This window comes from Thiomicrospira aerophila AL3 (genome assembly GCF_000227665.2).
GTDB lineage: Bacteria > Pseudomonadota > Gammaproteobacteria > Thiomicrospirales > Thiomicrospiraceae > Thiomicrospira > Thiomicrospira aerophila.
In genome coordinates, this window is record NZ_CP007030.1 from 1,553,681 (window position 1) to 1,610,940 (window position 57,260).

Annotated in this window: 60 protein-coding genes (1 of these 60 cut by a window edge); 30 read left to right on the top strand and 30 right to left on the bottom strand. The window is 45.2% G+C overall.

Annotation, left to right across the window (positions count from 1 at the left end; genetic code table 11):
* The 5 genes in view from THIAE_RS07625 to mog are tightly spaced (at most 35 nt apart) and all read right to left on the bottom strand, a layout consistent with a single transcriptional unit that may run on beyond the window.
* Window positions 1-664: the 5' portion of an MFS transporter gene (locus THIAE_RS07625; protein ID WP_006460642.1), read on the bottom strand. It extends 539 nt beyond the left edge of the window; only the first 664 of its 1,203 coding nucleotides appear in the window; its start codon is at window positions 662-664; its stop codon lies off the left edge, out of view.
* Window positions 648-1,757, bottom strand: coding sequence for a chorismate synthase (aroC, locus tag THIAE_RS07630; RefSeq protein WP_006460643.1), 1,110 nt, complete (start codon window positions 1,755-1,757; stop codon window positions 648-650). The genes THIAE_RS07625 and aroC overlap by 17 nt, the downstream gene beginning before the upstream one ends.
* Window positions 1,758-1,781: 24 nt before the next feature.
* Entirely contained in the window at window positions 1,782-2,825 is a 1,044-nt protein-coding gene (locus tag THIAE_RS07635; RefSeq protein WP_006460644.1) for a carbonic anhydrase, read from the bottom strand.
* Window positions 2,826-2,860: 35 nt separating this feature from the next.
* A complete protein-coding gene (gene prmB, locus THIAE_RS07640; protein ID WP_006460645.1) occupies window positions 2,861-3,820 on the bottom strand; it encodes a 50S ribosomal protein L3 N(5)-glutamine methyltransferase in 960 nt (319 codons plus the stop codon).
* Window positions 3,813-4,364, bottom strand: coding sequence for a molybdopterin adenylyltransferase (gene mog / locus THIAE_RS07645; RefSeq protein WP_006460646.1), 552 nt, complete (start codon window positions 4,362-4,364; stop codon window positions 3,813-3,815). Before mog ends, prmB begins: the two co-directional genes overlap by 8 nt.
* Window positions 4,365-4,448: 84 nt before the next feature.
* Here mog and lon point away from each other — a divergent pair, with 84 nt between their 5' ends.
* Window positions 4,449-6,875, top strand: a complete 2,427-nt coding sequence (gene lon, locus THIAE_RS07650) for an endopeptidase La (RefSeq protein WP_006460647.1) — start codon at window positions 4,449-4,451, stop codon at window positions 6,873-6,875.
* 21 nt (window positions 6,876-6,896) lie between these two features.
* Here the strand turns inward: lon and THIAE_RS07655 are convergent, their stop codons facing one another.
* On the bottom strand, window positions 6,897-7,331 hold the full coding sequence (locus tag THIAE_RS07655) for a hypothetical protein (protein ID WP_006460648.1): 435 nt from the start codon (window positions 7,329-7,331) through the stop codon (window positions 6,897-6,899).
* Window positions 7,332-7,472: 141 nt separating this feature from the next.
* Here THIAE_RS07655 and rpiA point away from each other — a divergent pair, with 141 nt between their 5' ends.
* From rpiA to hemL, 4 genes are read left to right on the top strand one after another with little or no spacing between them, the layout of a single operon-like run.
* On the top strand, window positions 7,473-8,138 hold the full coding sequence (gene rpiA, locus THIAE_RS07660; protein WP_006460649.1) for a ribose-5-phosphate isomerase RpiA: 666 nt from the start codon (window positions 7,473-7,475) through the stop codon (window positions 8,136-8,138).
* Window positions 8,139-8,165: 27 nt separating this feature from the next.
* Window positions 8,166-8,663 carry a TlpA family protein disulfide reductase gene (locus THIAE_RS07665; RefSeq protein ID WP_006460650.1) on the top strand — a complete coding sequence of 166 codons (498 nt, stop codon included), beginning with the start codon at window positions 8,166-8,168 and terminating at the stop codon, window positions 8,661-8,663.
* A 12-nt stretch (window positions 8,664-8,675) separates the two neighbouring features.
* On the top strand, window positions 8,676-9,098 hold the full coding sequence (locus THIAE_RS07670) for a rhodanese-like domain-containing protein (RefSeq protein ID WP_239232366.1): 423 nt from the start codon (window positions 8,676-8,678) through the stop codon (window positions 9,096-9,098).
* A 16-nt stretch (window positions 9,099-9,114) separates the two neighbouring features.
* Window positions 9,115-10,395 carry a glutamate-1-semialdehyde 2,1-aminomutase gene (gene hemL, locus THIAE_RS07675; protein WP_006460652.1) on the top strand — a complete coding sequence of 427 codons (1,281 nt, stop codon included), beginning with the start codon at window positions 9,115-9,117 and terminating at the stop codon, window positions 10,393-10,395.
* A gap of 22 nt (window positions 10,396-10,417) precedes the next feature.
* On the opposite strand, the gene THIAE_RS07680 is transcribed toward hemL, so the two are convergent.
* Both THIAE_RS07680 and THIAE_RS07685 read right to left on the bottom strand, forming a co-directional pair.
* Complete coding sequence (locus THIAE_RS07680) at window positions 10,418-11,650, bottom strand: flagellar assembly protein T N-terminal domain-containing protein (RefSeq protein ID WP_006460653.1); 1,233 nt, start codon at window positions 11,648-11,650, stop codon at window positions 10,418-10,420.
* Window positions 11,650-12,600 (bottom strand): chemotaxis protein, encoded by a 951-nt coding sequence (locus THIAE_RS07685; RefSeq protein WP_006460654.1) that lies wholly within the window; start codon window positions 12,598-12,600, stop codon window positions 11,650-11,652. The genes THIAE_RS07680 and THIAE_RS07685 overlap by 1 nt, the downstream gene beginning before the upstream one ends.
* An 81-nt stretch (window positions 12,601-12,681) precedes the next feature.
* Between THIAE_RS07685 and flgA the strand changes: the two genes are divergently transcribed.
* The 4 genes from flgA to THIAE_RS07705 all read left to right on the top strand — a co-directional run bounded on the left by flgA (window position 12,682) and on the right by THIAE_RS07705 (window position 14,944).
* Entirely contained in the window at window positions 12,682-13,449 is a 768-nt protein-coding gene (gene flgA, locus THIAE_RS10620) for a flagellar basal body P-ring formation chaperone FlgA (protein WP_006460655.1), read from the top strand.
* 84 nt (window positions 13,450-13,533) lie between these two features.
* Window positions 13,534-13,845 carry a flagellar biosynthesis anti-sigma factor FlgM gene (flgM, locus tag THIAE_RS07695; RefSeq protein ID WP_006460656.1) on the top strand — a complete coding sequence of 104 codons (312 nt, stop codon included), beginning with the start codon at window positions 13,534-13,536 and terminating at the stop codon, window positions 13,843-13,845.
* Window positions 13,846-13,855: 10 nt separating this feature from the next.
* Complete coding sequence (gene flgN / locus THIAE_RS07700; RefSeq protein ID WP_006460657.1) at window positions 13,856-14,311, top strand: flagellar export chaperone FlgN; 456 nt, start codon at window positions 13,856-13,858, stop codon at window positions 14,309-14,311.
* A 72-nt stretch (window positions 14,312-14,383) separates the two neighbouring features.
* Window positions 14,384-14,944: a PilZ domain-containing protein gene (locus THIAE_RS07705; RefSeq protein ID WP_006460658.1), complete on the top strand. Its 561-nt coding sequence runs from the start codon at window positions 14,384-14,386 to the stop codon at window positions 14,942-14,944.
* On the opposite strand, the gene cysQ is transcribed toward THIAE_RS07705, so the two are convergent.
* Complete coding sequence (gene cysQ / locus THIAE_RS07710) at window positions 14,933-15,766, bottom strand: 3'(2'),5'-bisphosphate nucleotidase CysQ (RefSeq protein ID WP_006460659.1); 834 nt, start codon at window positions 15,764-15,766, stop codon at window positions 14,933-14,935. The genes THIAE_RS07705 and cysQ overlap by 12 nt on opposite strands.
* Window positions 15,763-16,344: an ADP compounds hydrolase NudE gene (nudE, locus tag THIAE_RS07715; protein WP_006460660.1), complete on the bottom strand. Its 582-nt coding sequence runs from the start codon at window positions 16,342-16,344 to the stop codon at window positions 15,763-15,765. Before nudE ends, cysQ begins: the two co-directional genes overlap by 4 nt.
* 119 nt (window positions 16,345-16,463) lie before the next feature.
* On the opposite strand from nudE, the gene yrfG reads away from it, so the two are divergent.
* The 11 genes from yrfG (at window position 16,464) to arsB (ending at window position 27,364) form a co-directional block, all read left to right on the top strand.
* Entirely contained in the window at window positions 16,464-17,147 is a 684-nt protein-coding gene (gene yrfG / locus THIAE_RS07720) for a GMP/IMP nucleotidase (protein ID WP_006460661.1), read from the top strand.
* Window positions 17,144-17,704: a redoxin domain-containing protein gene (locus THIAE_RS07725; RefSeq protein WP_006460662.1), complete on the top strand. Its 561-nt coding sequence runs from the start codon at window positions 17,144-17,146 to the stop codon at window positions 17,702-17,704. The genes yrfG and THIAE_RS07725 overlap by 4 nt, the downstream gene beginning before the upstream one ends.
* Window positions 17,705-17,731: 27 nt before the next feature.
* Window positions 17,732-19,609: an ATP-binding cassette domain-containing protein gene (locus THIAE_RS07730; protein WP_006460663.1), complete on the top strand. Its 1,878-nt coding sequence runs from the start codon at window positions 17,732-17,734 to the stop codon at window positions 19,607-19,609.
* Window positions 19,610-19,669: 60 nt separating this feature from the next.
* Window positions 19,670-19,903 (top strand): hypothetical protein, encoded by a 234-nt coding sequence (locus THIAE_RS07735; protein ID WP_006460664.1) that lies wholly within the window; start codon window positions 19,670-19,672, stop codon window positions 19,901-19,903.
* On the top strand, window positions 19,893-20,093 hold the full coding sequence (locus tag THIAE_RS07740) for a PIN domain-containing protein (protein WP_006460665.1): 201 nt from the start codon (window positions 19,893-19,895) through the stop codon (window positions 20,091-20,093). Before THIAE_RS07735 ends, THIAE_RS07740 begins: the two co-directional genes overlap by 11 nt.
* Window positions 20,094-20,109: 16 nt before the next feature.
* Window positions 20,110-20,979: a PhnD/SsuA/transferrin family substrate-binding protein gene (locus THIAE_RS07745; protein WP_025299373.1), complete on the top strand. Its 870-nt coding sequence runs from the start codon at window positions 20,110-20,112 to the stop codon at window positions 20,977-20,979.
* A 202-nt stretch (window positions 20,980-21,181) separates the two neighbouring features.
* Window positions 21,182-22,279, top strand: a complete 1,098-nt coding sequence (locus tag THIAE_RS07750) for a porin (RefSeq protein ID WP_006460667.1) — start codon at window positions 21,182-21,184, stop codon at window positions 22,277-22,279.
* Between the two features lie 170 nt (window positions 22,280-22,449).
* The gene (locus tag THIAE_RS07755; protein ID WP_006460668.1) at window positions 22,450-23,370 is read left to right on the top strand and encodes an MBL fold metallo-hydrolase; all 921 of its coding nucleotides are present in this window, start codon (window positions 22,450-22,452) and stop codon (window positions 23,368-23,370) included.
* A 31-nt stretch (window positions 23,371-23,401) separates the two neighbouring features.
* A complete protein-coding gene (locus THIAE_RS07760; RefSeq protein WP_006460669.1) occupies window positions 23,402-24,823 on the top strand; it encodes a sensor histidine kinase in 1,422 nt (473 codons plus the stop codon).
* A complete protein-coding gene (locus THIAE_RS07765; RefSeq protein ID WP_006460670.1) occupies window positions 24,820-26,190 on the top strand; it encodes a sigma-54-dependent transcriptional regulator in 1,371 nt (456 codons plus the stop codon). The genes THIAE_RS07760 and THIAE_RS07765 overlap by 4 nt, the downstream gene beginning before the upstream one ends.
* Before the next feature lie 61 nt (window positions 26,191-26,251).
* The gene (gene arsB, locus THIAE_RS07770; RefSeq protein ID WP_006460671.1) at window positions 26,252-27,364 is read left to right on the top strand and encodes an ACR3 family arsenite efflux transporter; all 1,113 of its coding nucleotides are present in this window, start codon (window positions 26,252-26,254) and stop codon (window positions 27,362-27,364) included.
* 62 nt (window positions 27,365-27,426) lie between these two features.
* Here arsB and THIAE_RS07775 read toward each other — a convergent pair whose 3' ends face one another.
* Together THIAE_RS07775 and THIAE_RS07780 are read right to left on the bottom strand one after the other, a co-directional pair.
* Window positions 27,427-28,740 carry a type II toxin-antitoxin system HipA family toxin gene (locus THIAE_RS07775; protein WP_239232367.1) on the bottom strand — a complete coding sequence of 438 codons (1,314 nt, stop codon included), beginning with the start codon at window positions 28,738-28,740 and terminating at the stop codon, window positions 27,427-27,429.
* 4 nt (window positions 28,741-28,744) lie between these two features.
* Window positions 28,745-28,987 carry a helix-turn-helix domain-containing protein gene (locus THIAE_RS07780; RefSeq protein WP_006460673.1) on the bottom strand — a complete coding sequence of 81 codons (243 nt, stop codon included), beginning with the start codon at window positions 28,985-28,987 and terminating at the stop codon, window positions 28,745-28,747.
* Window positions 28,988-29,158: 171 nt separating this feature from the next.
* Here THIAE_RS07780 and THIAE_RS07785 point away from each other — a divergent pair, with 171 nt between their 5' ends.
* From THIAE_RS07785 to THIAE_RS07805, 5 genes are all read left to right on the top strand, one after another.
* On the top strand, window positions 29,159-29,959 hold the full coding sequence (locus THIAE_RS07785; RefSeq protein WP_006460674.1) for a TOBE domain-containing protein: 801 nt from the start codon (window positions 29,159-29,161) through the stop codon (window positions 29,957-29,959).
* Window positions 29,960-30,066: 107 nt separating this feature from the next.
* Window positions 30,067-30,831: a molybdate ABC transporter substrate-binding protein gene (modA, locus tag THIAE_RS07790; protein WP_006460675.1), complete on the top strand. Its 765-nt coding sequence runs from the start codon at window positions 30,067-30,069 to the stop codon at window positions 30,829-30,831.
* 33 nt (window positions 30,832-30,864) lie between these two features.
* Window positions 30,865-31,560, top strand: a complete 696-nt coding sequence (gene modB / locus THIAE_RS07795) for a molybdate ABC transporter permease subunit (RefSeq protein ID WP_006460676.1) — start codon at window positions 30,865-30,867, stop codon at window positions 31,558-31,560.
* Between the two features lie 4 nt (window positions 31,561-31,564).
* Window positions 31,565-32,641, top strand: coding sequence for a molybdenum ABC transporter ATP-binding protein (gene modC / locus THIAE_RS07800; RefSeq protein WP_006460677.1), 1,077 nt, complete (start codon window positions 31,565-31,567; stop codon window positions 32,639-32,641).
* Window positions 32,642-32,645: 4 nt separating this feature from the next.
* Entirely contained in the window at window positions 32,646-33,443 is a 798-nt protein-coding gene (locus THIAE_RS07805) for a sulfite exporter TauE/SafE family protein (protein ID WP_006460678.1), read from the top strand.
* A 13-nt stretch (window positions 33,444-33,456) separates the two neighbouring features.
* Here THIAE_RS07805 and THIAE_RS07810 read toward each other — a convergent pair whose 3' ends face one another.
* From THIAE_RS07810 to THIAE_RS07825, 3 genes are read right to left on the bottom strand one after another with little or no spacing between them, the layout of a single operon-like run.
* Complete coding sequence (locus tag THIAE_RS07810; protein ID WP_006460679.1) at window positions 33,457-33,741, bottom strand: addiction module antidote protein; 285 nt, start codon at window positions 33,739-33,741, stop codon at window positions 33,457-33,459.
* The gene (locus THIAE_RS10625; RefSeq protein ID WP_322785313.1) at window positions 33,722-34,201 is read right to left on the bottom strand and encodes a type II toxin-antitoxin system RelE/ParE family toxin; all 480 of its coding nucleotides are present in this window, start codon (window positions 34,199-34,201) and stop codon (window positions 33,722-33,724) included. Before THIAE_RS10625 ends, THIAE_RS07810 begins: the two co-directional genes overlap by 20 nt.
* Before the next feature lie 40 nt (window positions 34,202-34,241).
* Window positions 34,242-34,505: a type II toxin-antitoxin system Phd/YefM family antitoxin gene (locus THIAE_RS07825; RefSeq protein WP_006460681.1), complete on the bottom strand. Its 264-nt coding sequence runs from the start codon at window positions 34,503-34,505 to the stop codon at window positions 34,242-34,244.
* Between the two features lie 165 nt (window positions 34,506-34,670).
* Between THIAE_RS07825 and THIAE_RS10970 the strand changes: the two genes are divergently transcribed.
* Complete coding sequence (locus THIAE_RS10970) at window positions 34,671-34,889, top strand: GDCCVxC domain-containing (seleno)protein (protein WP_006460682.1); 219 nt, start codon at window positions 34,671-34,673, stop codon at window positions 34,887-34,889.
* A gap of 19 nt (window positions 34,890-34,908) precedes the next feature.
* Here the strand turns inward: THIAE_RS10970 and THIAE_RS07830 are convergent, their stop codons facing one another.
* From THIAE_RS07830 to THIAE_RS07865, 8 genes are all read right to left on the bottom strand, one after another.
* Window positions 34,909-35,268 carry a YgaP family membrane protein gene (locus tag THIAE_RS07830; protein ID WP_006460683.1) on the bottom strand — a complete coding sequence of 120 codons (360 nt, stop codon included), beginning with the start codon at window positions 35,266-35,268 and terminating at the stop codon, window positions 34,909-34,911.
* Between the two features lie 40 nt (window positions 35,269-35,308).
* Window positions 35,309-37,462: a putative bifunctional diguanylate cyclase/phosphodiesterase gene (locus tag THIAE_RS10755; RefSeq protein WP_006460684.1), complete on the bottom strand. Its 2,154-nt coding sequence runs from the start codon at window positions 37,460-37,462 to the stop codon at window positions 35,309-35,311.
* 1 nt (window position 37,463) lies between these two features.
* Window positions 37,464-38,105, bottom strand: a complete 642-nt coding sequence (locus THIAE_RS07840; protein ID WP_006460685.1) for a histidine phosphatase family protein — start codon at window positions 38,103-38,105, stop codon at window positions 37,464-37,466.
* 77 nt (window positions 38,106-38,182) lie between these two features.
* Window positions 38,183-38,836 (bottom strand): oxygen-insensitive NAD(P)H-dependent nitroreductase NfsB, encoded by a 654-nt coding sequence (locus tag THIAE_RS07845; protein ID WP_006460686.1) that lies wholly within the window; start codon window positions 38,834-38,836, stop codon window positions 38,183-38,185.
* Window positions 38,837-38,874: 38 nt separating this feature from the next.
* Window positions 38,875-40,215, bottom strand: a complete 1,341-nt coding sequence (locus THIAE_RS07850; protein ID WP_006460687.1) for a heavy metal sensor histidine kinase — start codon at window positions 40,213-40,215, stop codon at window positions 38,875-38,877.
* Window positions 40,216-40,228: 13 nt separating this feature from the next.
* Window positions 40,229-40,504 (bottom strand): helix-turn-helix domain-containing protein, encoded by a 276-nt coding sequence (locus tag THIAE_RS07855; RefSeq protein ID WP_006460688.1) that lies wholly within the window; start codon window positions 40,502-40,504, stop codon window positions 40,229-40,231.
* Window positions 40,497-40,853 (bottom strand): type II toxin-antitoxin system RelE/ParE family toxin, encoded by a 357-nt coding sequence (locus THIAE_RS07860; protein ID WP_006460689.1) that lies wholly within the window; start codon window positions 40,851-40,853, stop codon window positions 40,497-40,499. Before THIAE_RS07860 ends, THIAE_RS07855 begins: the two co-directional genes overlap by 8 nt.
* A 43-nt stretch (window positions 40,854-40,896) precedes the next feature.
* Window positions 40,897-41,574 (bottom strand): heavy metal response regulator transcription factor, encoded by a 678-nt coding sequence (locus THIAE_RS07865; protein ID WP_006460690.1) that lies wholly within the window; start codon window positions 41,572-41,574, stop codon window positions 40,897-40,899.
* Window positions 41,575-41,732: 158 nt separating this feature from the next.
* On the opposite strand from THIAE_RS07865, the gene THIAE_RS07870 reads away from it, so the two are divergent.
* The 3 genes from THIAE_RS07870 to THIAE_RS07880 all read left to right on the top strand — a co-directional run bounded on the left by THIAE_RS07870 (window position 41,733) and on the right by THIAE_RS07880 (window position 45,100).
* On the top strand, window positions 41,733-43,535 hold the full coding sequence (locus THIAE_RS07870) for a copper resistance system multicopper oxidase (protein WP_006460691.1): 1,803 nt from the start codon (window positions 41,733-41,735) through the stop codon (window positions 43,533-43,535).
* A 132-nt stretch (window positions 43,536-43,667) separates the two neighbouring features.
* Entirely contained in the window at window positions 43,668-44,501 is an 834-nt protein-coding gene (locus tag THIAE_RS07875; RefSeq protein WP_006460692.1) for a copper resistance protein B, read from the top strand.
* Between the two features lie 23 nt (window positions 44,502-44,524).
* On the top strand, window positions 44,525-45,100 hold the full coding sequence (locus THIAE_RS07880; protein ID WP_006460693.1) for a cupredoxin domain-containing protein: 576 nt from the start codon (window positions 44,525-44,527) through the stop codon (window positions 45,098-45,100).
* Between the two features lie 9 nt (window positions 45,101-45,109).
* Here the strand turns inward: THIAE_RS07880 and THIAE_RS07885 are convergent, their stop codons facing one another.
* The 5 genes from THIAE_RS07885 to THIAE_RS07905 are packed head-to-tail and all read right to left on the bottom strand — an operon-like array spanning window position 45,110 to window position 54,423.
* Complete coding sequence (locus THIAE_RS07885; protein ID WP_006460694.1) at window positions 45,110-45,739, bottom strand: hypothetical protein; 630 nt, start codon at window positions 45,737-45,739, stop codon at window positions 45,110-45,112.
* 24 nt (window positions 45,740-45,763) lie between these two features.
* Window positions 45,764-46,672, bottom strand: coding sequence for a diguanylate cyclase domain-containing protein (locus tag THIAE_RS07890; RefSeq protein ID WP_006460695.1), 909 nt, complete (start codon window positions 46,670-46,672; stop codon window positions 45,764-45,766).
* A gap of 22 nt (window positions 46,673-46,694) precedes the next feature.
* Window positions 46,695-51,233: a PAS domain-containing protein gene (locus tag THIAE_RS10635; RefSeq protein WP_084332773.1), complete on the bottom strand. Its 4,539-nt coding sequence runs from the start codon at window positions 51,231-51,233 to the stop codon at window positions 46,695-46,697.
* Window positions 51,234-51,286: 53 nt separating this feature from the next.
* Complete coding sequence (locus tag THIAE_RS07900) at window positions 51,287-53,527, bottom strand: bifunctional diguanylate cyclase/phosphodiesterase (RefSeq protein ID WP_006460697.1); 2,241 nt, start codon at window positions 53,525-53,527, stop codon at window positions 51,287-51,289.
* Window positions 53,524-54,423, bottom strand: a complete 900-nt coding sequence (locus THIAE_RS07905; protein WP_006460698.1) for an alpha/beta hydrolase — start codon at window positions 54,421-54,423, stop codon at window positions 53,524-53,526. The genes THIAE_RS07900 and THIAE_RS07905 overlap by 4 nt, the downstream gene beginning before the upstream one ends.
* A gap of 224 nt (window positions 54,424-54,647) precedes the next feature.
* On the opposite strand from THIAE_RS07905, the gene THIAE_RS07910 reads away from it, so the two are divergent.
* Window positions 54,648-56,183, top strand: coding sequence for a class I SAM-dependent methyltransferase (locus tag THIAE_RS07910; protein WP_006460699.1), 1,536 nt, complete (start codon window positions 54,648-54,650; stop codon window positions 56,181-56,183).
* Window positions 56,184-56,189: 6 nt separating this feature from the next.
* Here the strand turns inward: THIAE_RS07910 and THIAE_RS10860 are convergent, their stop codons facing one another.
* A complete protein-coding gene (locus THIAE_RS10860; protein ID WP_006460700.1) occupies window positions 56,190-56,591 on the bottom strand; it encodes a hypothetical protein in 402 nt (133 codons plus the stop codon).
* A 34-nt stretch (window positions 56,592-56,625) separates the two neighbouring features.
* A complete protein-coding gene (locus THIAE_RS07920; RefSeq protein ID WP_006460702.1) occupies window positions 56,626-57,177 on the bottom strand; it encodes an FxsA family protein in 552 nt (183 codons plus the stop codon).
* Window positions 57,178-57,260: the final 83 nt, after the last annotated feature.

Below are 57,260 nucleotides of genomic sequence, written 5' to 3' on the forward strand. Positions count from 1 at the left end.
CCAACACGATGGGTGATAACAACACCGGCCAAAGCGATGTCTTAGCGGTATCGGCATGCTGATCAGCCGAATCTGGCTGATCCACCAGTGTGAAGGTCACCAAACTAAGCAGCAGAAACAACGCTAAAATAACCCAAGGAAAACCTGCCAGCCCCCAGTGACTAAACAGCCAACCTAACAGCAACACCGCCGCAATAAAACCCAGTGAACCCCATAACCGAATCTTGCCATAGTCTACTTTTTTACTGCCTAACTGGCTAAAGGTATAGGCCTCAAATAAGGGCAAACCACCGTGCCAAAAGAAGCTAAACAACAGCACGACCAATAACAACGACCAAAAATCTGCTGCCCATAGCAGGCCTGCTGCCGTAAGGGTCGCTAGCGCCATCGCGATACGAATCCAAAGCATCATTTTGCCGGAATGATCAGCTAACCAACCCCAAAAATAGGGCGCAATAATTTTGGTGCCAATCAGCGCCGCCATCACTTGACCGATTTCTAATGCATTGAACCCCAAGCCCTGCATATAGAGGCCAAAAAAGGGTAGAAACGTACCAAACAAGGTGAAATAAAAAAAGTAGTACAACGACAAACGCCGACGAGGAATCCCCGTCGGCGTAGCTAGACTAGACGGATGAGCTACCTGCTCAGGTTGATTTGGCAAGTTTAGCTAAATCCATAACGGGCGGCACGACATCGGCATTCTGTGCACGGTGACGCATAAAATGATCCAACAGCACAATCGCCATTTGTGCCTCAGCAATCGGGGTAGCACGAATTCCCACACAGGGGTCATGCCGCCCCTTAGTAATCATATCCACCGCTTCGCCGTGCATATTGATACTCTTCCCTGGCACCGTCACACTCGAGGTCGGTTTTAACGCAATATGAGCAATAATATCTTGGCCAGATGAAATCCCCCCCACTATGCCGCCAGCATGATTCGATAAAAACCCTTGCTCTGGCGACATTTCATCACGATGTTCGGTCCCCTTTTGATTAACCACAGCAAAGCCATCGCCAATTTCAACGCCTTTAACAGCATTAATGCTCATCAGTGCATGGGCCAAGTCCGCATCTAAACGATCAAAAACCGGTTCGCCTAATCCCACTGGCACGCCAGAGGCCACAATGGTAATTTTCGCACCGATTGAATCACCGGTTTTTTTCAACGCGGTCATGTACTCTTCCATCTCGGCAATTTTATTAAAATCAGGGCAAAAGAATGGATTGGTATCAATAACATTAAAATCAACCTGTTCAATACTTACTGGCCCAAGCTGTGATAAATAACCTCTAACCTCTACCCCTAACCGCTCACGCAGATATTTTTTTGCAATTGCGCCTGCTGCCACACGCATAGCGGTTTCGCGCGCAGAAGAACGCCCGCCGCCCCGGTAATCACGCAAACCATATTTTTGGGTATAGGTGTAGTCGGCATGCGCTGGACGAAACACTTCCGCAATTTTGGAATAGTCTTGCGAACGCTGGTCGGTGTTTTCAATTAATAACCCAATCGGTGTGCCAGTGGTCACCCCTTCAAAAACGCCCGAAAGAATTTTAACTTGATCGGATTCACGACGAGCCGTGGTGAATTTAGATGTCCCCGGTTTGCGTCGATCCAACTCCTGCTGAATATCTGCCTCAGTGAGTGGCAGGCCTGGTGGACAACCATCTACAATACAACCTAATGCAATACCATGACTTTCACCAAATGTGGTCACACGAAATACTTGTCCGAGGCTATTACCGGCCATCTATGCTTCTCTCTATCATTAATACTAAAAACTAAAAAAATAGCCACGATAGCCGTCTAGACGCCGACTATCCTGCTGGGTTTGAGTGGGCTGAATCGGCGCATCTTGCCAAGACTTGAGGGGCAAACGTCCATTCAGCGGCTGAATAGGTCGCGCATTGTGACCTAACACATCTTGAAAGCCCAAAATTTGTCGAATAGACGCTTCGATCGGTTCACGCATTACCACCCATACCACCCCTTCCTCACAAGGAGGCTGGGTTTGGGAACCCAAATATCGAAAGTAATCACGCGATCTAGGCCACAAATTAATCGGCTGAAACGGCACACCCTCATAAATTCGTAAACGATCAGCGTCACGCGGTAAATGATTTAATATCTGCTCAAGCTGTGGATGACGCTGTCCCTCTTTAACAAGCACGCTCACCACGAGTGCTTGACCCTCGCCATCACGATGATGGAACTGGATTTCTAGCGGATAGTTAAAACCATCCAGTTGATGTTCACTCGGGGTTTTAAATTGCACTTCAAGTAGTTGATATTGGGACCCGGCTTTGATCAATGGACTTCCCAACGGAATAGGACTGACTAAACGCGCCGAAGATTTTTGTAAGCGCAAAGGCATCGCCCGATAATCCGTAGCTAACTCGCTCAGATTCATCACACTCGCGGCTTGCTCTGTGACCAAATTAACCGGTGATTGTGCTCGGCCGCGCTGACAACAACGAAATGCCTCATGTAACGAACCCCAAGCATCGGGGCCATTGTCACCCTGATAGCTCCAATCTGGCAAAACTTCAGGTTGGGCTGGTGCTGGTGCCGGCGCCGCCGTTAAGGGTTCAGCAGCCGTTGTGGCTTCAGTTGCTTCGGGGCTAGCAGCATTACGAGCCGATTCATCAGTCGCTGTGCCATTATCCGTTACCAATTCTGGATTTTGGGCTTGAAAGGCTTGGAACTCGGCTTCAAGGTCTAATAGATTAGCGTAAGCAGGCAGTGAACATACCGCAATCAATGGCAACATAAATGGCATCATAACCAGCGAACCTAGCCATTGTCTTACCCCCTTCATCTGCATGCTCCTGTGCCGTATTTAATCTAAGACGCTCAACTAAGTTCTTTATACCTCGACTGAAGCAGGTCGTCAAATAGCAACAATTCTTCACGGCTAATCGCAAACACCCCTTCGCCGCCCTGTTCAAACTCAAACCAATACAAAGGTAAGCCTTCATAAACCTGCTCAACAAAGTGCTGACTCACCCCGACTTCAACAATCAACACGCCATTATCTGTTAAATGATCGGCAGCTTGAGCTAAGATGCGGCGAACCAGGTCTAAACCATCGACACCTGCCGCCAAACCTAATGCCGGCTCAGCTTGATACTCGGGGGCTAAAGCGGCCATTTCAATCGCATCGACATAAGGCGGATTCGACAAAATAACATCGTAACGCTCACCTTCAAGGGCATTAAACAAATCTGATTGAATTGCCCGCACCTGGCCTTCTAAACCATAACGGGCAATATTTTTTTGCGCCACAGCGAGTGCTTCAGCCGAGATATCCACTAAATCAACCTGTGCTGCATCAAAGGCTTGCAAACTCGCTATACCAATACAACCCGAACCCGTACATAGGTCTAATACGCGTTCAACTTCATCTTCAACCAACCAACCCTGAAAGCCCTTTTCAATAAGTTCAGCCATCGGCGAACGCGGCACTAGCGTGTGTTGATTGACATAAAAATCCAACCCAGCAAAGCGAGCTTGACCGGTTAAATAGGCCGCGGGCTGCCTTGATTGAATACGCAAAATAAACAACTCCGTTAGACAGGTTCGTTCTGCAAAGGTTAGACGAGCATTCAAGTACTGCTCAACTCGTTCCAAGGGTAATGACAGCTTATGACAGGACAAAATTAATGCCTCATCAAACGGATTATCCGTACCATGACCAAATACCAGGCCTGCTTGCGTAAATAACTTGGCACCCCAACGCACAAAGTCGAGTAGCGTTTCTAAACCATCATGTTGATAGTCAAAATCATCACTTAAATCGGTCAACTTACTCATCGGCGACCTGCTTGGCATGTTTGGGTCTAAACGCCTGTACCCTATCGCTATGGGTGGTTATAAATGGGCCATCAATCAGATCAATACAATAAGGTACCGCAGGGAAGACCGCATCTAAACACTCGGCAATAGCAGTTGGCTTACCGGGCAGATTAATAATCAAGCTTTGATTACGAATTACCGCAACTTGGCGAGATAAAATAGCCGTAGGCACATACTTTAGTGACACGGCCCGCATTTGCTCTGCAAACCCATCCAAAACCTTATCCGCTACGGCTAGTGTGGCCTCTGGTGTAACATCGCGTTTCGCCGGACCGGTGCCACCAGTCGTTAAAATCAAACAACAGCCTTCTTCATCGGCCAGTTTAATTAATGTTTGCTCAATCAACGCCTGTTCATCTGCAATGATATGTTTAACAGCATGCCATGGACAGCTAAGTGCACTCGTTAGCCAATCATACATTGCTGGGCCGCCTAAGTCTTCGTAGACCCCAGTACTGGCACGATCTGAAATAGTCACCAGTCCAATTTTAACCATTTGCATTGCTGCCCCTTGAAATTTAAACCTTAAGACGCCATATGATACCTTAAATATAACTAGATAATAAACTCTGACACCAAGGACCCTATGAGCAATCTTAATCACGAAACACCGCTAAATACAGCGGTAACGACTGAAACAGACGCGCACCTCGATTTGCCTGTGGCACTGGAGTCTGCAAGCGAGCAGCTTGGGTACCCCGACATTCTATATTTAATACCCATTAAAGATCGGCCTTTCTTTCCTGGCCAAACCCTACCGGTAGTCTTAAATAAAAAAGCCTGGTTAAAGACTTTTCGTGCGATCCAAAAATCCTCTGGCCCTGACTTTGTCGGCGTTGTTTATGTTGATAATGATGACCATCAAAACGCTCTTCCTGATGAGTTCCGCAAAATTGGTACTTTGGTTAAGATGACTGATGTGAAAATAAAAGACCAATATATTCAGTTTATTGCTGAGGGCGTGTGTCGTTTTCAAATCAATGATTGGGTAAATGAAACCAGCCCCTATGCCACTCAGGTTTCTTATCCGGCGGACATCAAAAATGGCACTGACCAAGAATACAAAGCCTATGGTTTAGCGATTATGAACGCATTTCGTGAACTATTGCCACTAAACCCATTATATAGTGAGGAGTTACGCTTTTTCCTCAATCGCTATAACCCGGAAGACCCCCAACAACTAGCTGATTTTGCAGCCGCTGTCACCACCGCCAAAGCGGAATCTCTGCAGGATGTGCTTGAAACCTTGGATTTGGTCGAGCGGCTTGAAAAAGTCCTCGCCCTGTTTAAGCATGAGATTGAAGTCACCCGTTTGCAGTTTAGTATTCGCGAGCGTGTGGAAGAAAACATGACCGAACATCAAAAACAATTTTTCCTTCGCCAACAACTCAAAGAAATTCAAAAAGAACTGGGCATCCAGCAAGATAGTCAAGGCGAAGATGTCGAACGATTTGAGCAACGGCTTGATGCGCTCAAGATTGCCGATGAGCCGGCGAAAAAAATTCGTGATGAAATCAATAAACTGCGCAATCTTGACCAACAGTCGGCCGAATATGGCGTCACCCGAAATTGGCTAGACTGGGCCACACAACTGCCCTGGCAACATACTAGCCAAGATAAACTCGATCTCACTCGTGCCGAGAGGGTGCTCAACCGAGCCCACTATGGCTTAGACGATGTCAAAGAACGCATTTTAGAGTTTTTAGCTTTGTCACAGATTCGCGGTAAGGTCGCCGGTTCGATTATTTGTTTCGTAGGCCCGCCCGGTGTGGGCAAAACCTCCATTGGCCGCAGCATTGCCGATGCTTTAGGCCGGGAGTTTTATCGTTTTTCTGTTGGTGGCATGCGTGATGAGGCAGAAATAAAAGGTCATCGTCGTACTTATATTGGCGCCATGCCGGGTAAATTCATTCAAGCCCTTAAAGACTGCCAAACCGCTAACCCCGTTATCCTAATTGATGAAGTTGATAAGATGGGCTCATCCTACCAAGGCGATCCTGCTTCAGCCCTACTCGAAGTGCTCGACCCTGAACAAAACCAGCACTTCTTGGATCATTTTTTAGACTTGCGAGTTGATTTATCCCAAGTGTTATTTATTTGCACGGCCAATCAATTAGAAACGATCCCTGGCCCACTTCTCGATCGCATGGAAGTGATTCGCCTGAGTGGTTATATCACAGAAGAAAAAACGGCGATTGCTAATCAATACCTGTGGCCAGGCCTACTAAAAGAAGCTGGATTGAGCAAGCAAGCCGTTCAACTTAACAAGCAAGCTATTGTAAAGGTCATTGAAGATTATGCTCGTGAATCGGGTGTCCGTAATTTAAAAAAACAACTGGCTAAACTGCTGCGCAAGGCGGCAATGAAGCGCGTAAAAGCCCCTGATGAGCCGGTGAAAATAACTGCCAAAAATATCGCCGACTATTTGGGGCCGGCACTGTTTAATGAACAACGTGATAGCATGGAAATCGGCATTATTACCGGACTCGCTTGGACGGCCATGGGCGGTGCCACGCTCAATATAGAAGCGACACGTGTGCACGGACATGGCCACGGCATTAAACTCTCTGGTCAACTTGGCAAGGTGATGCAAGAGTCGGCAGAGCTGGCTTACAGCTTTGTACAAAGTCACGCACCTGCACTTGGCATAGCTGAGGACTTCTTTGAAACCAGTCAAATTCACCTACACGTGCCAGATGGTGCCACCCCTAAAGATGGCCCCAGTGCGGGGATTACCATGGCGTGTGCCCTGGTATCGCTAGCAACCCAGCAACCTCTTCAGCGAGACATCGCGATGACCGGCGAGCTCAGCCTAGTCGGCCGTGTAATGCCTGTGGGCGGGATTCGTGAAAAACTGGTGGCGGCCAAACGCGCCAAAATTTTTGAAATCATCTTACCGGCACAAAATCAGCGCGACGTTGCGCTACTCCCTGATTATTTGCTAGCAGGCATGACTATTCATTACGTCAAGCACTTTAATGAGGTGACATCGCTTTGCTTTGGCACCCCTTAAAGCAAATCTAGACGATTTAAGTTAAGGCCGAGCCACTTCCTCGGCCAATAACCAGCCTCTGGGCCCATCTGCAAAGGCAAGCGTTTTGGTAAAACTCATCGGCTGGTTGGCTAAAAACCGATTAGGCAGTTGCTCAATCACTTGCCTCACTCCCGGCTGATCAAACTCTGATGAACGACCTGCTGCATCCGCCTGCTGGATCAAATTAATTAACTGCGCTTCATCTACCTTACTCGTAACATGATACTCAACCACGGCAATGTAACGGTCTGACGCTTCATGAAACTGACTTACAATACGCACCCGCTCGATTGGAAAATGCGGTTGCATTGCCAGCTGGTCGTGCCAATAGCGTTTTGCCATCACCTCAACCGCCAAATTGGAAGGCTGACTTTTCAAACAACCTGTTACAAGTAAACTGGTCACTAACAAACCTAACCACGCAAACTTTCTCATTTTTAACCTCAATTATTTAGCAAACTTTATTAGTCTAACTAAGAATTTGAGTTAATCAACATACTCTTAGTTGCAGAACTTTGATAATATGCCATGTTTGAGATTTATTTACTTTAATTTACTAAAGGTGTGACAAACGCTATGACTCAAGACGAATTAAAAAAACTCGTTGCACAAGCCGCAATTGATTATGTTGTGCCAGACACCATTATCGGCGTAGGTACCGGATCAACAGCCAACTTCTTTATCGACGAATTAGCTAAAATCAAACATACCATTGAAGGCACTGTCGCCAGTTCTGAAGCCTCTGCAGCTCGCTTAAAGCAACACGGCATTCCTGTGCTTGACTTAAACAGCGTCAGTGAAATTTCGGTTTATATTGATGGCGCGGATGAAGCCGATCCAGGTTTACACCTAACTAAAGGCGGCGGCGGTGCCTTAACACGCGAGAAGATTGTTCTAGCAGTTGCTAAACAATTTGTCTGTATTGCAGATGAAAGTAAAAAAGTCGCACACCTTGGCAAGTTCCCCTTACCGATTGAAGTGATTCCGATGGCAAGAAGCTATGTTGCCCGCGAAATTGTTAAACGCTTTGGCGGTGAACCTGTATTACGTGAAGGATTCACGACCGATAACGGCAATATTATTCTAGATGTGCATGGTTTAACCATTACTGACCCAGTCGGCTTAGAAACCGAGCTCAATCAAATTGTAGGAGTGGTCACCAATGGTTTATTTGCTCGTCGCAAAGCCGACATCTTCCTTTGTGGTGGCAAAAATGGGGTTGAAACCCTACTTGCTACATAAATAAGCATTTTTTATAGGAGCCTTGAAATGAAAAACCTACCTGTTGTTTCACTTGGTTTAGTTGTTGCTGCTTTGATTGGTTTGTTGGCTTACTTCACTGTATCAGGTGGAGAAAAAGCACCTGCTGTTACGGTTACAGCAAGTGATGGTCAAACCTTAAACCTCAACTTACCCAAAAAACCGGTATTAGTTAATTTCTGGGCGACCTCCTGTCCAAGCTGTATTAGTAAAATGCCAGACCTGGCCAAGCTTAAAGAAGAGTATGGTGATCGTTTTGAGTTGCTAGCCATTTCAATGGATTATGATCCGCCGCATCACGTAGCTAACTTTATTGCTGCTAACCCCTATCCATTTAACTTTATCCAGGATACCGATGGCGCACTAAGTGAAGCCTTTGGCAATATTCGCTTAACACCGACCACCTTTTTGATTGCGCCCAATGGCAATATTGTTTACCGCAAAATTGGTGATGCCGATATGGAGTTTTTACATACCCGCATCAATCAATTAAGCCCACAGTTTTAACAAGAGTATTTGATGATGAAAACACTAATTAAACCCTTACTTCTTGCCTCTGTTGTTGCACTAGGTGTTACACAACCCGCTAAAGCCGTTGACCAAGATGATCTTATTGCCGTACTACAAGACTACATGGAAATGGCGGCCTTTGGTGACGGTGTGATTACCGCTGACCAATTAAAAGCCATGATGAATGAACAAGAAGTGTTCATCATTGATGCGCGTCAGGAACAAGACTACAACCAAAGCCACATACCCGGAGCCGTCAACATCGATTGGCGTTTTGTTCTCAGCGAACTTGATCAAATCCCAGATGACAAAATGATTGTACTTTATTGTGATACGGGCATTTTATCGTCAAAAGCCCACATGGCCTTACGTTTGATTGGTTATGACCAGGCTCGGGTACTTTTTAACGGTTATAGTTCTTGGTCTGAATAAGTTTTAGAAGGAAATTATGTCACGTTCTCACGATTTATTTATTGCAGCACAAAAACACATCCCAGGTGGTGTTAACTCGCCCGTTCGAGCATTTAAAGGCGTCGGTGGTGACCCGGTTTTTTTTAAAGCCGCAAAAGGTGCCTATTTAACTGACGAAGATGATAAACAATACATCGATTATGTCGGTTCATGGGGCCCGGCCATTTTAGGCCATGCTCATCCTGATGTGATAGCTGCTGTCCAACGTCAAGCCGAATTTGGTTTAACCTTTGGCGCACCAACTGTTATGGAAACCACCATGGCTGATCTAGTGTGTGAGCTAGTACCCAGCATTGAAATGGTCAGAATGGTCAGCTCAGGTACCGAAGCCACCATGACAGCCATACGTTTAGCTCGCGGCTATACTGGACGCGACAAGATTGTAAAATTTGAAGGCTGCTACCATGGTCACTCAGATTCGCTATTGGTTAAAGCCGGTTCAGGCGCATTAACCTTGGGCGTACCCTCCTCACCAGGCGTACCTGATTCACTCGCCAACCATACTCTGACGCTTACGCATAATGATGCCGACGAAGTACGCAAAGTCTTTAATGAAATCGGTGACCAAATCGCCTGCATTATTGTAGAACCGGTTGCTGGTAATATGAACTGTATCCTACCAGAGCCAGGTTTTTTAGAGACACTGCGTGAAGTGTGTGATGAGCATGGTAGCGTGCTGATTTTTGATGAAGTAATGTGTGGTTTTAGAGTAGGTTTACAGGGTGCCCAAGGGCGCTATGGCGTGCAAGCCGACCTCACCACCTATGGCAAAGTTATCGGTGGCGGCATGCCGGTGGGTGCCTTTGGCGGTAAGAAAGAAATCATGAGCCATATTGCGCCACTCGGTCCCGTCTATCAAGCCGGCACGCTTTCAGGCAACCCCATCGCCATGGCAGCAGGCCTAACGACGTTGCACATGCTAAAAGAACCAGGTTTCTTTGATCAGCTAGAAGCCAAGACCGTCAAGCTAGTGCAAGGCTTACAACAGGTAGCCGACGCCCACTCTATTCCATTTACCACCAACCACGCAGGGGGGATGTTTGGTTTCTTCTTTAGTGAAGAAAAATCCATCAGCCGCTTTGCCCAGGTTGCCAAGGGTGATATGGAAAGATTCAAGCGTTTCTATCACGGGATGTTACAAGAAGGCATCTATTTAGCGCCTTCAGCCTATGAAGCCGGCTTTATTTCTATCATGCATTCTGATGAAGATATTGCCAAAACCATCGCGGCCGCCGATAAAGTCATGGCCAGCTTATAAAACCAACCAGTCCGCCTCGCAGCTACCAGCTGCGTAGGCGATCCCCCAAAGCTATCCTAGCACCATCGCGCTGTCCTACTACGCGCACCACTGCAAACTGCCCAGCTAATCGCACCACCTCAACAAACCCGGCTGGAAGAGTATCAGTCCCTAATACACGCCCCTGAAAACGCACCTGAGCACCTTCTAGGCTATACCATGCTAATTGGTCGCCTACACGCACACCCGACTGCTGATGCAAATACACCACCACATCCTCGCCACGCACTTCCAATACCGGCACATCTAAAGCTAAACATTGCAGTGTCGCCATAACACTCTCAACCTGTTCATTAACCACTTGATCAAGTGCCTTGCCTGTCGGTGTCGCTAAAAATGCCGCCGTGCCCACAGGTTTATCGCGCCCTACCCGTGCCGACCCAGCAAACTGATGGCCAGCGCGCTGCTGATGACGAATTTGCTGCTGATCCAAATCAACTAAATACCATTCCAATTCAACAAAGCGGTGATTAGGACGTACTTCAAAATCATAGCTACGACGGATATGATTCAAAATTCTAGAATCCGTATTTTGTGCGGCTAGGGATCTGACCACGGTAAACAAAGCATACTGCGCACCCGTTTGCTCCTGAATCGGCAATAAGGCGTCAGGCGAAAGATTAGGAGTAATTAGCAGGCCTGGTTGTAAAGTCTGTGCAACATCATAGGGTGCGATATTTTGCCAACCCTGTTGATTAAGTTTACGGAGAATATCTGTTTGTAGGCCCAGCACCAGATTAGCAATATCTCGAGCCTGATCTGGAAATTCAACAAGAGGGGGTAAAACAGCAACACGGTTTTGATAGCTATTTTCTAATGGTAATGCACAGGCACTGCTTGCCGAGTACTGGTCAGTTATGGGCTCAACACAGACACTTAAAACCACCCTAACCACACCTGCTTCGGCATCCAACTCTTCACTCAACAATTCAAAACTCGTGACTCTTGCCCGACTTCGAAAACGACTTTGTTGCTGTGTTAAACCCTGACGCATATCAAGGCTTTGATCCAAATCAATATCTACCCCCGCCTGCATCACCGCCTGCTCTAAAGCATTGCGTATCGCCATCTGACGATTATAAACTTGATCACCTAACTCGGTGGAGGCTAACCCAGTCACCCTCACATCACAATTGACCGCTTTGGAGGACATGGGAAACAACAAAACCAAATTTAAAATGAAAACACTAAGCCAAGCGGATTGCCAGTTTTTCATTAAATCACCTGTTCAATTCGTTGCACAATTTCTTTGGCTAACTCATCAGCATGCCATTTTGATAAGAAACGATTCGCGCCCACCTTTTCGGTTAACTTGTCATTAAACCCTCCACTTAAAGACGAGTTGAGTATGACATAGAGATCTTTCAAACGTTCATCTTTACGGATCTTCGCCGTTAGGGTGTATCCATCCATTTCAGGCATTTCAATATCTGAAATCACCATTAACACCCGTTCAGGAACTGGTAATGCTTTGCCTTGATCAGCTTCATCAGCCCATTCAAATAGCAAATCGAGTGCTTTTTTGCCATTATTAACGATTAAATGGCGAACGCCTAGGCTATCCAAAATACCTTTGAGCTGAGTACGGGCGACGGCCGAATCATCTGCACCAAGAATAAAAAAGTTTTTACCTTGTGCTTTAGTAATACTGGAGGGTATTAAGTTATCCGGCATAGCCGCAACCATTCCCGTTACCTCTGACAATACTTTTTCAACATCGACAATTTCAACGATTTGCTGATTGACGCGAGTAATACCTGTTAGGTAACTGACCTGGTGAAGTGAATCAGGTGGAGGCAAAATATCCTCCCAACGCAGATGAACAATCCGATCCACATCCTCTACGACAAAGCCCTGAACTGAACTATTAAACTCAGTTACGATTGTTAAACTAGCTGAAAGCTTTTCAGGTGGCACTTTAGGCAAGTCCAAGGCTAATGCAAGGTCAATCATAGGCATGGTTTGGCCTCGAATATCAGCCACACCAATCACCCGGTAATCGGCTTTGGGCACAGGTGAAATATCAGGGGTTCTGATTACCTCTCGAACTTTAAACACATTAATGCCGAATAACTGATGCCCTTTGATATTAAACAGCAATAACTCCATCCGGTTCATTCCGGCCAGAGACGTACGCTGATCAACACTTTTCAGAAAACTCGACATAGCCTATAGTCCTTATATTACAATTAAGCCTAATTATTCCAGTTTCGCCGCAATACAACAAGCCACATTTGAGCCATTACCATGATTGATCAGCTAAACATTCGATATCGCACGCTCAATACAAGTTTAACCTTAACTTGGGTCATTGTGACTCTGGCCATTATGTTACTGCCTGCTGCTGTATTAGCGAATACGACGCCTATTTCGAACAAACAGCAAGACATGAGCCAAATTTATATCAAAGTAGAAGATCATCTGCTAAATGAACTACACCAATTTACAGCTTATCCACTACACAACATAAACGTGACTGTTAGACCGCTTCCTGATCGACTCAACCTAAGCGCATGTTTAGACACCCTGCTAATTGAAAGTCGGTTGCACGAACGTCTTTCCGCTCGCACTACGGTCAGTGTACAGTGTAGTAATCCAGCTTGGCGAATGTTTGTTTCGGCAGAAGTTTATGCCGAAACACCGGTTGTCATTGCCACTCAACCTATCCTCCGTAACGCATTAATCAGTGAAAACGCTGTAACACTAGCGCTTAGACCTATTAACCAAATACGTCAGCAACACCTGCATCAATTAGATCAGGTTATTGGTCATCGAGCGAAACGGGCAATTAGTCCTAATACGATGATTAACATTCAGATGCTCGATCCACCTTTCTGGGTCATAAACAACCACGAAGTCACCATCATCACACAAATCGGTGGGTTGGAAATACGTGCGCCCGGGGTCGCTTTAAGCAATGGGCTCGTACAAGAACAAATCCAAGTTCGCAATTTAAGATCTGATAGAATAATACAAGGTATTGTTGTTGCACCCAATACGGTGCTGGTGCCGTAAATTAACAAAGTATCAAAAGAATAATTAAAGTTTTTGCACAGACTGCCGTAACCCACTATATAAAATTTTGATAGGTGCATAGTCATGGATATAAAAACAGTTGCTGCAAGCCTAAATGGCACAAAGTCTCTTGACACTCGCAGTCAAGAACGTGCATCGCAAGATCAAAACGTGTCGCTTAATCCAGCTAGCAAAGCGGGTAATGATCAGGTCACCCTAACAGATGTTTCGCAAAAATTATCAGGCCTGACTGACAACACAGCCACACTAGAAGATCGTCAAGCCAAAATCGATCAAATTAAAGCCGCTATTTCAGCGGGGGAATATCCTATTAATCCTGAAAAAATTGCTAGCAAGCTAATTGAAACAGAACAGCTATTTGCACGTCTAAACTGAGTTCAATCCTGTGAGTCTTGGCCAACTTAACCATTTTAACAACTGGGCATTAATTACTGAACTTAATGCTCAGTTGCTTGCATTTATTCAACTTCTAGAAAAAGAAAAAACCAGCCTAACCTTACAAAAAGTTGATGACATTCTTAGTTGTGTTGATGAAAAAACCATTATCACCACACGACTCAACGAACTGATAGCGCAACTTAACCCCCATAGCCTGGCTGACATTACAGCAAGCGCTGCAAATGACCCAAGCACTCAATCCCTCGCATCTGAATTCAAAACATTATCAGTACAAGCCCAAACACAAAACGAAAGTAATCAAACGCTATTGGCCACACTCTATAAAATTAATGGCCAGTTACTCAACTCAATTGAACATTCTTTACAACCAAGCTTTAAGGGTTATTCTCCTTCTGGTCAACCAAGCAAGCAATCCAGACATCGTTCCCTTGGCGAAGCATAATTTTAGTTGATATACTGGCCAAAGGGCTTAGAATTATGTCTGCCAAAATATAAGATCTAAAAGGGGTTAGATGTGGATGTAAGTCAACGCAGGTTTTTTCGACTGGATGTTAAGATACCTTGTGGTTATCATGTTTTGACTCAGCAAGAAGCTAACATTAGTGTCTTACCCAACGTACCTGACTCAAAATTTATTGAAAACCATTTCTTGCCAAGTTTTACCAAAATTGATCAGGAAATCCAGCAAGCGCTTGATTTAATCGGTCAAAAAAGTCGAGTATTGAGTGATATTATTACCTTGATCAATAAAAAAATTGACCTTTTTCATGACCGGATCCAATTTTCTGACCTAACCAATACACTACCAATAAGAGACGTCAATCTCAGCGGTAACGGCATTATGTTGCCTATCAAAGAGATGGTCACGAAAGAGCACAAAGTCGATATTATTTTCAAAACATCCCCGACTAGTGAACCCATACTCGTTCGCTGCACTGTCGTCAATATAGTGCGCGATAACAACATTCAAAAAGTCGCACTCACTTTTGATCGAATCTCTGAAAAACAACAACGTGAGATAGTCTACTTCTTACAAAACAAAGAAATTGAATACAACCTGAAATCACGCACTTAAGGCACTGAGCATGACAGCATGCTCCTGCAACCAGGCTAAATCTCCAATCACTACAAAATGGGGGTTTAGCAAATCTTCCGTTGGGAAATAACGCAAGGGTTGTAACGACATATCTAGCAATGCCCCGCCAGCCGCCTCTACAATAACTTGGGATGCCGCAGTATCCCAATGAGAGGTAGGACCAAAGCGTGGATAAATATCCGCTTGCCCCGTCGCCACTAAACAGGATTTAAGTGCCGAACCCATCGGAAGATACTCGACCCCTTCGTCTTTTAATCGCTCTAGCACACTATCTAAACGTCGGCCATGCCGACGACTCGCGGTGACCTTAAAAGGTGCCTGCGCCGGTGTCCGCGTGCGCAGCTTTTGGAGACGGCCATCTCGCGCCAACATCGCCTCCCCCCCCTCATAGGCGCTAAACATTTGATTAGTCACCGGTGCAAAAATCACGCCTAACCGCGCAATGCCATCGACAACCAATGCAATATTGACGCAAAACTCATTGGTTCGCTCGACAAACTCTTTCGTACCATCTAACGGATCAACCAACCAAAAGCATGACCAGGCCTGGCGCTGAGCAAAAGGCGTATTAACAAGGTTTTCTTCGCTCACCACGGGAATATGTGGGGTTAACTTTGTTAAGCCCTCACGGATGAGTTGATCGGCCAAACGATCCGCCTCAGTCACAGGTGAGCCATCCTGCTTCTGCTCGACATGGCAATCGGGACACTGATAAATATCCATAATAACCAGCCCTGCTTGTCTTGCTAGATGGCACACACTGGGCAACCAGGCCTGGTAATCTTGATGAGTGGGTGTCACGCAATTTTCCCCAAATGAGTTAAAGTTAAAAATAACGCAGCATAGGCACGCCCCTCGCTAAATTCTGCCTGGGCCAGCAATTCTGGCCAGCGGGCAAGCGGCCAATGCAGCGTTTGTAGTGGCTCGGGCTCGTCACCCGCATCTGAGATGTCAACCTGCAAGTCTTGTGCTAACACCAGATGCGTATGATGATCCATGTAACTGGCAGCTAAACTGACCTTGTCAAGCAGATGTAAACGACTAGGGCGAAAACCAATTTCCTCCTGACATTCTCGAACCGAGGCATCTTGCCAAGATTCGCCCGGATCGATTTTCCCTTTCGGAAAGCCCAGCTCATAACGCCCGACACCGGCGCTCCATTCACGAATCAGCACAAGTGCATCACTAACAATAGGCACCACCAGCACCGCACCAGCACTCTGCGAGACCAAGCGCTCATAGTCCGCAGTCACCCCATTACTAAAACACAAGGATTGCTGTTCGATATTAAACAATCGAGTCTTAAGCAAGGGTTGCGTAGCTAAAATCTGCGGACCCTGCAGTGGTAAGACAGAGGGTAAATCTGGGTTTGCCTTCATGATTTAAACAACCTTAGCCATCGATTCGGCATGCATTCGGTTTAAGTAGTAAAGAAATACCGTTATAATCAGAGCATCATAAGTTAAAGCCCGTCATTGAGCAACCAACAGGAGCATTGATGCAACCAGAACGCTGGCAACAAATAGATACCGTGCTACTCGATATGGATGGCACGCTGCTTGATTTGCATTTTGACTGGACGTTTTGGATGGACTATTTGCCCAAAGCCTATGCCGAACATCATCATCTTCCGCTAGAGCAAGCGCAACATACCGTCAGAACAGCTATTGCAGAGCAAACTGGCACGCTTAATTGGTATTGTTTAGATTATTGGAGCGAGCGATTTGAGTTGTCTGTTGCAGATTTGAAACAAGATATTAAACATCTCATTCGCGCCCACCCCGATGTGCTCAATTTTCTAGATGCATTGAAAAAAAACCATAAACAGGTGATTATGGTCACCAACGCGCATCGCGATGCCCTGGCCCTGAAGTTAGAAATGACGCAGATCGCCCCCTATTTTGATCAGATGATTTCTGCGCATGATTATCGCTGTCCAAAAGAAGACCCCTCACTTTGGGCTAAAATTCAACAAGACGTGCCGTTTGATCCTGAACGCACATTGTTAATTGATGACAATATTCGCGCACTACAGACCGCCGAATCCTTTGGGATTAAATATTTGTTAGCAGCCATTCATGTCAGCCCGCACCTCGACAAAATCGATCCGCAAGGCTTTGATTTTTTTGAATTCTTTAGTGAAATCATGCCTCCAAGTACATCACCACAAGGCACGCTATGACCCATAACTGGCAACAGCGGATTAAGCAGGCCTGGCGCAATCCTTGGATAAATAACGGCGTTTGGATTTTAGCCGCTGTTATTATTTATTTAGTGCTTCGCCCTTATTTTCAGGGCGATGTGGTGCGAGATCAAGCGCCAGATTTTCAAGTATATAGCCTGAGCGGCGACCCCATTACCCTCAGTGAGTTGCGTGGCGAAGCAGTACTCATCCACTTTTGGGCCACCTGGTGCCCAATCTGTACCTTCTCGCGCGACGGAGTCGAAAATATTGGCCGCGATTACCGAGTTTTAAGCATTGCGACGCAATCGGGCAGCGATGCCGAACTTTTAGCTTATGCACAAGAACATGGCATGAATCCGGCCTGGATTATCAACGACCAAGATGGCCAGTTATTCCGCCGTTATGGCGCAAAAGCCGTGCCGGCCGACTTTATTATTAACCCTCATGGCGATGTACAATTTGTTGAAGTTGGTGTCACCTCTGCCTGGGGCTTGCGTATGCGTCTCTGGTGGGCGCAGCGTTTTAGCAAGCAAACCTCACCTCATCCCGCCTAATGACCCTTTTTGGAATTTAAATAAACCATGGCTTTATTATTTCTACGCGATATTTCCCTTAGTTTTGGTGCGGCCGCACTGCTCGATAAAATCCATTTCCAAGTCGACAGCGGCGAACGCGTCTGTATCGTCGGACGTAACGGTGAAGGGAAATCCACCCTGCTTAAAGTCATCGAAGGCATCCAGCCTGCTGATGAAGGCAGTCGCATTGTGCAAGACGGGGTCAAAATCGCCAAATTGCGCCAGGATGTACCGCATGATATTGAAGGCTCCATTTTTGATGTGGTGGCGCTGGGTTTAGGCGACATAGGCGAAACCCTCAAGGCCTATCACCATGCCGCGCTGGAAGGCGATATGGATCAGCTTGAAAAACTGCAACACAAAATAGAAGCGCAAAACGGCTGGGAAATGAATCAGCAGGTGGACACGATTTTATCCAAACTCGATCTGCCGGCCGATGACGAATTTTCTGCCCTGTCCGGCGGCATGAAACGCCGGGTACTATTGGCGCAAGCGCTGGTGCAAAAACCGGATATTTTATTGCTCGACGAACCGACTAACCATTTGGATATCCCCTCTATTCAATGGCTGGAAGGCTTTATTAAAAGCCTGCGCTGTGCACTGGTGTTTATCACCCATGATCGCGCATTTCTGCAAGCCCTTGCCACCCGGATTGTCGAGGTTGATCGCGGCCAGTTGTTTAACTGGGAATGTGATTACGCCACCTACTTAGAACGCAAACAAGCCCAGCTCGAATCCGAAGCCAAATCCAATGCCGAGTTTGATAAAAAACTGGCGCAAGAAGAAGTCTGGATTCGTCAAGGCATTAAAGCCCGCCGCACCCGCAACGAAGGCCGCGTGCGTGCGCTAGAAAAATTGCGTTTGGAACGTCAGGCGCGTCGCAGCCAACAAGGCAGTGCCAATCTACAGGTCAATGTCGCCGACACCTCCGGCAAAAAGGTCATCGAAATTACAGACCTCAGTTTTGCTTGGCCGGATAAGGTCATTGTCAAAGACTTCTCCACACTTATTGTGCGCGGCGATAAGGTCGGCCTGATCGGCCCGAACGGCTGTGGCAAATCCACGCTGCTCAAACTGCTGCTTGGTCAAGAGCAACCGCAGCAAGGCCGTGTTGAACTCGGCACCAATTTACAAATCGCCTATTTTGACCAACACCGCGCCAAACTGAATGAAGAACTATCTGTTGCGGAAAACGTGATGGATTCGAGTGACTATGTCGAAATCAACGGCCAACGCAAACACATTATTGGCTATTTAAGTGATTTCCTCTTCGCCCCTGACCGCGCACGCCAACCGGTGAAATCCCTCTCCGGTGGTGAACGCAATCGCCTGCTGCTGGCACAAGTGTTTGCCAAGCCGTCCAACCTGCTGATTCTTGACGAACCCACCAACGATCTCGATGTCGAAACCCTTGAATTGCTTGAAGACCTGTTGCTTAACTATCAAGGCACCGTGCTAATTGTTAGCCATGACCGCGCCTTTTTAAACAATGTGGTGACCAGCTCAATCGTATTTGATGCACCAGGCCTGGTAAATGAGTATGTCGGCGGTTATGACGATTGGTTGCGCCAACGCCCGAATCTTGATACATCAAGCGCCAAAACTAAATCACTCACTAAAAGCGAAGCAAAAGTAGAAACCAAGGTGGACGACAAGCCCGCCAAAAAACTCAGTTATAAAGACCAACGCGAATACGACGCCCTGCCCGGCTTGATTGAACAGCTCGAAACCGAACTCGAAGCCCTAGGTGCACAAGTGGCTGACCCAGAGTTTTATCAACAAGACCAAAGCGCCATTGACAAAATCCTAGCTAAAATACAACATAAAGAATCCCAACTCGAACAAGCGTTTGAACGCTGGGAAATGTTAGAAAGCCAATTATAAATTTGGCTAATAAGGCAAGTTTGCTAGAATGTATTTCTGAGTCCAGAAAAGGAAATCGTCATGTCTGCTATTGAATTTAAAACAACCGCACTGGGTGAACATATTGATATTCCTGCGCAATTTAAATCCCTTTTTAAAAAGCCGGTAAAAATCACAGTGCGCCTAGACGAAGACAGCGAAACCCAGCAATCACGCTTCGAGCAGAATTATGTAGAAGTTGAAAATGTGTTTGGCGAGATCAACCTCGATTTAAGCAAATTTAAGTTTGATCGCGAGCAAGCCAATGAGCGCTAAGGCTTTTCTTGATACCAATATCTTGATTTATGCCTTTGATCAGGATCAGATCAAAAAACAACGTGCTATGCACTTAATTGTTGCTACCGCATTGGGCGCAAAATGCGATAACCTCTACTCAGAAGACCTACAACATGGTCTAGTCATTGACAACCAACTTCAAGTTATCAATCCATTTCGGCGGGATTAACTTGTTTGAACCTCGAATGTTAGTAATGCGCAACCACCTACAGCAGTTATTCAAACCAGCAGGCCTGCTGGTTATGGTGTTGTTGTTTGCGGGTTGTCAGCAAGACACTTCTGTTGAACCTAGCACACAATCACTTGATCACGCACCCGCACCAGGCCTGGTGCTGGCGGTGCCGCCCTATGAAATGCCATCGCGCATTCAGCAGCGTTTCGAACCGTTGGTGCACTACTTAAGCGTGGTACTAAACCAACCCGTATCACTCTATATCACCCACAGCTACGAAGACCAGATAAAACGCTTAGTCAATGGTGAGGTAGATTTGGCCTACATCGGACCGGTATCTTACCTAAAGGCACAAAAAACGGCTGCAACTGCAGGCCAACCATTGCAACTTATTGCTGCAGAAGCACCATATCGTGCCGCCGTCATTGTTCATGAAAACAGTGATATTACCTATTTACCTGAACTCCTCAATCGCTCCATTGCATTTGGATCCTACCACTCCTACAGCGGTCACTTTATTATTCGTCAATTGTTGCGCTTAGATGGTATTTATCTTAACGACCTGCAGTTTTATAGTTTTTTAGGGCGCCATGAACGCGCAATTATGAGTGTCGTGCATCAAGAGTTTGATGCTGCAGCAACAACTGAAGGTCTTGCTCAACGGTTTATTAATAATGGATACCCTATAAAAATTATTCGCACCTCTGAGTTTTTGGCGCCTACAGTCATAGTTGCAAGTGACCAGCTACCAAGTACACAACGAGAAAAGCTGATTGAAGCTTTACTCTTTAATCCCGCACCAGACTTGGAATTTAACTTTTATGATGTTGCAGATGAAGAATTTGCCGAAGTGGCGCGCATCCTTCATAAACTAGAACGCTAGAAACCACAGCCCTTGCAAAATGCAACGCCTGTTGCATTTCACGCCCCTATCAAAAATACCAAAACCCATAAATAACTTAAAAATCAATAACTTATAAATTGGCACACTTATTTCTAAATAGGTGACATCGTTAAACGACGATTAATAATAATTAAAAATTAGCAATAGCTGCAATTAAGGCTAACTAAAAGAGGGTTTTACCATGAAATTAAGAGCAACAGCCATGGCGAGCGCCGTCGCCGCAATTTTAGCTTCACCCCTAGCCATCGCTGATGATGTACATAAGGTTTTTGGACAAGTCAATATTTCGGTGGATAGCACCTCCGTCAGTGGCAAGGGTTTAAGTGTGGGGCAAAAAGATGGCTCTGCCGCATTTGTTGGTCGTAATAAAGGCACGGGCTTTAAATCGAATGCCTCACGTATTGGTTTGATGGGCAATATGGCGACAAATTTAGGCGACGCGCGCCTAACCTATGTTGCCGAACTTGAATACACTACAGTGGGTGACACGGGCGCTGATAACGTATTTGGTCGCGAAGCCACTGTTGGCTTAAATAGTAAAACTTATGGCTTTATCCGCATGGGACGTTTAACCCCGATGTACAAAGCCAACTATGCCGCCATTGATCCTTGGACAGACCATGTACTACAAGCGCGTGCCGGTGGCCAACAGGGTGCTTCAAGCTTAAATGCCAACTACTTTAATAACGCGATTGAGTACCGCTCACCTAACTTTAATGGTATTAGTTTTAGCGGTTTTTACTCCATAATGCATGATAAGTCTGATCAAAGAATGCATAACGCTGGGGCAATGGCTCGTTACCTTGGTGGCAATGCATCTGGTGTAGGTATTCGTTATATGAAAGACGGAATTCGACTTGCATTAGACACGATTAATATTGACGCTGATACGATCGGGGCTGGTGGAGTAGGCGGCGTCAATGTTAAAAACGGCAACGCTAACAAACTAACGGCTGAATATAAGACAAAACAATATGCGCTAGCAGCACATTATGAAGATGCGACCGGTATTAACCAAGGCACTAACATTTTTGCTGTAGGTAGTTATTACCTTGGCCACTCCACATTTACAGCGAGTTATGGTGTTAACCAAGGTGACTCAAAAAACACATTTGGTACAAAAGATGCCACCACCATGGGGGTTGGCTACAAATACAAACTTAATCAGCGCTCAGACATCATCGCAGGCTACACCGTGCATGAACGCGATACCAACGCAGGTTTAAGCCGCCAAGCGAGCACCTTTACCGTCGGAATTGACGCGAAATTTGGTTATTAAATAACCAAACTGCTAAGGCTTGCAAACTTAGCAACTGCAATGTTGAATGCTGTTTTTGCCGGGGCGTTGCTCCGGTCTTTTTTTAAGTCGAATTTATAGAGGCACACTTGTATAAAGCCGATTTTGATATACTTAAAAAACTTGAATAATAACTAACGGAGAAATACAAAATGAAACTAAATTGGTTTAGCTCAGCTGTGTTGGCCTGTGTGATCAGCGCCCCTGCTTTGGCCGATGTGGTAAAGTTTGAACAGGTCACTGACAATGTCTATGCCTTTATTGGTGAAATCGATGACCGTACCAAAGCCAATCTTGGCCTGAATGCCAATATTGGTTTAGTTGTAACGGATGCCGGTGCAGTCATCATTGATACTGGTGCCGGCCCGCGCTCGGCCGAAGCTATTGCTAAAGCTGCCAAAAAAATCACTGATCAAAAAATCGTTGCCGTGTTTAATACCGGGTCACAAGATCATCGTTGGTTAGGCAATGACTACTTTGCGCAACAAGGTGCGACCATCTATGCGATGGATACCACAGTGGCTACCCAACAAAACATGCTTGATTCGATCCTAAATAGAATTATGGCCGTAGACGACATTTTTCGTGATCAAACGCCTGTTCATGCGAGTGAACCCTTAACCGGTAAACACGCCAGTATCACTATTGGTGGCACCACCTTTGAAGTTAAATACTTCAACGACGCCCATTTCCCCGGTGATGTAGTGATTTGGTTACCCCAGTCAGAAGTCTTATTTAGCGGCGACCATGTCTATGTTGATCGCTTACTCGGTGTTCACCCACATACACATGCCGTTAAATGGTTAGACGCCTTTGAGCAGATGATTCAATTACCGGCAAAATATATTGTGCCAGGGCATGGCGCGGTGTCGGACAAAGCAAAAGTTCAAGCTGAAACTGGTGATTATCTAAAACAACTGGTAGAAGCTATTAAAGAGGTGCAAGAAAACTTTGGTGCACTCGATGAAGTCACCCCGTCACGCGATTGGTCACAATTTCAACATTTGCGTCACTTTGATGGCTGGCATGGCCGTAATGTAAGCAATACCTTCATGCGCTTAGAAATGGAGTAATCCAAACGCATTAAACAGACAAGGGCTTCAATTGACAATCAAATTATCTTGGTTAAAACCTAAAACCTTGTCTGGTCAAATAAACCTCTATTTAAGTAGTGGGCTGGTCATCTTTACCTTGGTGGCCAGCTTAGTCCTCTATCACACGGTTAGCCACGCCATTGAACAAACCCTGAAAGATAAAACCACAGCGCTTGCTGAACAACTTGCAGTGGTTTCACTTGATGCACTACTGATGCGTGACTATGCAATCATCGAACGCTATGCTGAAGAGGTTGTTAAACAATCACAGGACATCTTATATTTAGAAATAACCAGTCACAACCCTAACAGTTTGGGGCCCCAGCTTTTAGCCCAAGCGGGCAAAACAGAATATGCTAACGAGCTAAATCATCATTGGCATAGTCAACAAACGCCTATCCTGTTTATGAATCGCCATATAGGTGATATTCAAATGGTTTACTCCACTGATGTCATCAAGCATACTTTTTTTCAGATTATGGTGTTTGGCCTCATAGGATTGATAGCATTACTTGCGCTTCAATTTATGATTGTTAAACGTTTATTGGCCAGTCAATTTATTCAACCCCTCAGAATGTTGCTCAATCAAAACACCCTTATCACTACTGATAAATTAGTCGGAAAATCTTTCACAAAGCAACCCCCACAAGAGTTTCAAGCATTAGAGCAACAATTTCATGATCAACAAACCAAGATTAAAAACTACATTGAGCAATTAGAACAGGCTCATAAAATGTCTAGTGCAATGGCCGAACGGTTAAATGATGGCCAGCGCTTAGCAGCTATTGGACAGATGGCTGCAGGATTAGCACATAATCTCAATACACCTCTGGCTACCATTTTAGGTTATGCACAAATGCTTGAAGCGAGTAACGATCCAAACACTCAAAAACGCGCTTCGATCATCGCACGTCAAGCACGCAATAGTGCTGAAGTAGTTACAAGCTTACTTAATGCGTCACGCTTACCCAAAGCAGAGATGACCGTCACATCACTGCAGCCATTTTTACACCATTTTTGTGCACTCATTATGCCAATACTAAAGCCGAAAGGCCTTAGGTCAGTAGAATTGCCAAAAATTGATTGCATAGTGAACACCGACCCCGGACTTCTTGAGCAGGTATTGTTTAATCTATTTAACAATGCTGTGGATGCACAGGCCAGCGTAATTCAGTTGAGCTTAACCACCCAAGTTAACCAGGCCTGTCTTGTCATCGCCGATAATGGACACGGTATAGACGATGATTTAAAAGCGACCATCTTTAAAGCATTTGTTACCACCAAACCATCTAATAAAGGCACTGGATTAGGTTTATACATGGCCAAAACCATGCTGTTGACGATGCAAGCAAACATCGAACTAGATAGCTCACATCATGGTCGTACTGCTTTTAAACTGACCTTACCACTCAACGAGAAATCTAATATATGATTGAACCACGCTTAAAACCCGTTCTCTTCGTTGTTGAGGATGATCCTGACATGGCTGCACTGCTTGCCGAATTAGCCAAGACAACAGGCTTTGACACTAAGATATTTTTAACAACCGAACAGGCCAAACAGGCTATTCATCTCAACCCACCGGCGATTGTACTGACAGATCTGCGCCTACCTGATGGTGATGGTCTCAGTGTACTTAATTGCGTCAAACGATCCAGTCTTGACACCTATACAGTTCTCATTACAGGTTACGCCACACTTGATGACGCGATACAAGGTTTTAAGATGGGTTTATATGACCTCATTACGAAGCCTTTTGATATTGCGCAAATGACTGCTTTACTGCAACGATTAATGGAACAAGTTCAACACCGAAAATCGATGTTAAAACTTAAAACGCGCTTGGCACAACTCGACAACTATGAACTTCACCCTATCTGCCAAAGCCCAAAAATCAAGCAGGTGTATCAGCTAGTGCAGCAGGTCTGCCAAATGGATGTGCCGGTGCTGATTGAAGGCGAAACCGGCGTAGGTAAAGGCGTGTTGGCTAAATACATTCACCAGCACAGTCCGCGCGCGCAAGGCGCGTATTTTGAGATTAACTGCGCTGCCGTGCCTGCCAACTTAATTGAATCGGAACTCTTCGGTCACGAAAAAGGCGCGTTTACCGGCGCACAAGCCCGCAAACTCGGACTGCTCGAACTCGCTGACGGTGGTACCTTATTGCTTGATGAAATCAATAGCATGAGCGCGGAAGTGCAAGCCAAGCTACTGCATTTTTTACAAAACCAAACCCTGATTCGGGTTGGTGGGCAAACCACTATTCAAGTCGATGTGCGTTTGATTTTTGCCAGCAACCAAAACCTGCAAAGCTTGGTGCAAGCGGGAGATTTTCGCCAAGATTTGTTTTATCGAATTAACGTGTTTCCGGTGGTGTTGCCCCCTTTACGTGAAAGGCCGGAGGATATTCAAGCTTTAGCTGAACTTTTTCTCAGCCGGTTTAGTCAAAAGTTCAACAAACCCGTGAGCAGCTTGAGCGCCGATGCGTTGGCACAATTAAAGGCCTATGATTGGCCGGGCAATATTCGTGAACTGGAAAATATTATTCAGCGCGCGGTGGTGTTAGCGCAAAGCGCACAGATTGAAGTCAACCAGCTGCCGCAAGAATTGCGCCCTGCTCCAAGCCATATTGAGTTAGTACCAGGCCTGGTAGTCGCTGAAAACACCTCATTAGAACAGCTGGAAACCCTGTGGATTAACTTTACGCTCGAACGCTGTCAGGGCAATAAATCTCAAGCCGCGCGCCAGCTCGGTATTGATGCCTCCACCCTGCACCGCAAACTGGCAAGGTTAAACTAGCTTTACATATCTGCATAGGCAGATATAATGATCATTCATTATTTTATCTATGGATATCAGCATGCAGCCTACCCAGACCACCCCCGAACCCTCCACTGAAACAATGGGCGTGTTCGGACGCTACTTAACTATTTGGGTGGCCTTGGCGATTGTAGCCGGCATTTTACTCGGTCAATATGCGGCCTTTATCCCCGAAACACTTGCTGGCTTTGAATATGCCAACGTTTCCATTCCGGTAGCAATTTTGATTTGGGGAATGATTTTCCCAATGATGGTGCAAATTGATTTTGCAGCGATTTTAGGGGTTCGCAAACAACCCAAAGGCTTGTTTATCACCACTAGCGTGAATTGGTTGATCAAACCTTTCACGATGTTTTTAATCAGTTGGTTTTTCCTGATTATTTTATTCAAACCTTTTATCCCCGAAGACCTCGCTTACGAATATCTAGCCGGAGCCATTCTTTTAGGGGCGGCGCCCTGTACTGCAATGGTGTTTGTATGGAGCTATCTTACCCGTGGAGATGCAGCTTATACCCTTGTTCAAGTCGCGCTAAACGATATTATTATGTTGTTCGCTTTTGCGCCGATTGTCATTTTTTTATTAGGTATCTCCAATATTCAAGTGCCCTGGGATACCGTTGCCCTGTCTGTTTTTCTCTATATCGTGGTGCCGCTGGTTGCCGGCTATCTCACCCGCACCATGATTATTAAACGCAAAGGAAAAATGTGGTTTGACAAGGTGTTTATGCCCGCCATCGGTTCGGTCACGCCGGTCGCGTTAATTATTACGCTCGTCCTGCTCTTTGCCTTTCAAGGCGATGTGATTCTTAACAATCCGCTGCATATTGGCTTAATTGCGATACCACTGATTATCCAAACCATACTCATTTTTGCGTTGGCTTACTATTGGGCAAAAACATGGCGCGTGCCTCATTGCATTGCCGCTCCTGGCGCAATGATTGGTGCCAGTAACTTTTTCGAACTCGCTGTGGCCGCCGCCATCGCACTTTTTGGTCTGCAATCGGGTGCTGCATTGGCTACTGTTGTAGGAGTGTTAGTCGAAGTGCCGCTAATGCTTGCATTAGTACGTTATGCCAATCGCACTAAAGCGGGATTTGATTTGCAATGTAATTCTGTTCAGCCAGACAGCAAACAACACAATAATCACTTCTAGGTATGAAGGTAGGCTACACAGCTTACCACCAGACCTGGTTGCATAAGCGTTTTTTGTCACATTCACTTTAAACTCAAACCGATCTTGGCTTTTTTTAACATGCCGTCAAAAATAGGCTGGGAAATATTTTCAGGAAAATGTGCCGGCAACCGGGACTTAACCTGTGTAATCACCTGTTCTGCTTTCTGGCACATCTCTTCAAGATGACTTAAAGCAAGACGTTCTGAGTAGCCCACCGCTTTGGCGGTCATAACAAAATGTCTTGGGCTAAGGCTGTGCCATTTGTAATGTCGAGATTTACCCTGTAACGCCATCGCCATTTTTATTTTTTGAGGCTGTAATCCCTGCCCACCCATCAAAGGATAAGCAGACAAAATGTCATAAAGCGGCGTTAAGCGATAGCCATTATTCGCTTCAATAAACAGACTGAAATTTTTACCATGCCCATCCGGTGCCGCTAATAACCAGAACAGAATTTGTGCTTTAAAAAAGACCTCTCGATCCCGTTGAGCCTGCTGTGAGCCACGCAGAACATCCATAATCTGTTTGATACTTGGCCCACCGTCCGCCTCATATTTAAGTGCCGGTGCAATACCTAAGACTTGACACATATCCTCTTGCGGTAAACGTACTAATCGGTCATTAGCCAACCATTTACGATCAAAGCGTTCAACCGCAATCGCCTTTTGGCCGTCAAATTCCAATACCTCGGTATGCGCGACCGGCAATCCGAACGCGCCGGCAATTTGCATACACAACCATTCGTTTTCACAACTTTGCGACAAATCAAGGTTATTATGCGCTAACACACCAATCGGCAATTTTAGAATATGCGTGGTTGGGGTTGCGCCTTTAGGCAAATACCATTTATCGTCTATCTTGAGTAACGCTGTCTTTTCTTGCGCACCGGCAAGGGAAATACGAAAATCTTGCTCCAAATCCTGCATACCTAAAGGATTGGCGGCATAGTTTTTTAACAAATCGGCAATTTGAGATTCATTCAATTCTGTCGCATCAAGCCCTGCGTTATATTGTGAATCCCCAACAGGTGCATGGCTGGTCAATTGAATAGCACCTACACAATCTTTGCCCACCGCTGCCAACAAATCAAATGGCTGGATCGTTGCTGTCTTGAATCTCGTCTGCATTTTGGCGCGAATCAAATCATTATCAGGCAGTAGGTTATCTAAAAAATTGTAAATCAAATCGCCTTCATACGGTTTTTCTGACAATGGGAGGGACAAGGACAAAGCACGCGAATAAGGTGAAACCAGCCATTCTTTGGCATAGCTGAAACGCAAAGCACCATTCTTGTGTTTAATCAACTTACCGACCCGTAAACCATTCATAGACACAACAAGTTCATTCAATACCATAACATCACCAATCAAGCTTGTTATCCTGCGCTAACGACCCTTTGGGGCGGACTTCCAGCTCAAGTTCTAGCGCGGACAATAATTTAAATAAGGTTTCAATCTTTGCTTGCGCAGGATTATTTTCAAAATTTGACACCGTCGCTTGGCGTGTACACGCTAACTCCGCCAACTGACTTTGCGAAATATCCAACGATAAGCGTTGATTCTGCAACACCACCGCCAGCTCTTTAATGCTGTTTACCCGCATAACGCCTCCTATACGCCAGTCCGTATCAAACACTAATTATACGCTTTACCGAATAAAATTAAAACTATACGCTATAAAGTATAAATAAATTATTCTTAGGAAGGTTCCGCTTGACAAGCAATATGGTGTTAAGTATAGTTCGAAATTCGTTATTTACTTGAGTATAACTCGATGTCAAGCTCAACCAATCAACCCGAATTTTTTGCGCCCTGGCATGTGCATTTAGGCGATGGCGAGATCAGCCCGCGTCGCTTGCATCTGCTGCAAGCGATTGAGGCGACAGGCAGTGTGTCGCAAGCCGCCAAGCAAGTCGACATGACCTACAAAGCGGCCTGGGATGCGGTCGAGATTATGAACAATCTGGCGGGCGAGCCTTTGGTCAATCGGCAACACGGCGGCAAAGGTGGCGGCGGCGCGACCCTGACCCAAACAGGCCTGCAAATCGTCACCATGCACGAGCGGCTATCAGCGATGCAGACCATGTGGATGGCGTCATTAGAGAACACTGATGCCGATATTTTGCCCTTAATGCGGAGAATCAAAATGCAAACCAGCGCACGCAACAGTTTTTACGGCACGGTGGAAACCGTCAAAACCGGTGAAGTAAACGCAGAAGTCACGCTAAAACTGCAAGGCGATGATCGCATTGTGGCGACGGTCACCGCCGACAGCGTGACACGCATGGGGTTAAAACCGGGCGTCACAGCTTGGGCACTCGTCAAAGCCAGCTGGGTGGTATTAGCCAAACAACAAGCCAAAGGATTGATTAGCGCACGCAACTTTTTGTGCGGCCAAGTCAGCCGCATTACCGAAGGACCGGTAAATGTCGAAGTGGTGGTCGAACTCAAAGGCGGCAACACCTTATCGTCGATTATCACCCACAGCGCGTTGGAGGAGTTAAAACTCGCTGAAGGCGAACCCATCTGTGCGCTAATAAAAGCCTCACACGTTTTAATTGGCGTGGATGAGTAAAACGTTACGTTATCTGTCAGCCCGTGCAAACGGGTTTTTTAACCCCAATCGATATAGCCTTTGGTATCTATCGGTTGGTTTTTTTAATTCTTATTAAGGATGTAATTATGAAAATTAAAACTTTACTACCAGGCCTGGTATTGGCATTTGCCGCCACAACCTCGGCCAAAGCCGCAACCGTAACCGCTGCAGTGGCCGCAAACTTCACCAAAACGATTGAAGAAATCGGCCAAGCTTTTACCGAAGACACCGGCCACACCATTCGTTTTTCGTTTGGGCCATCCGGTAAATTATTTGCGCAAATTCGTAATGGTGCACCGTTTGATTTGTTTTTCTCAGCCAACGAAGCGGCACCCAAAGCCGCGATTGAACATGGCCTAGCGGTTGAGGACAGTTATTTTGTCTATTCCCAAGGCGTATTGGTGCTCTACAGCCCCACCCTGCCCGTCGCCAATAACGCAATGGCTATTTTAAAACAGGGCGATTTTCGTTTTCTGTCGATGGCCAACCCGCGCACCGCCCCCTATGGCACCGAAGCAGAACGCTTTTTACAGAATGTGGGGTTGCACCAAGCCTTGCGCAGAAAACTTGTCAACGGTGAATCGATTGCGCATGCCTTTCAATATGTGGTGACCAAAAACGCCCAGCTGGGGTTTGTTGCCAAATCCCAAGTCGTTGATCCGGCCAGTCCGGCTTATAACAATGGTGAATATTGGGAACTGCCTGCTGAGTTATACAACCCCATCAATCAAGGTGCGGTGATCACCAAGCGCGGTGAAAAAAATGAAGCCGCCATCGCCTTTATGGACTATATGAAATCACCACGTGCGATTGAGATTATTAAACGCTATGGCTATAACCTGCCTGAATAAGTATTAATTAATCCAACTGAAACGGACAGTATTATGATCGAACTTTTCGGCGCGGCGGTCGATTTACAACCCATCTGGTTAACACTCGAAATCGCAACCTATACCACCATCATTCTTTTAGTGCTCGGCACACCACTCGCCTGGTGGATGTCACAAATGAAATCCTCTAGCAAGGTATTGCTTGAAGCCCTGGTGGCGTTACCCTTGGTACTACCGCCAACGGTGTTGGGCTTTTATTTATTAATTGCCATGAACCCCACCGGACCGGTGACCGAGTTTTTACGGTTTTTTGGCTTTGAAGGTCAATTGACCTTTAGCAAAACAGGCCTAGTGATTGGCTCGGTGTTTTATTCTTTGCCGTTTGCGGTGCAACCGCTGATGCATGCATTTGAAGCGATTCCGCATCGTTTGTTAGATGCCGCTGCGACTCTGCGTGCTAGTTTTCTAGATCGCTTTCGTACCATTATCCTGCCACTATCGCGTCGCGGTTTTTTGACTGCCGCCACCCTCAGCTTTGCCCATACGGTCGGTGAGTTTGGTGTGGTGTTGATGGTCGGCGGCAATATTCCAGGCGAAACGCGCATGGTGTCGATTGATATTTTCGATCATGTTGAAGCCATGGAATACACTCAAGCCCATATTCTGTCGGCAATCATGTTGGTGTTCTCATTATTTGTATTAATGCTGGTATATGGTTTAAACCGCCGTTTTGGCGTAAAGGTAGGGTAACCGGATGGCAAAGCACTTTTTAAAAGGCAATCTTCAACTCGAGCTTGGCAGTTTTAAGCTCAATAGCGGTGAGTTTGAACTACCACTTGAAGGCGTGACCGTGTTATTCGGTCGCTCCGGTAGCGGCAAAAGTACGCTATTGCGCGCTATAGCAGGCCTGGATAAACGCACCCATGGTCAACTCAGCATGGACGGTGAGGTTTGGCAAGCGGGCTCAAAACGTCTAGCGACCGAACAGCGGCATATTGGCTTTGTGTTTCAGGATGCCGCCTTGTTTCCGCACATGACGGTGCGCCAAAACCTGATGTACGGCATCAACCGCTTGCCAAAAAACCACCCAACGGCGGATTTTGACAAGATTGTGCGCCGGGTGGGCATTGAAGACAAACTCGACCGCGACGTCACTTTTTTATCCGGTGGCGAAAAACAACGTGTCGCGATTGCGCGTGCCTTACTTATGTCGCCCAAACTGCTTTGCATGGATGAACCACTTTCAGCACTCGATTGGCGCTCAAAAGCCGAGTTATTGGGCTTGATTGAAGAACTGGTTGAAGAGTTTAAGCTGCCGGTGCTTTATATCACTCATGCACCGGTAGAGGTCGAACGCTTGGCGAACCAGATCGTGTTTATGCAAGAGGGTCAGATCGAAACCATTGAAACCCTGCAACAATCACTAAAACGTCCTGACTCCCCCTTGTTCGACGAACAGGGTGCGGTGTCGGTATTAATCGGCCAACCAGGTCGGGTGGAAACAGGGTTGCGCGAAATCAACTTGGGCGAAGACACCCTCTACCTGAGCCAAACCCATGATATTCACACTCACACTGTACGTGTTCGGGTGTTAGCACGGGATGTGAGTTTAGCTCTATCCGACCCCAAAGATTTAAGTATTATTAACCACCTTCGCACCGAGGTTGATGAACTGGTTCCGCTTGACGAACACCGTTTGTTAGTCCGCTTAAACCTTGCCGGAGGCCAGCAGTTATTCGCCGAAATAACCCAAGCCTCCGCCCAACGCCTCAAGCTACAACCCGACCTGGTGGTCTATGCATTAATTAAATCGGTCGCGCTAGCGGAATAACTCGATGAGTGGATTACAAAAACTCTGGCTAGCGGCGGTGCTCGGCGCTCTGATTGGTTTGCTCGGCGGCTTGATTGGCCTGGGCGGTGCAGAATTCCGTTTGCCGATTTTGGTCGCGGTATTCAGCTTGCCCACGCTGGAAGCGATTATTCTCAATAAAGCCATGAGTTTGGTGGTGGTGATTACCTCGATTTTTTCTCGCGGATTTAGCGTGCCGATGGAAAGCCTGCTCCCGCATTGGCTGATAGTCGTCAATCTGCTGTTCGGCTCGGTGGTCGGTGCATGGTATGCCGCCGGTTATGTGATGAAACTCGCCCCCGCGATGCTCAACCGCGTGGTGTTCGGATTGCTGATTGCGCTGGCGCTGATTATGTTTTGGGAACACCTAGTCGGTTTCGGTGAAACGGGCACACCTTTATTTCAGCAGGCCTGGTTACAAGCCTTAGTCGGCATATTAGCAGGCCTGCTGGTCGGCATCGTTGCGGCGGTATTAGGTGTCGCTGGTGGCGAATTATTGATTCCAATTATTGTGATTCTCTGGGGCATCGACATCAAAACCGCCGGCAGCCTGTCGTTATTGGTCAGTCTGCCCACTATGCTGGTCGGGTTTTTCCGCTACCGCCAAGCGCAAGCCTTTGATGCACTGCGTCGTGAAAGGGATTTATTAATCTGGATGAGTGTCGGCTCAATTGCTGGCGCGCTCGTCGGCGGCCTGATGCTCGGCTTGGTTCCCGCACAATGGCTCGGCTTGTTTTTAGCGGTTTTGCTACTGATTTCCGCTTGGAAAGTGTTTAAACATTAAAGACGCTAACCCTTTAAGACGCTAATTTAAAGCGCAAGCCCATTGCTTCAATCACCTTAAATACGGTTTCAAACCGTGGGTGTTTACCTTCCCCAAACGATTTATACAAACTTTGATAACCTAACCCCGTCTTTTCCGATAAAGCTTTCATACCACTTGAACGTGCGACCACGCCCAGTGCGTCAATAAAGAAGGCTGGATCATTTTCGTCCAGCGCGGCTTGCAAATAGGCTTTTACGTCTTCAGGGGTATTGAGGTAATCACTCACATTAAACGTATCATTCATTGATTGTGTCATGCTTCAACCATCCTTTTACTTTTTCAATATCTTTCGACTGATGAGGCTTCAGGCCAGCGATCATTAGCAAAACTAATTCGCTATGCGCTTGTTTATAATAAACACGCCAGCCCTGCCCAACATCAATACGCAGTTCATAAAGTTGGCCTTCAATATTTTTAAAGTCACCACGATTGCCCTGCTCTAATCGTCTTAAACGCGCTCCATCAAACGGATTTAGCCAGTCGGTATCAAGCGTTTTAAAATCGGCGAGATTACCTGTTACCACGGTTAAATGATGGACTTTTGCGCTGGCGGCAATCATGGCATCTTCGTAAAGCGTATTGGAAGTACCGTGCATCAATTTAGCCCAGACTCGAAACACCTTGCCATCCAGCGGTAGAATATTGTAACTTTCTGCAACGCGGTTCAGCCAGGCCTCAATTTCCTGTGCTTTTGTGGGTCTTGCGCGCGCGTTAATTCAGAAATAACATTCGTGTCGAGAAGGTACATAGCGTCTGTCACTCGCCTTCTAACGGCATCACTTCACGGCGACGCGCTTGACCGCGTTGTGGCAAAATCAACTCACCCCGCGCTTCACCAGTCAAAAGTAAGCTTTTTAAACTAGGTTTAGCGGAAGATTGTAATTGACGCCACATTTCAATCGGCACCAAAACTGCCGCTTCACGGCCTCGTTTTGAAACCATCTGTGGGCCATCTTGTAAACAAGTTTCTAAAAACTCACTAAAACGTGCCTTCGCGTCTTGAACTGGCCAAGTATGCATAACAAAACTCCTTCTGACTAGATTAATGACCAATTTAAGCATTTTATATATTTTTGCAACAAGCCCACAACCAGGCCTGGTAGGCCAACTGGATTTGATTAATGATCTCCCTTAGGCGTATAGTTATCAGCCTAAAGGTTCATTTATTAAATAGCGGAGGCGCTGATGGATATACAACTGGAATCGACTTTGAGCTGCCCAAACTGCGGTCAAAGTAAAACCGAGCAGATGCCAACGGATGCCTGTCAATATTTTTATGAATGCAGCTTTTGTGGCGCGCTACTAAAGCCGCTTGCAGGTGATTGTTGTGTCTTTTGTTCGTATGGTGATGTGCCTTGCCCGCCGATTCAGTTAAACGGCGCACAAGGATCTTGCTGCGGTTAAACTTTGCTGCAAAAACCGGTCAATTGTGCGACTTGCCCTGAGGTTTTGTATCACATTTGGTTGGGGTATGGCTCGAAGTCTTGTCGCAACATTGCGCTCCGGCATCGCAGCAGTTTTGTTTTGCGTCAGCTTTTTGTGGCGTATCACAGGCCACACCACAAGCAACACATTCACCACGGGCGTTTTTAAACATCGGACAAAAGCCGGTAAAACTGGCTTGGATGGCATTGGCACTCATCAGTAACAAAATCCAAAACACCCAGTCTTGCAGCAAATTGATCTGCCCCAATACATGCGCCACCCCAATCAATATCGCCATAAAAATCGCCAACATGCGCAGCGGACGATTACCTCTCACCACCGAAGTTGAATCAGCCATTTTAAACACCCCAACTTCTCAAACATTAAGCAAAAACAAATTAAACGGCCAACCGACCAACTAAATCAGCACTAAATTGCTCGACAGGGCAAGGTCTGCCAAAGAAATAGCCTTGGTAATGATGGCAACCATTGGCTAATAGAATATCACGTTGTTCTTGGGTTTCAACTCCTTCAGCAATGACATCCAAACCGAGTGATTGACTCATCGCAATAATGGTTTTGACAATGGTGACATCGTCGGGGTCTTGTACAATATCACGCACAAAGGTTTGATCAATTTTAATTTGATCCAGCGGCAGGCGCTTTAGGTATTGTAATGAAGAATAGCCGGTTCCAAAATCATCGAGTGAAAATTTGACACCCAACTCACGCAGTTGACGCATTTTTAAAACCGTTTCTTCGATATTGTCAATAATTGTACTTTCAGTTAATTCGATTTTAAGCCGTCCAGCATGAATACCATAACGCTGAATATTTTGTGAAACCTGATCAACAAAATTGGGTTCTTTAAACTGCTTAGCACTGACATTAATCGCCAAAATTAAATTACTCAGATGCGCCTGGTTTTGCCAATCACGCAGCTGCTCACAAGCTTTTTCAATTACCCAACGACCCATGGCTTTAATTTGACCTGTTTCCTCGGCTAGGGGAATAAAATCAGCAGGCGACACCTGACCACGCTGGGGGTGATGCCAACGAATTAAGGCTTCTGCGCCAATTGGGTTTTTATGCTCGTCTACTTGTAGCTGATAGTAAAGTTCGAGCTGATTTTGTTCAATCGCCTCATGCAACTGAGTTTCTAAAGTAGCACGCTGTTCAACTTCTTTTTGGATTGATGGGTCATAAAAACTAATGCTGTTGCGATCCGTTGACTTGGCTCCATACATGGCGGTTTCGGCATGTTTCAGCAAATCATCGGTTGTCTCAGTCAAGCCTTGAAAAATCACTACTCCAACACTCGGTGACGTAAAATAACGTGCCCCCTCTATTTCATAGGGCTGATTGAGCTGTTCACGAATCAGTTCTGCAACCTGTTCTACTTTATTGGCCGCATGGCGACTTTGGCTACCTAAGGTTTCAAGCGTAACCACAAACTCATCGCCACCGACACGGGCTAAATTATCCACATCGCGCAAACAACTTTTCAAGCGTTTAGCTACCTCAATTAACAGCTGATCACCAGTCTTATGGCCATGTGCATCGTTAATGGTTTTAAAGTGGTCCAAATCAAAATAAAGTAACGCGCCATGTTGCCCACTGCGCTCGTTAACCATCATTGAATGATTTAAACGCTCCGTCAGCAACCGACGATTGGGCAACTTGGTTAAAGGATCATAAAATGCCAGCTGAAAAGCCTCAGCTTCGGCCTGTTTGCGTCGTGCAATCGCATCACGAAAGCTTAACAGGGCGGTGGCGATGCGGCCAAATTCGCCATTAGACGTTTGCTGCATTCGTTCGATCTGCGGCATCGGAATTTGCACTTGATGATCATTGCGCGCCATCACACTCAAGGCATCAGCGATCACCAACATTTTTCGACTCACCAGGCCTGCTGAAAATAAGGCCAACAAAAACATCAACAATAAACCGATCAGGCCAATCAGCACCACACTCAAAAAAAATTGTTCCTGGGTATCAAAGCCTTCATTGCTTCGGGCTTCTGCACGCTGCGCTAATAGATTGGTAATACGTTGGGTGTAAAGCGAAAATTGCACAAAATTTTCCTGCGCACGCTGCACATAACCACTGGCAACATTGGGGTCAATGGCAATAATATCGGTTGCCATAATAATAAAACGTCGATATTGATGAAAGTTTTCTTGCAACGCAATAACACTGCCGTGATTCACTTCGTGTAACAATTCTGAATTAGCTAAATCATTAACTTTTTTATTTAGTAGCTCAAGCTCGTCAACAATACTTGCATGCAAAAAATACAGTTGCACGTCAGACAAGTCACCTTTATAAGCCGCATCAATTGCCCCCGCTACACGCTGATGAATACGCCCTATTTCGCCACTAAAGATCGCTGCCTGCTGGACAACTTGCAGGTCGCCAAGTTGTTTTTGATGGTTGTCAGCATACTGCGATTTCAGTGAAGTCAGCGACCAATAGCCGATAGCAATGGCGACCAACACCACCGAGAGTACCGGCCAAAAAAACAACAGCAATATGGTGCGACTGGCTTTCATTTTAAGGTGTGAACCCCATTTGTGTTAACAAGGCAGGCCAATCATCGGGTGTAATGGTGCCTATATATTCAAAGCCGCTAGCATCTAACGGACGAAAAAATACCAGTGATCCTTCTGGTGGAAAATACTTCATCATTTCAACGAGATTCGGACCATGGGCGACCAGCACGCGATTGGTTCCAGCAGCAACCGGCTTGGACAAAAGTTCAAAGGTTGTTTGAATAATCGGCTGTTTTTGTGCAGTGGTTAAGGCAGCTGTATACTGCAAATTGATTTCCACATCGACCCGTGATGGGTCAAAAACAATCTTGGCGGTTTCCACTGCACGACAGAGCGGGCTGGCTAATACGGCATTGTAAGGAATCGCAAGCTGTTTAAAAAAACCGCCAATTTGTGCCAGTTCGGCTTTGCCCTCGGTGGTTAAAGGGCGCTGGGTAGCACAGTCACTTAAGTCAATTGGCACTTGATCAGGAATAGACGTATCGGTTTTGCCGTGACGCATATAAATGACATAACCACCTTGCCTGAGCTGTTCGATTAGAGCCGGTGTTGCGGTAACGATATCCTTAAATTCATCATCAGCATGAGCCGGGAAAAAAATCAAACCAATACTCAACACCAACAACTGAATCACTTTTTTCATCTATCCCCCCAAACCAATGTCAAAGAATCAGCAATTAATACCCTAACTATCTTTTGATTGTACACAGATAAATAAAATTACGCATCCATCATTATTACTGATTCCGGCCAACGTGATTTGGGCAGTTTGGCGTTAAAATCGTTCTCGGCTTGGTAACCTACCGCAACCACCGCCAAGGCTTTATAGCCTTGTTCGGTTAAGCCAAACTCGGCATCCAAAATCGCGGTATCCACCCCTTCAATCGGTACCGCATCCAACCCCATCGCGCCGACACCTAATAAAAACGCGCCGATATTGAGGTAAACTTGTTTTTCCATCCAACACTGGGTATCGTGCCACTCAACTCGATGCAAATCGGCATAAAATGCGCGTACTTTTCTAACCTTGGCTTTCATCTCTTCGGAGTCAATCCGACCATCCTGCTGCTCTTGCCCCAGCAAGGACTCCAAATAGTCGTCGGTGAAATCAGTTTTAACACAGAACACCACCGATAACGAGGCCTCCAGTATCTTGCTTTCATTCGCGACATACGGCCCACTAGCCGCTTTGGCTATCCGTGCCTTGCCTTGCTGTGTCTGAGCAATAACGAAATACCAAGGTTGAGAGTTGACGCTAGAAGGACTTAAACGCAATAGTGCTTTGACATCCACTACTTGTTGCGGTGAGAGTAGGCGAGTTGAATCAAACTTTTTGGTCGAGTAGCGCCTTTGCGCAGTCTCAATAATATTCATCAATTTTCCCGTTAACTAAAAACTAAAATTTAAAAGCACTATAGCTTATTTAGACTAATATGAAAACAGGTATGATTGTCCTGAGATGTGGCGTGAATTGTACCCTGGTGAACCAGAATAATAGCGCGGCTGATCGCCAGCCCTAAACCCGATCCGCCTTGGTGTGGACGTGCGGATTCGACGCGATAAAAACGTTCAAATAACTTATTTAAGTGCTCGGCAGGGATGGTTTCGCCCTGGTTGCAAATCTTTATTTCAAGTTGGTTTTTGGTTTGTTTAAGTCGAATTTGAATGGTGGAATTGCTATACGCATGCCGAACCGCGTTGCCGAGTATATTGGCCAATGCACGTCTAAGCAGTTCACCATTGCCCTTTACTGTGCCTTGACCTTGCAAATCAAAGTGGATGTGGCGTTCGGCGGCAGGCAATTCAAAATAGTCGATTAATTGACGGCATAGCGCTTGCAGTTCAACAGGCTGCGTTTCAATATCCAATCCTTGATCGGTTTTGGCCAGCAACAGCATGTCGTTGACCATCCGTGCCAAGCGTTCAAACTCTTCAATATTCGACACCAGAATATCTTGATAATCCGCTTTATCACGTGGTTGGCTGAGCGCAACTTGGCTTTGCATCATCAGATTATTAATCGGGGTGCGGAACTCGTGCGCCAGGTCAGCCGAAAATTGTGACAGCCGTTGAAATGCATTTTCTAGCCGATCCAGCATGGCATTAAAGGCTTGCCCCAGTGGTTGCAGCTCTGTCGGCAGGGTGTTGATATCCAGGCGTTCGGTCAGGTGTTGTCCTGACACCTTGGTGGCCAGTTGGCTAAAGTGTTTAAGCGGACGAAGGCCTTGGCGAACCATCCACCAACCCAAGCCCACCATGACCAGCAAGGCAATCAAAGAACCGACCAATAACAGTTGGATAAACATCTGCATAAAATGCTCATGGTGGTCGATGTTTTTGAGGCTAATCACCCACCAGGCCTGGTTGTCTGCCGCTGGAGCAAACCAACTAACATAGGCTTGGTTTTCCAGCATAATGCGTTGCAACTGGTTGGCGTTAAAATCGTCAGGCGTGAACAGATGGGGGGAATCAATGCTGCTATAGCGCAGGGTATGTTGATTAAACAACAAATAATGCCAACCGGCTTCGCGCGGCAATAGATGGTTAAGTTGCGCGATCAGTTCAGCTTGGTCGAGCTGATTGTTTTCGGTATAGAGCCGGATTTGCTGTTGTTTGGTTTGCAACTCGGCCAAATCCATTTCATCAAAATGGTGCTGCACCGTGTGCGCCAACAAGCCACCCAACAACACCAACACCAACAGACTGATCAGGGTAAAAAATCCAATTAACCGACTGGCAATCGACAGATTCATGGTTTTGACTTAATTAAGAAATCGAAATTTCAAGTTTTCGACCTAAAACAGCAGCAAATTTTTCTAAGGTTGAAAGCTTGATGTCTTCTGCATGATTTTCTATTCGAGAAATCGCCGATTTTTTTGTATTTAATCGTTCGGCAAGATCGTCTTGCGTCAACCCCGATTCTTCGCGTGCTTGGCGAAGCATGACACCTATCTTAAAAGTTTGATACCCTTCTTCAAAACCGTCATTAAATGCGGCATCTTTTGCTTGACGCTGGCTGATATATTTTTTTAAGTCACTCATAGCACTGTTTCCTTTTTAGGTAATCTTTTTTTCGTGTTTCGGCGAGTAAGATTTCTTTTTTCGGTGTTTTCTGGGTTTTCTTCTGAAACCCATGATTCAAAATGACTAGGTTGTCACCTTCTAAAAACCCAAGCAGTCGAAAAATGTTACTTCCAACCTGAACTCGAACTTCCCAAAGATCATCAGTGTTCACTAGTTTTTTGAAATATTGAACAGGCACCTGCTCTATTTCTTCGATAAGTTGAAGCACCCAAATGACTTTTTGGGCTTGTTTGGCATTAAGCGAGTCCAAAAAATCTTCAACAGGACTGTTGCCAGATTCTGTTCGGTAGAAATGAATTTCTTTCATAAAACAATGTTAACATACAGGTTAACTTTTAAGAAGGTTAGAATTAGCTATGGGGTGCTTCAAGTTTATAACCCATGCCGCGCACGGTATGAATCAGCTTGGGTTCAAAGGGTTCGTCGATTTTGGCACGTAAACGGCGAATCGCCACTTCAACCACATTGGTATCGCTGTCAAAATTCATATCCCACACCTGAGAGGCGATTAAGGTGCGCGGCAACACCTCGCCCTGACGACGTAATAGCAGTTCCAGCAAGGCAAATTCTTTAGCGGTTAAATCAATGCGTTGTTGCTGGCGGCTGACCTTGTGTGCCACCAAATCCATGGCTAAATCCGCACAGCTTAAATGTTGTTGAATGGGCGCTGTGCCACGACGCGATAAGGCACGAACTCGTGCGAGTAGTTCAGCAAAAGCAAAGGGTTTAATCAGATAATCATCCGCGCCGAGTTCCAAGCCCTTAACCCGATCCTCCACTTGATCACGCGCTGTCAGCAATAACACCGGCCAGCTTTTGCCCTGTTGGCGCAGGGTTTGCAATAACTGCCAACCGTCTAAACCCGGCAACATAATATCCATAATCGCCAGATCAAATTCCTCTTCCAACGCCAAGTGCAAACCATCCAAACCATTGCGCGCCAAACTGACATTAAAGCCCGCCTCACTCAAGCCCTGCTTAAGATAATCACCTGTTTTTGTTTCGTCTTCAACCAGCAGAATTTTCATGGTTAATTGCCTAGGGTTTTGTCCATTCTCGACATTATAACGACAGATTGGAACAGACTTAGATTACAAATTTGTAATCCGACTGTCAGCTTTAGGTTATCGCCGCTTTTTTATACTGCAACTGTATTCAAGATAGTTCGCAGATAAAGGGGTTCAACATGGCTTTAACACGTCGTCAATTTTTACAGGCCGGGGCTGCGTCTAGTTTGACAGTCGCCTTGGCACCTTGGATGCCGACTCAGGCTGCATCGGCTCATGCGCACGGCCATTCGCGTCGTGTATCCGAACTTAATTGGGCGAAACTCGGCACACCTCCTGAAATCAAAGGCCACAATATTGATTTGGTGGTGGATGAAACCCGGGGTAATTACACCGGTCGTGATCGTCGCGCGATTACGATTAACGGCTCGCTGCCTGCGCCCACTTTACGTTGGCAAGAGGGTGAAACCGTCACCATTCGGGTTACCAACCGTTTAAATGTGGATACCTCTATTCATTGGCATGGTTTGATTTTGCCGTTTGATATGGATGGCGTGCCGGGGGTGAGTTTTGACGGTATTAAGCCGGGCGAAACCTTTACCTATTCGTTCACGCTCGAACAATCCGGCACCTACTGGTATCACTCGCATTCCGGCATGCAAGAGCAGCAAGGCATGTACGGCGCGATTATTATCGACCCGATTCAACCTGATCCGATGGCGTATGACCGTGAGGACATCGTATTACTGTCCGATTGGACGGATGAAGACCCGCACCGCATTATCGAAAAGTTGAAAATCAAAGGCCACTATTACAATCGTAATGAACCGACTGTGCTGGATTTTTGGCGTGATGTGCGCGAACTCGGTTTCCGAGGCGCGATGCAAAAACGCCAGATGTGGCAACAGATGCGCATGTCGCCGACCGATTTGGCCGATATCACCGGTTATACCTATACCTTTTTAACCAATGGTCTGCACCCTGATCATAACTGGACAACGCTGTTTAAACCGGGTGAAAAAGTGCGCTTGCGTTATATCAATGCTTCGGCAGCGACCTATTTTGATGTGCGGATACCCGGCCTAGTGATGAGTGTGGTGCAAGCGGATGGGCAGAATGTACAACCGGTAGCGGTAGATGAATTTCGTTTTGGACCGGGCGAAACCTATGATGTGATTGTCGAGCCAAAACAACAGGCTTATACCTTGTTTGCGCAGTCGATAGATCGCAGTGGTGTCTCACTTGGAACACTGGCGGCTCGTGAAGGTTTGACCGCACCGGTGCCTGAAATGGATAAAGTGGAATGGCTGGTCGACAAAGACATGATGGGAGCGATGGATCACAGTGCACATGCAGGGCATGCGGGGCACGGCGATCATGCTGATCATCCAGGTCATCACGCACACCATGGGCATCACGGTCATCATGCCATGGCTGATGATTCATTAGCCAAGCCTTCAACACGGGTACATCACGCCCGCACGGCCTATGGTGCCAGTGTCGATATGCGTGTGGATACCCCGCGTACCAATTTAGATGATCCGGGAATTGGTCTGCGCAATAACGGTCGTCGGGTTTTGACCTATGCCGATTTAAAAACCCTGGATGGGCCACTTGATCCTCGTGGGCCTGAGCGTGAGATTGTGTTGCATCTAACCGGCAATATGCATCGCTATACCTGGTCGATTGATGGTCTGGAGTATGGAAAATCCGAACCGAGCCATTTTGCCTTTGGCGAGCGCATTCGGGTGATTATGCACAACGACACCATGATGACCCATCCGATGCATCTACACGGTATGTGGAGTGAGCTGGAGTCTCCAGAGGGCGAGTTTTTGGTGAGAAAACACACGGTCTCGGTACAACCCGCACAACGTATTTCGTTTCTAGTCACGGCGGATGCGTTGGGTCGTTGGGTGTGGCATTGCCACATTATGTATCACATGGATACCGGCATGTTTAGAGAAGTGGTGGTGTCTTAAATGACGTGCTTGTTTGCGAGGGTGCTTTCGCCTTGTGCCCCGACTCCTTCGGCTTTTTTCTGCGAAAAAAGAGGCGTCGCTGGAGCACAAGGCTACGCACCTATATAGCCAAAATAAGAAAGGAATACGAATATGAGCAATAAAAAACTGCTACCCCTCGCCTTAATCGGCGTGATGGGATTCGGCATCAGTCACCAGGCCTGGTCGTCCGATCCGCATGCCGGACACGATCATAGTTCGATGCAAGGCGGTAAAGCGCCGGAGGATGCGCGTGATCCCCATGCTTATTCGAATGGTCTGCGTTTTAACGACAGGGATTTGCAACGTTTGCATTTGATGGATCAGCATATTTATAAAGCCTTTATTGTTGATCATTTGGAGCGGGTGTTTGATGCTGATCACGAATATACCGCCTATAAATTGCAAGCGTGGATTGGCCGCGATTACAACAAATTCGCGCTGCACAGCGAAGGCCACATTAAAGAAGGTGACCTAAATGCTCATACCGAGTTGTATTGGTCACATGCCTATGCGGCCTATTGGGATAGTTTGCTTGGGGTGCGTTTTGATCATGGCCACAAAGATCGACAATGGCTAGCGGCCGGGGTGCAGGGTTTAGCGCCTTATATGTTTGAAGTCACCGCTAAAGCCTTTATCGACAGCGATGCCCGTGTAGCGGCTAAGGTAGAAGTGAAGCGCGAGTTGTTATTTACCCAGGATTTAGAACTGGAACCCAAACTCGAAGCCAAGGCGTTTAGCAGTAAAGATCAGGATTTTAACGAAGGGGCAGGCCTGGCAGACGTGAGCGCGGCTTTGCGTTTGAAGTATCACATTAAACCGGAATTTGCGCCCTATATTGGCGTCAAATGGCAACAAAAATTCGGCGAAACGGCCGATATGGCCAAGGCAAATCAACAGTCAACCGCTTCAACTCAATGGGTGGCGGGGATTAGTTTTTGGTTTTAATAAACAACACTAGGAGAATTATCATGAAAAATCTATCACGCAGACAATTTATATTTGGCGCCAGTGCCTTGGCTTTATTACCTGCCGCTAGTTGGGCACATAATCATGGTCATGGCGGTCATGGTGGCAACGGCGGCGGCCATCATCACGGTCATGGTAATCATGGGTCGCACGGCAATCATGGACACCAAGGCCATCAACACCATCATGGCATGGATCACACCACCAAAATTGGCCGTCAAGGTCAGGCCAATGAAGTCACACGCACCATTCAAATAGACATGACAGACGATATGCGATTTTCACCGGACCAGTTAGAGATTAAGGTCGGTGATACGGTACGGTTTTTTGTGCGCAATATGGGACAGTTAAAACATGAGTTTGTAATGGGTACGCTTGACGAACTCAAAGAACATGCTGAGATGATGAAATATCATCCGCACATGGATCACACTGAACCGAATATGATTAGCCTAAACCCACGACAACGTGGCGCGGTGATTTGGCATTTCGATCAACCCGGCACCTATTATTACGGCTGCCTAGAACCCGGCCATTATGAAGCCGGAATGATTGGAAAAATTCTTGTCAGCAACTGAAAATTACTTCTACACTTTATAAGCATCTTGAGCTATATCCTCAAGGTGCTGTTTTAACTTTTTAGCCACGCGTACTTTTTTAGATCGTTTCCAAAAAAACGCCAACACTAAATAGGCCGTAGCCGCTGTTGTCGCCATTTGTAGATTCGCATAGGATAGGTACCACTCCAAATGCGTAATTTCAAAATTAGCGATATTCATAGGCATGGTATAAACTGCAACGCCAAGATAAATAATTAAAGCCCACAATAAGGCTATGCCGGTATATTTTTCTAATTTTAATTTATTGTTTAAGTCCACGCCATTGTTAATAAACCAGTGTTTACCTGCGCTATGATTTATTAACAAGCTATACCAACCATTATCCTTGCCTTTTAAACCAGCTGAAACAAGGGTTATTTTCTGACCGACCCGCAACGGCACATCAATGCCACGCAACTTTATGTCTTTTTCAAGACCCTCTTCGGTTTTAATCCAAAACTCATGATTCGTTACCGTTTCTGAATGAATTGAGGGCGCATAATTCGGCCCGCCACCACTAGAAGAAACATAGGTTTCGCTAAATTTGTTACTACCTAACACCTCACCCGTAACCTGCCAAAACTCAACAACTTTTTTACCGTACTTAAAATCGTCCATAACAAACCCAATCAAAAATTATTATTATATCGTTACAAAACGATTTTTACCCTGCTTTTTAGCTTGATAAAGCGCTACATCTGCCCGCTTTAATAATTCTAGCGCTTCATCTACAGACTCAATAGTATCGGAAGACACACCTGCGCTGACTGTAACATAACTCGCAACTTCTGAGCGTTCATGCTTAATTTGCAAAGCAGCGACCGATTCAATTAGCCCCTGCGCCACGACCTCTGCTCCAGCTTTATCAGTTTCAGGTAGAATCACAGCAAATTCTTCGCCACCGTATCTTGCTAGTAAGTCACCGGGGCGCTTAATAACTGAGTTAAAAGCTTTGGCCACCTTTTCCAAACACAAATCACCTAACCCATGCCCATAAAAGTCGTTGAATTGTTTAAAAAAATCTATGTCCAACATAATCAAACTTAGTGGCGCACTACTTCTCATTAAACGAAGACTTTCACGTACCAAGGTTTCATCAAATTGTCGACGATTGGCAATATGAGTGAGAACGTCAAGATGGGACATTTCTGCCAATAAATCATTTTTTCGTTTCAGCGAGATGTGGTTCTTGACTCGTGCCTTAACAATCGCCAAATGAAAAGGCTTACTAATATAATCAACAGCGCCAAGATTAAGACCTTTTTCTTCATCAGTGGCTTGGTTAAGCGCGCTGACAAAAACGATCGGTATAGCCGCAGTAGCTTCATCACTTTTAAGTCGACTACACACTTCATAACCATCAACATCGGGCATCATAATATCAAGCAAAATAATGTCTAACTTAGGATTAGCCTTTACAAACTCAAGTGCTTTTTTACCTGAGTTAACTATCATAATCTGATAGTCATCCTTCAAACCATTCGCAAGAATCTTTGCATTGGTTGGTTCATCATCTACAATCAAGACACTCGGTTTATTTTCGTCAAACACGTTTAAAGCCTTTTTATGAAATTTAGTTATACCGTTTAAACTCAGCCATTAAATTATTAAGCACAACTAGAGCCTGTTCAAAGTCAAAGGCTTCAAGATGACGTTCAATGTTATGCCATAATGGCCGCAGTTCTTTAGGTATTCTTGTAGATATTTCTACTAACTCAACATCATCAATATATTCGTTTTTACTGATCCGTGCAGCTAAATTTTTTAATACTTCAATATTAAATTTATCAACAATGTTATCAGGCTCATTTAACAATATCTTTGGCGAGGTCGATATTTGAGCCGCTATCAGTTCATATGTTTCATTAAACGCTGTTCTAAAGGCCGTCACTAGGCCTGGCTCAGGTTTCTGTTGTTGCCTCAGTAATGGCTGAAGTTGCTCGCAAATAATAAAGAGTAAATCTGCCGCCAAATTTCCAGCTACGCCTTTTAAACTGTGTACCAGACTTTCTATCGCTTGCCATTCTGTGGTTTGCGCAGTTTCATTGTTAATTAAATTCGCCAATCGATCCGGCAGCGCTTGATATTTGTCATTTAAATCATGACCCAACTGTTTCAATAGCTTTTCATACAACGGCAGATTGCCACCAAGTTGCTCTAGCCCACGATCACGATTAATAAGCTGTTGCTTATTTTCTGAAGTGAATGGCTTAGCAGAAACACCACGCTGTTTTATCACAGCGTCACTTAAGGATAAATAGCGACCAATAAGAGACCGTAACTCCTGCAGTTGGATAGGTTTGCTGAGGTGCTCATTCATGCCCGCTGCTAAGGCTTTTTTCTTATCCTCAATCATGGCCGCAGCGGTAAGCGCCACAATAGGCGTATCGCTATCAAACTCGCGAATGGCTCTGGTGGCTTGATATCCATCCATAATCGGCATTTGAATATCCATTAGGATTAAATCAAAACGGTGCTCGCGGACAAGATCAACGGCCTGTTGGCCATTTTCAGCCAACACCACATCAAGATTTAAATGATCAAGTTGATTAAGAATGACTTCTTGATTAATCTCATTATCCTCAACCAATAAAACTTGACCATTAAACTCTTCATTAAGGTGGGGCTCATGATGTATTGGGTTTATTGATTTAACCAACTCGGCATTAGCAAGTTGAACGGGTATGCTAAAACTAAACTTACTGCCTTCACCTAAATCGGACTCTAAGTGAATGCCGACTCCATCCATTAAAGACACTAAACGTTGACTGATCACTAAACCTAAACCCGTCCCACCATACTGTCTAGTGATACTCGTATCCGCTTGTTGAAAAGGTTCAAAAATAGCGGTTTGCTGCTGTTTTGAAATGCCTAGCCCCGTATCACTGACGATAAAGTCTAACCAGGCCTGCCCTTGTTCATCGTTATGTTCACTTATTGTCAGTTTAACAATGCCCTGTTCGGTAAACTTAAAGGCATTACCCAACAGGTTTAACAAAACTTGACGAAGCCTTAACTCATCGGCACAAAAATGACTATGCACCATGGCCGAGTCGTCAAGCATAAATTGCACCTGTCCATCTTGCACACCCGTCATAAACAGATGTGAAATATCATCAACGACATGGTGTATCGAAAAAGCATCCGTTTGTAATTCAAGTTTGCCAGCTTCAATTTTTGAAAAATCTAAAACATCGTTAATGACACCTAACAACAAACGACCGGACCGATGAATTTTGTTCAGTTTTTCATGTAATTTAGAGACACTTTGCTCTTGTAATGCCAACTCACTTAAACCGATAATGCCATTCATCGGGGTACGAATCTCATGACTCATGTTGGCCAAAAACGCTGATTTTGCCAGACTAGAGGCCTCAGCTTGTTGCTTGGCTTCTTTTAATGATATCTCGAGATCTAATTGCTCAGTGATATCCTGACCCACAGACTGATAATATTTAATCCTTCCTTGTGCATCAAAAAAGCCGTGTGTTGTCCATTTAATCGACCTCGCACGTCCTTGAGCATCAAACACCTGATTAATATTCTCGCTAAGTGGACTAGAAGGACTGCAGGCGTGTAAAGCTTGCATAGCCTGAACTTGTAATTCCTCTGGCAAGGTTGTAATCCAGCGTGTTCCAATCATATCTTGAGTAGCCACACCAAAAAAATCAGCCATGGTTTGATTGCAATAAAGTGTAGTAGTGTCAGGCAAAAATCGATTGATAAAGTATGGATGGTTCTCAACCAGATTCAAATAAAGCTCTTTTTGCTCTTCTAGTGCAAATTCCACTTGTTTTTGGGTTGTGATATCTTGCACTGTACCCAGTGACTTGATGATGTTACCCGCTTCATTAACAAGGTGATGGGATTTTTCCCGCACCCATTTAATACGACCATCCGACATTAATAATCTATGCTCAATTTCATAGGCTTGCTTATTTTTAACCGACGCTTCATAAGCATCATTCACTAGGCGCCGATCATCTGGATGGGTCGTTAGATAAAATGCTTCTAAACTGGCTGAGTGTTTTGCCGGATCCACTTCAAAAATTCGAAATACCTCATCAGACCAAAAAAGTTCATTTTTGACAAGATCCAGCTCCCAATTACCTAAACTGGCCGTTTTTTGCGCCCGATTTAAACTCTCTTTTGACTTCAGCAGATCCAACTGCATTTGTTTTTGCTGTGTAATATCTTGATGCGTTCCGGCCATCCATTCAGGCTTACCGTCAGCAGTCCATGACACCACTTTACCGCGATCTAAAACCCAAACCCAATGACCTTCCTTGTGTCGCATTCTCGCTTCAACTTCATAATGCTTAGTTATACCCTCAAAATGTGCTTGCAGAGAATTTTGTGATTCGATTAGGTCATCTTGGTGTGCAAAATGTAACCAAGTTTCAATCGTTGTAGGTTCAAGTTCATCAAGTTGATAGCCAATAATTGCAGCCCATTGTTCATTAAAAATAGTTTGGCCCGTTTGGACATTCCACTCCCAAGTGCCCACATCTGTGCCCCAGATAATGTTTTCCAGACGGTTTTTTTGCAACTTAAGTGCCTGTTCGGCATGCATCACCTGATCGATATCTAAATGCACGCCCATCATCTGAATCGGTTCACCTTGTTCATTTGATTTGGTCACCCGTCCGCGCCCCTGTATCCAGGTCCATCCGCCGGCATTATTTTTGCAACGAAACCTGACATTAAAAGTCTTGTTAACCTTAATCTGCGCTTGCACAGCACCAAGCATCTCAGATAAATCATCCGGGTGAATTAGCTTATTAAACCGATCAAGATCAATTGGGAAGGCTTGTGGTTGATAACCTAGCTGAAGATAAGCCTGATCAGACCATTCAATATGATTGGTTACCATGTCCCAAACCCACATGCCTGTTGAAGAGGCTTCCAAAGCGAGCTCAAGCTTTCCCTGAGCATGTTGGGCAGCAAGCTTTAACTCAACTTGCTCGGTTTGATCAAGTAAATAACCATGCACTAGATTCACATTGCCATCAAAGTAAGGGCTAGCATAAAAATAGAACCAACGCGATTGCCCCTGATTATCAAGAATGCGGTAGGTTTGCTGAACGCATGCTACCTGTTGAGTTATGGCCTCCTGCATCTCAGATTTGAGCGCTTGAATATCTTCCGGGTGAACAATATTAAGCAGACCATTACCCGGTTTTTTAAAAAAGTCTGTTGAATAACCCAGAATCTCCTCGAGGTTTTCAGACACAAACGAAACTGGCCAGTTATCTATCGCTTGCCACACCAAAACGACTACTGGGCCTTTCTTGAATAAAGCACGTTCAGCTTGCAAGTTTCGCTGCTGCTCAGATAAAAGATTCCGCCAATTTTCATAAACCATTGCTACTAAATCTTTTTGATGCAGCAAACCAACAATCTTCTCATTTTCAATAACAATGATTCGTTTAAGCTTTTTCTCTCGGCTAAAGGCAAGTGCTGACTGCAACGAAGTATCGGCTGGCAGTGTCACGATCGGACAGCTCATAAACCTATCTACTGAAGTCGATTCAGCAACATTTTGCGCCAAGGCATCTGTGATATCTTGCTGGGTAACAATTCCATAACCCTGCGGATGCCCCTCAATAATGGCTGCGGTTTGCTGATGCTCTCGTAAAGCAAGCAGCACCTCTTTCAAACTGCTCTGACAGGTTAAGATTAGATAATCAGCAATATTGATGATATCAGCCAGTTTTTTAAACTTTGACAAATGCTCTGGATCTAAATGCGCTGCGATGTCGGAATAACTAACAATACCTGAAAGGGTCCCATTTGAATCCAACAAACATAAATACTCAAATGCACTCTCTTTTAAAGCCGCCAAACCATCAAATAAACTCGCCGACTCAGGCAAACATTTTACGAACTGCAATGAGCATTGGGATAAGGGTTTTTTAAAATCAATCGCCTCTAAACGAAAAGTAACCAATTCGCGCGTCGTGATCATTCGCAAACCTTGTTCGCTAATGATGACCAAATCCCTCAACTTCGTCTTGCTCATCAAATCCAGTGCATCTTGAATAGATGCATGCTCAACCAGAGTCACGACTTCTTTAGTAGCAATAGTCGCTAGTTGTGGAAAAAACATCATTAGCTCCAATGGTTAGTTTTGATTAGCCTTGCAAGTCTTAATTGCTAACACAATCAATCTTCAGAAAGTTCAACAGGTAGCTGAGGTTTACCAAATAAATAGCCTTGAAAAGCTGTTGCGCCTGCATCTTGTGCAGCAATAAACTGCGCTTGAGTTTCAATACCCTCCATAACTAACTGATAGCCGGCTTCGCGAATCATTTTTGCGGTGGCTTGAATAATCCCTTTGGTTTTATCATCTAACTCCAAAGCTCTGGTTAAGGTCATATCAAATTTAACGATATCTACTGGCATATTGGCCAAATAACGAATTGAGGAATAGCCACTGCCAAAATCATCCAGAGCAACCAAAAACCCTATCTCTCGCAAGGCATTAAGCTTTAAAGTCACCAACTCCATATTACGGATTAGACTGGTTTCAGTAATTTCAACAATAATTTTATAATCTTGAGTAAACTGAGCTAACACAGCTAACTCTCGCTCTAAATTCAACTGAAGTAATGAGTCTGGCGAAATATTAAAAGACAAGCCTTGGCCTTTTTTGAGTTTGCCCTCAATAAACAATTGCGTAATGGCTTTGATAACCTGTTTATCCAGGTCTATATCAAGATGTCGATGATTAACAACATTAAAAATCTCACCTGGAAAAATGAGCATTCCTGATTTTTTTATTCTTACCAAAGCTTCAAAATAATTCACTTTGCCCTCAACATTCACCACAGGCTGTAGATGCATTTCAATGCCCTCACCTGTTTGCAAGGCTTGTAAAATAACGCCAACCTGTCTATTAGACATCAATGTTTTAGCAGCTGAGAGCTCATCATCTGCAAACAATTGCACCTTGTCGTGTAACGAATGCTTGGACTTATAAAGTGCAATATCGGCATGCTTTAGTAAGTTTTGCAAGGTTTGATATTGCGCACTAATGCTTAACCCCAAGCTAAAGGTGACGCGCTCTTGGATGCCCAATTCTTGCAAAGGTAAAGCTTGCAAGGATTCAAATACATTTTGAGCAAGGTCTTTTAGGGTTTCTGCCGTATCGACATTTAAAATCGCTGCAAATTCATCCCCCCCGATTCTAAAAATAGTGGCATGCGCAGGTAAAGATTTCTTTAAAGCTTGAGCGGTACACTTAATAACCTTATCACCTACTTCAAGGCCATAGCTATCATTAATGGCTTTAAAATAATCACAGTCCACCAGAATAAAACCAACAGTTTGGTTGCTTGACTGCCCAGAGTTACAGAGCTGCTGCAGCATCTCATCAAAAGAAAATCTATTTAATAATCCTGAAAGTGCATCTATTCGAGATTGTTTTGAGTAACGCTCATGCTGATAATTAAGCTCTTTTTTCGCGGTTAATAATGCTTGATTATAACCAAAGAGTGATTCTTGCAGATCCTCAAACTCGCTGACGAGATAGTGCTTCGCTGGCTGCACTACCTCACCTGGCTTGTTTTTTAATTCAACGAGATAACTGCTTATGCTCTCAAGTGGTAAAACAAGACTAAACCTAAAGAAAATAATGAACAGTATCGCGACAACCACCGCATAAACCAAAACATAAAAGATAAATTCTTGGATTAATGCCCATAAAAAATTATCAACGGGATTATCAATGACATCAAACGCAATAAATTCACTTGGGTTCGCTAATAAATCAGCGGCTAAAACCAGCCGATTGCCTTGATAAGATTCCGCTTTTAGGCTGTTTCTATCGATATATTGAAACTGTTGCTGTTGCTGTAGCCAACTTAAAAAGCTTAGATTAATCCCAACAAAACCCAGCGTACTATCAGATTGTCGTTGTACGACTGGCACAAATAAGCGGTAATCAATACTTTGACCTTCCAGTTGAAAAGCAGTTAATTCATCAGGCACCAACGACGGCAAAAATTGCGAGTCAGGATCATTAGGCCCTTTTTGAATCAGCTGCTGGCCATTGGCTGCATATAAATCAAGATCATTAAAATAGAAGCGCCAATATTGCGAATCTTTTAACCGTTGGTTACGCCAAAAAAAATAATAACGTGATTGGTTGAGTTGTTGATGGACTTCATCCCAGTCGGCTAATTCAGTGACACGTTGCTCTGCTTGCAGAATAAATTGCTCTAAATGATGTTTTAGCTCTCGCTCTGCTGCATAGGCTACCTGCTCTGCTGCCTGAGCTTTAACCTGTTGAGCACTGGTGTAAAGATACCCAAACATAAACAAATAGACACCTAATGACACTGACAAGAAAATCAACATATGCCATTTTGCTTTAATCGGTTTAAAGTGAGAAAGCTTTGTCATTCATCAGACTCGTTATTAATACGTTCACGCACTTGTTTTAAGATGTCTGCGATTCTTTCTTGTAAATCAAATTCATAAAGGCTTGAAAAAAAATGATTTGCACCTTCGATAAGCTGAACATTAGCATGCGCTGAACGCATTTCATCAAGCCAACCTGGTTTAATTTTATGCAAAATCTCATCTTCGCCCCCCATAACGACCTCAACGGGCACTTTAATCATTTGCATGTAGGCGGCTGTCTGCGCCCTCGTTAACTGGATGTAGGATAAAAAACTTGCCGGTGTTGCAAAATAATCCTTTTCACAAAACATAAGACTAAAAAGCGCGGGGTTCGGATTATCCATCAACATCAAATAACGTGCCCTTTGCAAGTCTTCTTGTTTGGTGCCAATATCCTCATCGCCAAAATAAAACATACTGGTCAGAATAAGTTGTACTACGGCTGAATGGGGCTCAGTCGCCTGACTAAAAATAATATATTGACTGCCACTTGAATGGCCAAGTAACACTATATTTCGATAACCCTGTTCAACCAGCCAATCTAGCCATAGGTCAATTTCGGCCCTATTATCCTCAAGTGTATGAGTATGCAAACTATTACAACTCATCGAAGCCTGACGTGCACTAATCCCGTAACTCAGATTCGGTGCTAAGGCAGCAATACCTTGGTCATTGAGTGCGGCCATTAAACTATTTATGGTATGAAAATTATTTGTGGTTAAAAAACCATGCAGAACTAATACCGCAAGATTTTTATCTTCAACAACGGGCTCGACAAACTTCGCCTGCAAAAAGAAACCTGGCTGCGATTCAAGATAAACAATGTTAGCCTTGGCATATTGGCTAACCGGCCATAAAGCCAAAACAATCATCACAAGTCTTAACTTAGCTGCCATCAGTCACGCCCTGAGGATTGAACAAGAATTAAGAACAACTGATTTATAAAAATTACTTATACCCATAAAAGTAAAAACCCAAAAAATTCATTATATTCAAGATGTAATATTATCAGCATCTTATTATTCATTTGAGAAAATTAAGTCTATTTTCGTTGTTTACAAGTGTTTTTCAGTTCAAAATGCTGATGAACTTAACGATTTAAATACTAAGGAAGATACCCATGGCAAACTGGAGTGCCGGCTACGCAGCTGATGTTGACTACACATTCGGTTATTTTAAAGAACTCAATCCATTACAAATTCGCTTAGCGCTGCTCGATGCCGGCGTGGCCCCTCCCGAACAGCTCAATGCCTGCGAATTAGGTTTTGGGCAAGGGGTCAGTGTTAATATTCACGCCGCCGCTAGCCAAACGCGTTGGTTTGGTACTGACTTTAGCCCAACTCAAGCCGGCTTTGCGCAAGATATGAGCCATGCCTGCGACAACCAGGCCTGCTTATATGATCAATCCTTTGCCGAGTTTGCCCAACGTGATGATTTACCCGAGTTTGATTTTATTGCTTTGCATGGTATTTGGGCTTGGGTGTCCGATGAAAACCGCAAAATATTGGTCGATTTTATTGGCCGCAAACTCAAGCTAGGCGGTGTGCTCTATATCAGTTACAACACCCCTAATGGTTGGGCAACCATGATGCCTATTCGCCATCTACTTAACCAATACGCCCACACCATGACGGTTAGCGGCGACAACTCGGTTAATAAAATTGGCCAAGCCTTCGACTTTGTTGACCAACTCCTTGCTACCAATCCCGCCTACTTACAAGCCAACCCACAATTGCGTAAAACCTTCGATTTGGTCAAATCTCAAAATGCGCAGTATTTGGCTCATGAATATTTCAGTGATGATTGGACGCCGATGCATTTTTCAGACATGCATAGTTGGCTTAGTCCGATTAAATTAGACTATGTCTGCTCGGCCAACACCCTCGACCAAGTCAATGCGATTAATATTACCGAGGCTGAAGAAGCGATGATTGCGGATCAAACTAATCCGTTATTTCGTGAAACCGTTCGCGATATCTGCATGAACCAACAATTCCGCAAAGACCTTTGGATTAAAGGCCCGAAACGCCTGGATAAATTTGAGCAGATGGAAGCTCTTTTTGGCCTGCAACTGGTACTGACAGAATTACGTGACGAAGTCGAGCTGAGTGTCAATGGCATGCTTGGGCCAGTAAAACTCAAAGCTGAAACCTATGGCCCGATTTTAGATTTCTTTGCTGATTATCAGCCTAAAAAACTCGGTGAGCTACTGCAAGCCATGCAACCACTCGGGATTGGCATGGATAAAGTGATGCAAGCCATGATGATTTTAACCGGAAAACAAACGCTACAATTGGCACAAGCACCCGAAGAGATTGCTCAGGCGAAACTTAAAACCGATAAGTTAAATCTATTTTTGTTGAAAAAAGCGCGCGGACGCGACGATATTACCGTGCTGGCCAGTCCGGTAACAGGTGGCGGCATTGATATTCAAGGCTACGAGATGCTATTTTTATTAGCTATGCGCTTTGGTCATCAAACACCTGAAGCGATTGCACCTTTTGCTTGGGGGCTGCTCAAGCAGCGCGGTGTAAAACTGCATCGAAACGGCCAATGGCTCGAAACAGACGCAGAAAACTTGGCAGAGCTTGCTAAGCAGGTCGAGTTTTTTCTCGACGAGCCACTCAAGCTCTACCAAGCATTAGGTATTCACTAGGTTAAATTAGTTCTCAACTTTATTTTCTGTGGGTTCGAGGTTTTCAAGCGTTAGGGTGTGATGAGGTTTTAACCAAAAAGTTTGCCCCTGCGCTTGAACCTGCACCTGGTCATAATTCATATCTAACACACGAATACCATCTCGTTCACTATGGCGAGTCAAATACTGACCATTCACCCTAACGCGCATTTGACCATCCGTGCCCATCACGACCGATTCGATCTGAATGACCAGGGGTGTCGTAGCCGCTGAAGTATCTGAAACGCTGGGCTTCATGTCACTATTATGCTCACTAGCTTGTACGACAACGCCAGTCATAGTGGCGAATGCAAGTGGCCATGCTACTAGGCCAGCTACCAGCCGACCTTCAAATCTTGAGTTTTGTTTTCTTACTGTATTTTTTTTCATAACATCCTCCAAAAGTAGCTTATGTTGTTATTTTTTATTGATGTTTTTTTGAGTCATCATCTCGCCACTCACCTTCAATTACATTAGGATTTTTGTTGTTGTCCTTATTAGTATCTTGATTTTCGACCGGCCCCTCCTGATGTACACGATGATACTTAATATGCCCAGTAATCGGGTCACGAGACTGCCACTCGGCATCAACGGTATAGTGATATTGCTGGGACGCATAGCGCTTAGCGCCGCGCAGCAACCAAAATTGGGCAACTTTTGCTCTAATTGGCGGAATCAGCAATAACAAACCTATCACATCGGTAACCAGGCCTGGCAAAAATAAGATAATGCCGCCAATGAAAATAAGGGTCCCTTCAAGTGCCGCTTGCTGGGGCATTTGACCTTGCGCCATTTGACGCTGCGCCTGCTTAACCAATTGCACGCCTTGGTATTTCATTAAAATGCCGCCCAATGCAGCCGTAGCAATAATCATCAAAATTGTTGGTAACGCACCGATTGCACCGCCCAACTCAATAAGAATGTATAACTCCATTAAGGGCGTCACAATAAAAATCAAAAACATGTAAAGAAACATAAGACCTACTTTTAAAAGTTAATTTTTATCAGTTTCCCACTTTTTAGCCATTAAAAAAAGTTAAAGGTGCAAAAAAACCACCT

Excerpts from the sequence above, each read along its gene's own strand:
- THIAE_RS07665 (WP_006460650.1), top strand. The coding sequence starts at position 8,166 with ATGAAAAACCTACCTGTTGTTTCACTTGGTTTAGTTGTTGCTGCTTTG.
- THIAE_RS07905 (WP_006460698.1), bottom strand. The coding sequence starts at position 54,423 with ATGGCAGCTAAGTTAAGACTTGTGATGATTGTTTTGGCTTTATGGCCG.
- aroC (WP_006460643.1), bottom strand. The coding sequence starts at position 1,757 with ATGGCCGGTAATAGCCTCGGACAAGTATTTCGTGTGACCACATTTGGT.
- THIAE_RS07825 (WP_006460681.1), bottom strand. The coding sequence starts at position 34,505 with ATGCATACTTGGCCAGTTCAAGACGCGAAGGCACGTTTTAGTGAGTTT.
- THIAE_RS07880 (WP_006460693.1), top strand. The coding sequence starts at position 44,525 with ATGAAAAATCTATCACGCAGACAATTTATATTTGGCGCCAGTGCCTTG.
- THIAE_RS07860 (WP_006460689.1), bottom strand. The coding sequence starts at position 40,853 with ATGAAAGAAATTCATTTCTACCGAACAGAATCTGGCAACAGTCCTGTT.
- arsB (WP_006460671.1), top strand. The coding sequence starts at position 26,252 with ATGCAGCCTACCCAGACCACCCCCGAACCCTCCACTGAAACAATGGGC.
- THIAE_RS07875 (WP_006460692.1), top strand. The coding sequence starts at position 43,668 with ATGAGCAATAAAAAACTGCTACCCCTCGCCTTAATCGGCGTGATGGGA.
- THIAE_RS10755 (WP_006460684.1), bottom strand. The coding sequence starts at position 37,462 with ATGAAAGCCAGTCGCACCATATTGCTGTTGTTTTTTTGGCCGGTACTC.
- THIAE_RS10635 (WP_084332773.1), bottom strand. The coding sequence starts at position 51,233 with ATGATGTTTTTTCCACAACTAGCGACTATTGCTACTAAAGAAGTCGTG.
- THIAE_RS07655 (WP_006460648.1), bottom strand. The coding sequence starts at position 7,331 with ATGAGAAAGTTTGCGTGGTTAGGTTTGTTAGTGACCAGTTTACTTGTA.
- THIAE_RS07855 (WP_006460688.1), bottom strand. The coding sequence starts at position 40,504 with ATGAGTGACTTAAAAAAATATATCAGCCAGCGTCAAGCAAAAGATGCC.
- THIAE_RS10860 (WP_006460700.1), bottom strand. The coding sequence starts at position 56,591 with ATGAAAAAAAATACAGTAAGAAAACAAAACTCAAGATTTGAAGGTCGG.
- THIAE_RS07865 (WP_006460690.1), bottom strand. The coding sequence starts at position 41,574 with ATGAAAATTCTGCTGGTTGAAGACGAAACAAAAACAGGTGATTATCTT.
- THIAE_RS07870 (WP_006460691.1), top strand. The coding sequence starts at position 41,733 with ATGGCTTTAACACGTCGTCAATTTTTACAGGCCGGGGCTGCGTCTAGT.
- THIAE_RS07885 (WP_006460694.1), bottom strand. The coding sequence starts at position 45,739 with ATGGACGATTTTAAGTACGGTAAAAAAGTTGTTGAGTTTTGGCAGGTT.
- nudE (WP_006460660.1), bottom strand. The coding sequence starts at position 16,344 with ATGAAGGCAAACCCAGATTTACCCTCTGTCTTACCACTGCAGGGTCCG.
- THIAE_RS07845 (WP_006460686.1), bottom strand. The coding sequence starts at position 38,836 with ATGAATATTATTGAGACTGCGCAAAGGCGCTACTCGACCAAAAAGTTT.
- THIAE_RS07805 (WP_006460678.1), top strand. The coding sequence starts at position 32,646 with ATGAGTGGATTACAAAAACTCTGGCTAGCGGCGGTGCTCGGCGCTCTG.
- THIAE_RS07920 (WP_006460702.1), bottom strand. The coding sequence starts at position 57,177 with ATGTTTCTTTACATGTTTTTGATTTTTATTGTGACGCCCTTAATGGAG.
- flgM (WP_006460656.1), top strand. The coding sequence starts at position 13,534 with ATGGATATAAAAACAGTTGCTGCAAGCCTAAATGGCACAAAGTCTCTT.
- THIAE_RS07765 (WP_006460670.1), top strand. The coding sequence starts at position 24,820 with ATGATTGAACCACGCTTAAAACCCGTTCTCTTCGTTGTTGAGGATGAT.
- THIAE_RS07725 (WP_006460662.1), top strand. The coding sequence starts at position 17,144 with ATGACCCATAACTGGCAACAGCGGATTAAGCAGGCCTGGCGCAATCCT.
- flgA (WP_006460655.1), top strand. The coding sequence starts at position 12,682 with ATGATTGATCAGCTAAACATTCGATATCGCACGCTCAATACAAGTTTA.
- prmB (WP_006460645.1), bottom strand. The coding sequence starts at position 3,820 with ATGAGTAAGTTGACCGATTTAAGTGATGATTTTGACTATCAACATGAT.
- THIAE_RS07830 (WP_006460683.1), bottom strand. The coding sequence starts at position 35,268 with ATGGCTGATTCAACTTCGGTGGTGAGAGGTAATCGTCCGCTGCGCATG.
- THIAE_RS07850 (WP_006460687.1), bottom strand. The coding sequence starts at position 40,215 with ATGAATCTGTCGATTGCCAGTCGGTTAATTGGATTTTTTACCCTGATC.
- THIAE_RS07745 (WP_025299373.1), top strand. The coding sequence starts at position 20,110 with ATGTTAGTAATGCGCAACCACCTACAGCAGTTATTCAAACCAGCAGGC.
- yrfG (WP_006460661.1), top strand. The coding sequence starts at position 16,464 with ATGCAACCAGAACGCTGGCAACAAATAGATACCGTGCTACTCGATATG.
- THIAE_RS07785 (WP_006460674.1), top strand. The coding sequence starts at position 29,159 with ATGTCAAGCTCAACCAATCAACCCGAATTTTTTGCGCCCTGGCATGTG.
- THIAE_RS07680 (WP_006460653.1), bottom strand. The coding sequence starts at position 11,650 with ATGAAAAACTGGCAATCCGCTTGGCTTAGTGTTTTCATTTTAAATTTG.
- THIAE_RS07730 (WP_006460663.1), top strand. The coding sequence starts at position 17,732 with ATGGCTTTATTATTTCTACGCGATATTTCCCTTAGTTTTGGTGCGGCC.
- THIAE_RS07910 (WP_006460699.1), top strand. The coding sequence starts at position 54,648 with ATGGCAAACTGGAGTGCCGGCTACGCAGCTGATGTTGACTACACATTC.
- THIAE_RS07685 (WP_006460654.1), bottom strand. The coding sequence starts at position 12,600 with ATGTCGAGTTTTCTGAAAAGTGTTGATCAGCGTACGTCTCTGGCCGGA.
- THIAE_RS07635 (WP_006460644.1), bottom strand. The coding sequence starts at position 2,825 with ATGAAGGGGGTAAGACAATGGCTAGGTTCGCTGGTTATGATGCCATTT.
- hemL (WP_006460652.1), top strand. The coding sequence starts at position 9,115 with ATGTCACGTTCTCACGATTTATTTATTGCAGCACAAAAACACATCCCA.
- THIAE_RS07750 (WP_006460667.1), top strand. The coding sequence starts at position 21,182 with ATGAAATTAAGAGCAACAGCCATGGCGAGCGCCGTCGCCGCAATTTTA.
- rpiA (WP_006460649.1), top strand. The coding sequence starts at position 7,473 with ATGACTCAAGACGAATTAAAAAAACTCGTTGCACAAGCCGCAATTGAT.
- THIAE_RS07755 (WP_006460668.1), top strand. The coding sequence starts at position 22,450 with ATGAAACTAAATTGGTTTAGCTCAGCTGTGTTGGCCTGTGTGATCAGC.
- THIAE_RS07900 (WP_006460697.1), bottom strand. The coding sequence starts at position 53,527 with ATGACAAAGCTTTCTCACTTTAAACCGATTAAAGCAAAATGGCATATG.
- THIAE_RS07775 (WP_239232367.1), bottom strand. The coding sequence starts at position 28,740 with ATGGTATTGAATGAACTTGTTGTGTCTATGAATGGTTTACGGGTCGGT.
- mog (WP_006460646.1), bottom strand. The coding sequence starts at position 4,364 with ATGCAAATGGTTAAAATTGGACTGGTGACTATTTCAGATCGTGCCAGT.
- lon (WP_006460647.1), top strand. The coding sequence starts at position 4,449 with ATGAGCAATCTTAATCACGAAACACCGCTAAATACAGCGGTAACGACT.
- modA (WP_006460675.1), top strand. The coding sequence starts at position 30,067 with ATGAAAATTAAAACTTTACTACCAGGCCTGGTATTGGCATTTGCCGCC.
- THIAE_RS07735 (WP_006460664.1), top strand. The coding sequence starts at position 19,670 with ATGTCTGCTATTGAATTTAAAACAACCGCACTGGGTGAACATATTGAT.
- THIAE_RS07810 (WP_006460679.1), bottom strand. The coding sequence starts at position 33,741 with ATGACACAATCAATGAATGATACGTTTAATGTGAGTGATTACCTCAAT.
- THIAE_RS07670 (WP_239232366.1), top strand. The coding sequence starts at position 8,676 with ATGATGAAAACACTAATTAAACCCTTACTTCTTGCCTCTGTTGTTGCA.
- THIAE_RS07740 (WP_006460665.1), top strand. The coding sequence starts at position 19,893 with ATGAGCGCTAAGGCTTTTCTTGATACCAATATCTTGATTTATGCCTTT.
- modC (WP_006460677.1), top strand. The coding sequence starts at position 31,565 with ATGGCAAAGCACTTTTTAAAAGGCAATCTTCAACTCGAGCTTGGCAGT.
- THIAE_RS10970 (WP_006460682.1), top strand. The coding sequence starts at position 34,671 with ATGGATATACAACTGGAATCGACTTTGAGCTGCCCAAACTGCGGTCAA.
- THIAE_RS07840 (WP_006460685.1), bottom strand. The coding sequence starts at position 38,105 with ATGAAAAAAGTGATTCAGTTGTTGGTGTTGAGTATTGGTTTGATTTTT.
- THIAE_RS07780 (WP_006460673.1), bottom strand. The coding sequence starts at position 28,987 with ATGCGGGTAAACAGCATTAAAGAGCTGGCGGTGGTGTTGCAGAATCAA.
- modB (WP_006460676.1), top strand. The coding sequence starts at position 30,865 with ATGATCGAACTTTTCGGCGCGGCGGTCGATTTACAACCCATCTGGTTA.